This is a genomic window from Acidovorax sp. Root219 (assembly GCF_001428665.1).
Taxonomy (GTDB): Bacteria; Pseudomonadota; Gammaproteobacteria; order Burkholderiales; family Burkholderiaceae_C; genus Acidovorax.
Genome location: NZ_LMIJ01000011.1, coordinates 549,752 through 606,146, shown reverse-complemented (window position 1 = coordinate 606,146; position 56,395 = coordinate 549,752). Strand labels below are relative to the sequence as shown.

Sequence of the window (56,395 nt, the reverse complement as noted above, 5' to 3'; positions counted from 1 at the left end):
AGCGTTTTGCCGGTTACCGCTTCGTGCTGCTGGGCACGCCCGAGGGGCACCACAGCGTGGTGCGCTTTTCCTGGGCGCTCGCGGCCCCGGGGGCCGAACCCGTGGCGCGTGGCACCGACGTGGCCGAGGTGGACGCCGACGGGCGCCTGCGCCGTGTCACCGGCTTTCTCGACTACGTCGCGGGCTGAGCTTCAGTGCGGGAGCACGGGGGGTTGCACGAAGTCTTCAAGGGACAGGCCCTTTTCCTTGAGCAGGGCTTCGAGCACGGGCTGCAGCCGGCCCAGGCTTTCCTGCACCGCTTCGCGCACCGTGTCCACCACCACCTGGGTGCTGCGCTCGATCTCGATGTTCAGGCGGTCGCCGGCCTTCTTGCCCTCGAACACCGTGGCGCGGCGGGTCTCGGGGATCAGCCAGACCTCGAACCAGCCTTCGGAGCGGTTCACTTCCGACACGGTGAGGCTGGCGCCATGGATGGCGATGTAGCCCTTGGCGAACACATACCTGCGGAACTCGGGCGGCACGGCCACGCGCCACACCAGGTTGTTGTCGAACTCGCGCACGCTGGCCAGCGTGCCCGAAAAATCGATGTGGCCCGACAGCGGGTGGCCGCCGATCTCGGCACCGTCCTTGGCCGCGCGCTCCACATTCACGCGGTCGCCCTTGCCATAGCTGCCCAGCGTGGTGATGTTCAGGCTCTGCTGCATCACGTCGAAGTTGGCCTGTGTGGGCGAGAGGATCTCGGTCACCGTGAGGCACACGCCATCGGTGGAAACACTCGCACCAATGGCCAGGTCCTGGCAGAAGCCCTCGGGGAAATCGAGCGTGAAGGTGCGCAGGCCTGCGCGGTCATGGATGGCGGCAATGCCTGCCGTGGCTTGAACGATGCCTGTGAACATGGTGGCGCGGCTTTCAGGATGTGGCCGCCGATTTTGCCACCCGGCCTCGCACCGTGCTGCCCGCCATACAAAAGGGCTGCCTTCGGGGCAGCCCTTTTGCACAGGAAGCGTGGTGCTTACTTCGCGCGCAGCAGTTCGCCCACATCCAACAGCACGAGCTCGTTGTCATCGGCCTTGTTCGGCTCGCGGCTGGAGCTGAAGGGCAGGTTGTTGTCGTTGCCGACCACGATGTGCGTGCCATCCACCACGTCCACGTTCTCGATGGTGAAGAAGGGGAAGGTGAGCACGCCGTTGTTCAGCGGCTTCTTCGCCAGGCGTTTCGGGTCCTGGATGGACATCAGGTCGATGTAGCCAACCTTGCGCAGCGGGCCACCGACGTTGGCGTCGGTCAGCTCAATCTTGTAGACGCGTTTGAATTTTGCCAGGTCGTGGAAGCAGTCCGTGCGCTTGACGCCTTCGGGGCAGGCCTTGTCGGCCGTGCCTTCGCCGTTGTCGCGCTCGATGATCAGGCCGGTGGTGGCGTCGATCATGTTGAAGTCGCCGATGGCGTGGTGGTTGGCTTCGAGCACGTACTTCCAGTGGCGGCCGGTCCATTGCTCGGCCTTCACGTCGAACTCCAGCACGCGCAGGTACGGCTTGCCGTCCACGGCTTCGTAGGCCTTGCCGGCCTCGTTCCACAGCGGGCCTTCGAGCAGGGCGTAGAGCTTGCTGCCGTCCTTGGACGAGGCCATGCCTTCATAGCCTTTGGAGCGCTTGACCTCGAAGGCAGGGGCCTTGGCGTCGGGCGCGCCGGCCGTGGTGATGGCCGGGTGGTCGGGCGAGCGCACGAGCTTGCCGTCCACCTGCGTTTCGAACACGGCGAGCACGCGGCCCGAAAGGTCGGCCTTGATCAGATAGGGCCCGAACTCCTCGCCGATCCACAGTGCGCCACCGGCGAACTGGAAGCTCTCGGGATCGAAGTCCGCGCCCGTGAGGTAGCGCTTGTCCGTGCCTTCGTGGGTGATGCGAAACGGCACCTTCTTATCCGGGTCGTGCAGGAACACGGTGGCCAGGCGGTTGAACTGGCCGGCCTTGAAGTCCACGCTGTAGTGGCTCAGGTGCAGCATGAAATCGGGCGAATTGGCCTTGGCGCCGGCGCCGTTGTCCGTGAGGATCCAGAACGAGCCGTCGGCCATGCGCTTGATGCCCGAGTGGCCCTGCAGCGGCTGGCCCGCGAACGGCAGCGAGATGCCGGTAGGGCGGCCACCCGAGAGGCCTTCGACCGAGCCCAGTGCCTCCACGCGCTTGCCCGTGGTGAACTTGCCGCTGGTCTGCAGGTCATGCGGCGCGTCCTTGGGCGCTGGCACCAGGCTGATGGCGGGCATCACGGCATGGCCGGCCAGCGTGGCGGGGTAGGCCTGCTGGGCCTGGGCCGTGGTGGAAGCGGCGGCGCACGCCAGCAGGGCGCAGGCGGCGAGGGTGGAGAGTCGGGACATGGTCACTCGCTGCAAATGTAAGTAAAGCGGCGACGATGCCCGGTCCGCGTGACGGGCCCGTGACATCGGCCCACACGGCGGCAGCCACTAGCCTTCGATGTACACCGCAGTCCCTACCACCACCCGGTCGAACAGGTCCGCCACATCGGCATTGGCCATGCGCACGCAACCGTGCGACGCCGGCGCGCCCAGGGGCGTGCCGTCCGGGCAGCCGTGGATGTAGATGTACCTGCGCAGCGTGTCCACCGCGCCACCGCGGTTGACGCCCTGCTCGCAGCCCGCGAGCCACAGGATGCGGCACAGGATCCAGTCGCGCCCCGGGTGCTGCAGGGCCAGTTCGGGGGTGAAGACTTCGCCCGTGGGCCGGCGCCCCACGAAGACGGTGGCGGTATCGCAGCCCGCGCCCACCTTGGCGCGCACGCGGTGCAGGCCGCGCGGAGTGCAGCCGCTGCCGTTCAGCTCGCCCACGCCGTGCAGCGCGGTGGAGACGGCATAGCTGCGCACCAGCGCATCGCCCGCGTACAGATGCAGCTGCTGGCGCGGCACGCTGATGTGCACGTGCACGCCGCCGGGCCCTGCCTGCGTCATGGCGACGGTGCGGGCGGCAGGTAGGCGCCGGTCGCGAAGAGCTGCGCCTCGGCGCTCTCGATGCGGCCGATGCCAGGCTTGCCGGCACGGCTGACCAGCAGCCCCAGCAGTGCCTCCGACAGGGCCTGCGCACCCGCGATGGAAGGAAAGAACGAGGGGCTTTGCGTGGAGAACAGCAGCACCTCGTGCGCCAGCAGGGCCAGCGGAGAGGCGGGCGAATCGGTCAGCGCCAGCACCTGACAGCCCGCTTCGCGCGCCTGGCGCGCCACGGCGATGGCCTCGCGCGAATAGGGGCTGAAGCTGATGACCACCACGGTATCGCCCTTGTGCAGAGCGCGCAGTTGCATCTCCAGCGAGCCACCCATGCCATCGAGCAGGTGCACGTTGTCGCGGAACAGCCGGTACACGTACATCAGCGAATAAGCCACTGGGTGGCAGGCGCGAAAGCCGGCCACGTGCACGGCGCGCGCCTTCTCCAGCAGCGCGGCGGCGCGCGGCAGGGCCTCGCCGTTGGCATGCTCAGTGGCGTCCAGGTTCTGGTGGTGCACCGCGAAGATCTCGCCGGCCAGGCCGCCGCCGTCGCGCGCGCGGTCCACCAGGCTGCGCGCCTTGTGCGCATAGGGCTCCGATCCCAGGCCCATGTCCTGCACCAGCGCTGCCTTGAGTTCGGGCCAGCCGTCGAAGCCGAGCAGTTGCGCAAAGCGCACCAGCGTCGCGGGCGGGATCTCCACGCGCGCGCTCACCGTGCGCATGGAGGCGGTCACCACATCGTTGGGGTGCTCCAGCACGAAGCGCGCGGCCTTCTGCTGCGTGGCGGTCATGCCGTCGAACCGGGCTCGGAGGGTGTCTTTCAGGCCCATGGCGGGTGGCGGTGCGTGCGCAGGAGTGGTGGTCGCAGCACTGTAGCGGATCGCCCCATGGGGCAAGTGTTCCGCCTTGCCGCAGCATAAAAACATATGTTCCATTTAATTTGTTTTCACGGTACATTTGTTCCATCACTATTCGCACCTGTTCCGGAGACCCTGGCATGACCCACGTTTTTCACCGCCACCTTCTGCACACTCCGCCCGTGGCCGTGGGCGGGCAGGGCATGTTCCTGCGCGATGCTGCGGGGCGCGAGTACCTCGATGCATCAGGCGGTGCGGCCGTGTCGTCCCTGGGCCATGGCCACCCCGACGTGCTGGCCGCCATGCACGCGCAGATCGACCGCCTGGCCTATGCCCATACCAGCTTCTTCACCACCGAGGTGGCCGAGCAACTGGCCGAGCAGCTGGTGCGCACCGCCCCGGCCGGCACCAGCCACGCCTATTTCGTGAGCGGCGGCTCCGAGGCCGTGGAGGCGGCGCTCAAGATGGCGCGCCAGTACTTCGTGGAGATCGGCCAGCCCGAACGCACGCACTTCATCGCGCGGCGCCAGAGCTACCACGGCAACACCCTGGGCGCACTGGCCGTGGGAGGCAACGCCTGGCGGCGCGCGCCGTTCGCGCCCCTGCTGGTGCAGGCCACGCATGTGGCGCCTTGCTACCCCTACCGCGAGCAGCATGCCGGCGAGACGCCTGAGGCCTATGGCCTGCGCCTGGCGCGCGAGCTGGAGGAGACCATCGTCGCACATGGCCCGCGCACGGTGCTGGCCTTCGTCGCCGAGACGGTGGGGGGCGCCACGGCCGGCGTGCTGACCCCCGTGCCCGGATACTTCAAGGCCGTGCGCGAGGTCTGCGACCGCCATGGCGTGCTGCTGATCCTGGACGAGGTGATGTGCGGCATGGGCCGCACCGGCACCCTGCACGCCTGCGAACAGGAGGGCGTGGTGCCCGACCTCATCACCGTGGCCAAGGGCCTGGGCGGCGGCTACCAGCCCATCGGCGCGGTGCTGGCGCAGCGGCACATCGTTCAGGCCATGTCGCAGGGCAGCGGCTTTTTCCAGCACGGCCACACCTACCTCGGTCACCCGGTGGCCTGCGCCGCGGCGCTGGCGGTGCAGCAGGTGATAGCGCGCGACGGCCTGCTGGCCAAGGTGCGCGAGGACGGCGCCTTCCTGGGCCAGGCGCTGCGCGATGCGCTGGGCCAGCACCCACACGTGGGCGATATCCGTGGGCGCGGCTTCTTCTGGGGTGTGGAGCTGGTGGCCGACCGGGCCAGCAAGGCGCCGTTCGACCCCGCGCAGAAGGTGCACTCGCGCATCAAGAAGAAGGCCATGGACCTGGGCCTGCTGTGCTACCCCTTCGGCGGCACGGTGGACGGCAACGTGGGCGACCACGTGCTGCTGGCCCCGCCCTACATCGCCTCGCGCGAGCACCTCGTGTCCATCGCCGCGCTGCTGGCCCAGACCATCGACGCCGTGACCCTGAGCGCCGCGCTGCCGCGCCAGCCCAGCCCCTGCTGATCTCCATCTCCCGAACCATCCCTGCCCCTCCCCTGACCTGACCTGACCTGAAAGGTGCTCCCATGCCGATGAAGACCCTGACGAAGACGCTGCTCCCCGCCACCCTGGCGCTGGCCACGCTGCTGGCCTGTGGAACCGCCCAGGCCCAGAGCCCCGCGGGCGGCACGCTCAAGAAGATCCGCGACAGCGGCTCCATCACCTACGGCCACCGCGAGGCCTCGTTCGGCTTTTCGTACCTGGACGGGGGCGGCAAGCCGGTGGGCTACAGCATCGACATCTGCAACCGCATCCTGGAGGCGATCAAGGCCGAGCTCCAGCTGCCGCAGATCGCCGTGAAGTACCAGAACGTGACCTCGCAGAACCGCATTCCCCTGGTCACCAACGGCACGGTGGACATCGAATGCGGCTCCACCACCAACCTCATTGAGCGCCAGCAGATGGTGGCCTTCTCGCCCGACATCTTCCGCTACAACGTGCGCATGGCCGTGCGCGCGGACTCGGGCATCAAGGGCGTGGCCGACCTGCAGGGCAAGTCGGTGGTGGCCACCAGCGGCACCACCTCGCTGCGCCTGCTGCGGGAGGCGGACAAGGGCAAGAACCTGGAGATCACGCAGCTGGCGGGCAAGGACCACGCCGATTCATTTCTGATGGTCGAGACGGGCCGCGCCGCCGCCTTCGTGCTCGACGACATCCTGCTCGCGGGACTCATCGCCACCCACCGCAGCCCCAAGGACTTTGCCATCGTGGGCGAGAGCCTGCGCACCGAGAACCAGTCGCTGATGTTCCGCAAGGACGACCCCGAATTCAAGGCCCTGGTGGACCGCGTGGTCACGGGCATGATGAAGTCGGGCGAGATGGAAAAGCTGTACACCAAGTGGTTCATGGCACCCATCCCGCCCAAGAACGTGAGCATCAACTACCCGCTGAACGCCGAGACGCGCGACGCCTTTGCCAACCCCAGTTCCAAGGGCATCTGAGCCCCGCCGCCTTTCCCACCATGACCCGCATCGCCCTCATCCACGCCCTGGCCCACTCGGTTGCGCCCATCAACACCGCCTTCGTGCAGGACTGGCCCGAGGCCGTGCGCATGAACCTGCTGGACGACAGCCTCTCGGCCGACCTGGCGCGCGACGGGCGGGGCCTGGATGCCGCCATGCACGCACGCTTCGAGGCGCTGGCCACCTATGCGGTGGGCACGGGGGCGGATGGCATCCTGTTCACCTGCTCGGCCTTCGGGCCCTGCATCGAGCGCGTGGCGGCGCTGTACCCACAGATCCCGGTGCTCAAACCCAACGAGGCCATGGTCGAGCAAGCCGTGGGCGCGGGCCGGCGCATCGGCCTGATTGCCAGCTTCGCACCCACCCTGCAGTCCATGCCGCCGGAGTTTCCGCCCGGCACGCCACTGCAACTGGCCCTGGCCGAGGGCGCGATGGCGGCCCTGAACGCGGGCAACGCCGAGTTGCACGATAGCCTGGTGGCCGCGCAAGCGCAGCGCCTGCAGCGCGAGGGCTGCGAGGTGATCGCGCTGGCGCAGTTCAGCATGGCCCGCGCGCGCCAGCTGTGCGAGGCGGCCACCGGCCTGCCGGTGCTGACCACGGTGGACAGCGCGGTCAGCGCGCTCAGGCGCAGGCTGGCGCTCGCCTGAAGCAGTTCAGCCGGCAGCCACGAGCCCGGCGGCATGGCCGCGCGTGAACGCCTCTTCGAACACCGAATAGCCAGACCAGTCGCTGTGTGCGAACGCCAGGCGTGCCGTGGCCGGCGTGGGCAGCACGCCCACTCGCTCGCCGCTGGCCAGGCGCACGCGCTTGTCGGGCGCCCGGTAGCGGCCCGGCTGGTGCAGCCAGCCCAGCAGCCCGGGTGTGGGGATGGACATGGCGTGGCCGTAGCGCGTGATGTCCACGCGCGTGGCGCGCTCGGCCAGGTCGGGATGCGGGCCGGCCATTGACTGCATGGCCGCCTGCGCCCAGTGGGCCCAGGGCTGGGTGGCCAGTTGCTGGCGGCCATCGGGCAGATCGCCCAGGGCCTGGTAGTAGGTGAGCACCGTGGGCCCCGGGCGCGGGTCCAGGCGCTGGTGGCCGGCGTCCACATAGCCCAGGCCGCCCGGGTTGGCATCGGCATACAGCACGTTGTCCCAAGCGGGCGCGGCACCGGCGCGGTCGGTCAGCGGCGCATCGATGTGGATGTTGGCCACCAGCCACGGCGCCCAGGACAGGCGCTGCGCTGTTTCGGTGAGAAAGGCCGGCGGGTTGCGCACCACGCGTGCAGCCAGGAACAGGGGCAGCGCCACCACGCAGCGCGGCGCCTGCCAGCGCTCGACATTGCCCGAGGCATGGTTGAGCGCCTCCACCTCCACGCCATGGCGCCCCTCGGTGATGCGCAGCACGCTGGTGCCCGTGGCCAGTTGCCCGCCTTCGCGCAGCGGCACCGCCAGGCGCTGCGTGAGCCAGCCATTGCCCTCGGGCCAGGTGAGTACGCCCTCGCGGTCATCGGTGCCCGCATCGCCCGGCGCATGAAAGCCATGGCGGCTGGCGAAGTAGTGGATGCCGGCCCAGGCCGATACGCGCGCCATGCCCGCACCGTAGTCGTCGCGGCAGCAGTAGTCCAGGTACCAGCGCAGGTGTGCATCGTCCAGCCCCTCCTGCGTGAGCCAGGCGCCGAAACTCAGGGCGTCGAGCGCCTGGTGCGTGGGCGACAGCGGCCGCTTGCCATCGAAGGCCTTGAGCATGGGCATGGTGAAGCGCGCCGCCTTGGACAAGGCATCCACCCGCTCCGAGAACCGGCGGTACTGGGCCAGCGTGGCCTCGTTCACGCCCTGCACCGGCAGCAGGCCCTCCTGCCATTCACCCTCGAAGTAAAGGCGCTCCTGCGGGCTATGGCACAGGTGGCGCTCGTCGTAACGCCAGCGCCCAGCCACGCGCTGGCGCAGGCCCAGTTCTTCGAGCAGGTCCTGCACCTCGCCCGCGTCGTCGCCGGGCACGGGCAGGTAGTGCGCGCCCATGGGGCAGGCGATGCCGCCGACCACACCGCCGCGGCTGTTGCCGCCAGGCTGGTCTTCGAGCTCCAGCAGCGCAAAGTCCTCCACCCCGGCCAGGCGCAGCGCGCGCGCCGCGGCCAGCCCTGCCACGCCGCCGCCGGCGATGATGACCTGCGCACGCCGCACCACGGAAGGCTCGGGCAGGCGGCCCTTTTGCAGCAACTCGCGCAGCGCATGGCCGCGCTCCATGTCGATGCCGGCAAAGCCACCATCGAGTGTGCGCGGCACCTTGTCGCAACCCTGCAGCAGTCCGCCTGAGGCGAACAGGGCGCCAGCCTGTAGCAGCTGCCTGCGGCGTGGTGAGGGCGGAGAAGAGGGGGGCGCAAGGGACATGGGGCCGTACTCTACGTCACCCGCAAGCCAGTCCCCGGCAACGGGGGGTCAATCTTTCCAGCGCGCCTGGATCTCCAGCAGCCGGGGCAGCTGCGCGATGAACACCTCCACCATCCCAGGGTCGAAGTGCTTGCCCGCCTGGGCGCGCAGGTGGGCCAGGGTGTCCTCGATGCTCCAGGGCTCCTTGTAGGGCCGGCGCGCCGTCAGTGCATCGAACACGTCTGCCAGGGCGACGATCCGCGACTCCACCGGGATCGCCTCGCCTGCCAGGCCCTGCGGGTAGCCACTGCCGTCCCACTTCTCGTGGTGCGTGAGCGCAATGGAGTGGGCCAGGCGCAGCAAGCCTGCGGGGTGCTCGCCGATGATCTCGGCACCGATCTGCGGATGGCGGCGCATGGTGTCCCACTCGCCGGCATCGAGCGGGCCGGGCTTGCGCAGCACGGCATCGGGGATACCGATCTTGCCCACATCGTGCATGGGCGCGGCATTGAGCAGGTCTTCGGCCCAGGCGGGCGAGTGGCCCAGCGCCAGCGCCAACACATGGGCGAAGTGGCTCATGCGGATGACGTGCATGCCGGTCTCGTTGTCCTTGTACTCGGCGGCGCGGCCCAGGCGCTGCACGATCTGCAGCCGCGTTTCGCGCAGTTCCTCGGTGCGCACCAGCGACAGGTGCGTGCGCACGCGGGCGCGCACCACGGGGGCGCTCACGGGCTTGGTGATGTAGTCCACGCCGCCCACGTCGAAGCCACGCGCCTCGTCCTGCGCCTCGGTGAGCGCGGTGACGAAGATCACCGGTATGTTCGCGGTGGCGCGGTCGGCCTTGAGGGACTGGCACACGCTGTAGCCGTCCATCTGCGGCATCATCACGTCGAGCAGCACCAGGTCGGGCCGCTGCTGCTGGGCGATCTGCAGCGCGCGCGCCCCTTCGGTGGCGAACAGCAGGCGAAAGTCCTCCTGCAGGATGTGGCGCAGCACCTGCAGGTTGGTGGGTTCGTCGTCCACCAGCAGCAGGCGGGGGCGGTGGTCTTCCTGCACGGGCGTCATGCCATCTCCTGGGGGGGCGTGGGCGCCTGCAGATGCGCACGCAAGGCCAGCAGGCAGGCCCGCGCCTCGTCAAAATCGAAGCGATCCAGCGCTTCCTGCAGGCTGTTGAGACTGACGGCTGACAGCTCGCCCTCCAGCACCGCCAGCGGAGCATCGGCCAGCTCCCCTTGCGCCAGGGCTGCGACCAGGGCATCGATGGCGGCGAGAACACGGCTGCGCTCGGCGGGCGGCAGCGGCACCGGTGAGGAGGCCGTGCCCTGCAACTGGGCGTCAGGCGCCTGCGGATTGAGCAGGGCGACGCGCACCGCGTCGAGCGCGGTGGCCAGGGCCAGCAGCGCTGCCTGCACTGGAGCGGCATCGCGCGCGCGGGCCGCATGCTCGATCTGCCCGGCGAGCTGCTGCACCACGGGCAGCGCCAGATTGGCAGCGGCGCCACGCACGCGGTGGGCACGTGATTCCAGGCTTTCCCAATCGTCCGCCTGGTGCGCAGACAGCAGGCCCGCCAGCGCCACGCCGCTCTCCTGCATGAAGCGTTCGATGGCCTCTCGCAGGTAGCGCGCCTGGGTCCACAGCCGCACACCACGGTCCCACTCGATGGCGGCCGGCAACGGCGCCTGCGGTGGCCTCAGTGCGCGCATCCCCTGCAGCCCGTCGGGGGCCTCCAGGCTGCCAAAGGCACTGGTGACGGCAAACACCGGGTCAGCGCCATCTTCACGCACGCCGATCACGCGCGCGATCTCGGCCATGAGCCGCACCGGCTCGACCGGCTTGCTCGCAAAGCCATCCATGCCGGCGGCGCGGGCATTGCGGCGGTCCTGCTCCAGGACGCTGGCTGACAGTGCCACGATGGGCGTGGCCTTGCGCTGCCGGGCCTGCTCGAAGCTGCGCAGGTGGCGGGTGACCTCCAGCCCGTCCATGTCGGGCATCTGCAGATCCATGAGGATCACGTCGAAGCGTTCTGCCGCAAAGGCTTCCAGCGCCTGCGCGCCACTGCCTGCCGTGGTGATCTTGTGACCGCCGCGCTGCAGCGTGATCTGCAGCAGCTCCAGGTTGGCGGGCACGTCGTCCACGGCCAGCACACGCAGGCTGGGCAAGGGCGCGCGCAGCCAGTCCCGGGCCGATACACTGCCATCCACCGGGGCCTCGCCTGTGCGCAGCGGCAGGCGCACGGTGAAGGTGCTGCCGTGGCCCACGCGGCTTGCCACCGCGATGGCACCGCCCATGAGCTCCGCCAGCTGGCGGGCGATGGTGGTGCCCAGGCCCGTGCCGCCGTAGCGGCGCGTGGTGGAGGCATCGGCCTGCGCAAAGGGGTCGAAAATGCGTTCCACACCCGCCGCGTCGATACCGATGCCGGTGTCGGTCACTTCCAGCACCAGTTGCGCATTCACGCCCGACACGCGCAGGGTGACACGTCCTGCGTGGGTGAACTTGATCGCATTGCCCAGCAGGTTGAGCAGCACCTGCTGGATGCGAAAGGCATCGCCCTGCCAGTGCGTGGGCACCGCGCCAGGGTAGTCGAGCACCAGCTCCAGCCCCTTCTTGGCTGCGGTGATGCGCAGCGAGGCGAGGATCTGCTCGCACAGCTCGCGCAGGCTGAAGTCGGCCACTTCCAGCTCGACCGCGCCCTTTTCGAGCTTGGCGGTGTCCAGAATGTCGTTGAGCAGGCGCAGCATGGAGCGCGCCGCATGGTGCACCGTGCCCAGGTGGCGGCGCTGGGTGCTTTCGAGCGGGGTATCGAGCAGCGCCTCGGTGAAACCGATGATGGCGTTCATGGGCGTGCGGATCTCATGGCTCATGTTCGCCAGGAAGGTGCTGCGCGCCGCTGCCGCGTGCTCGGCTTGCTCCTTGGCCGCGCGCAGGTCGGTCTCCATGCGCCGGCGCGCGGTGAGGTCGGTGGCGAATTTGACGATCTTGAAGGCCCGCCCTTGGGCGTCGAAGATAGGGTTGTAGGTGGCCTGGATCCAGACCTCGCGCCCGTCTCGGCCCAGGCGCAGGTATTCTCCGGCATCGAACTCGCCCTGGCCCAGGCGCGCCCAGAAGGCCTGGTAGGCCTGGCTCTCGGCGTACTCCGGCGTGCAGAAGATGCGGTGGTGCTGCCCCTCGATTTCGGCGAGCGTATAGCCCATGAGGTCCAGGAAATTCCGGTTGGCGGTGAGTACCTTGCCCTTGAGGTCGAACTCGATCACCGCCTGCGACCGGCCGATGGCCGTGACCGTGCCCACGAACTCGGCGTTCTGTGCCTTGGACGCCGTCATGTCGGTGATCACGCCATCGATCCACCGGACTTCCCCCTGCGGCCCTGCGACGCCTCGGCCCGTTTCGGACACCCAGCGGATGCCGCCATGCCGCGTGTGCAGCCGGTACTCCAGCACATAGGATTCGCCGGCGTCCAGGGCGCGCGCCACCTGCTCGCCGATGCGTTCGGCATCGTCCTCGTGGATGATGCGGCCAAAGGAGATGCGGCTGTGCAGGAAATCCTCGGCCGGCCAACCGGTGAGGGCCTCGACCGCATCGCTGATGAACAGCATGGACCAGTCGGCGTCGTACCGGCAGCGAAACGCCACGCCCGGGATGTTGCGCACCAGCGAACGCAGTTGCTCCTCGCCGCGCCGGCGCTCCTGCTCGATGGCCCGGCGCTCGGTCAGATCGGTCAGAAACCCCACGAGCACCGGCGGCCCCGGCAGGTCCACGCGGCCGACCACCAGGCGCACGGGCACCAGGGCGCCGTCCTTGCGCACCACGTGGATTTCCTTGTCCTTGCCCACCTGGCGCGCTTCGCCCCGGGACAGGTCGCGCGGCAGGTAGCTGTGCGGCGTGTTGGCATAGGCGGGGTCCACCAGCATGCGCACCGGCTGGCCCACGGCTTCCTCGGCGGTCCAGCCGAGCATCCGCTGTGCCGAGCCGTTGAAGGACCGGATGGTGCCGTCCGAATCGGCCATGATGATGGCGTCCATGGCCGTCTCCACCACGGAACGCAGGCGCGATTCGCTCTGTTCGGATCTGCGCAGCAGCCAGCGGACCCGCAGGCCGATGTTGACGGTGGTGACCACCAGGCCCACCAGCACCGCCATCAGGGCGATGGCCAGGGCCATGTACCTGGCTTGCTCGGGTACTGGCCCCAGGAGATCGGGTCTGCCGGACACGCGCACGGCCGCGATGCTGATGTAGTGCATGCCGGCGATCGCCAGGCCCAGGACCAGGCCGCCGAGCAGCGTGCTCAGCCAGGGGCGGCGCGTCCAGGCGCGCTGCATGCCAAAACGCAGCCACAGCGCCAGGATGGCCATGCCCACCGCGAACACGAGGGAGGCCAGGAAGCCCACCACGTCGTAGCGGATCAGCGGCGCCGCATCGGATGCCGACATGCCGGCGTAGTGCATGACGCCGATTCCCACGCCCACCAAGGTACCACCCCAGGTGATGGAGCGGCGGGTGGGCTGCTCCAGGGTGAGCACGTGCAACGCGATCCACGAGGCCACCAGGCTGGGAAGAAACGACAGCGCCGTCACCCAGGGCTCGAAATGGCCACTGGCGCACAGGTCAAACGCCAGCATGCCCACGAAATGCATGGACCAGACGCCCCCGCCCAGCGCCACCGCCCCGGAAGCCACCGTGAGGTTGCGGCGCAAGCGGTCGGGTGCGCGCAAGGCCAGCGCTGCCAGGTGCAGCGCCATGAGGGAAGAGGCGATCGCGAGCGCGACCGACAGGGCCACCAGCCAGGGGTCGTGCCCCCAAAGGTTCTGTAGATCCCGCTCTGCGCCGACAACGAAGAATCTCTCGAGCATCGGGCGGACGAATGTAAGCGTTGGTTTCCATTTTGCCGGGAAGCCCGTGAGCGATTTACCCACGTGCCCGGTAACCCCCTCAACTCCCCGATTTGTTACATCCGCGCGGCATGGATGCAACAGCGCAGGCCCCTAACCCCAGGTCCCCACACCTGGCGCGGCCCAGGCCAGCGCCCCCGCGCAAGGGCCGCCCCGCCGCGCTGGGGGCGTCCCCCTCAGGGGGTTGTTCCGAATTCAGTGCGCAACCACCTTGCCCCATTCCCGCTCGTAGGTGTGCACCAGCGCCTGGTTGGACAGGCGGTTCACCTCGGCCGGCAGCCGCGCCATGTCGAGCGGAAAGTCGAACAGCAGGGGAAGCGTGCCCGCGCTCAGGAAGCGCAGGTCGGGCGGCAGTGCCTCGGGCATGCGCCAGGGCCGGCGGCTGGCCACCACGAAGCCCCACTCGCCGAAGCTGGGCACATGGGCATGGTAGGGCGCCGTCTGCAGGCCCACCGACTCAATCGTCTGTACCACGGTCCAGAAACTCTGGCGTGCCACCAGCGGCGAGGTGGTCTGCACCACGGCATAGCCGCTGGCTGCCAGGCGTTTGTCCAGCAGCGCATAGAAGCTGTTGGTGTAGAGCTTGCCGATGGAAAAATTGGTCGGGTCGGGGAAATCCACCACGATCACGTCGAACAGGTCATCCACGGCATCGCCGCCATCCGCATTGGCATCCTTGCCGTGCTGCAGCCACTGGAAGGCATCGGTGTTGACCACGTGCACCTTGGGCGAGCGCAGCGCCTCGCCATTGAGCCGGGCAAGCGTGGGGTTGTCGGTGAACAGGCGCGTCATGGCCGGGTCCAGTTCCACCAAGGTGACGGACTCGACCGAGGGGTACTTGAGGATCTCGCGCACGGCCATGCCGTCGCCACCGCCGAGCACGGCCACGCGCCGGGGCGCGCCGTGCGCGGCCATGGCCGGGTGCACCAGGGCCTCGTGGTAGCGGTACTCGTCGCGCTCGGCGAACTGCAGGTTGCCGTTGAGGTACAGGCGGTGGCCCAGCTTGCCGTTGGTGACGACGATGCGCTGGTAGGACGACGCGGTGCTGAAGACGATGCGGTCCTGGTAGAACTTGTCCTCGGCAAAGCTGGTGATGTGGTCCGCGCCGAGCAGGCCCGCGAACAGCAGCCCCATCACGGCGACGCAGGCGAAGGCATGCGCGCGCAGGCGGCGCAGTTCATCCCGGAACAACCACACCGCCCACAGCGCCACGGCAGCGTTCATGAGTCCGAACAGCAGCCCCGTGCGGATGAGCCCCAGGTGCGGCACCAGCAGCAGCGGAAAAGCCATGGACACGGCCAGCGCGCCCAGGTAGTCGAAGGTCAGCACCTGCGAGACCAGGTCCTTGAGCGCCACGTTGCGCCTCAAGATGCGCATGACCAGCGGAATCTCCAGCCCCACCAGCGTGCCCACCATGAACACCATGCCGTACAGCAGCAGCCGAAAGGCCCCCGGTGCGTAGGCGTTGGCCAAAAACAGCGTGGCCGGCAGCGCGCCGCCGATCAGCGCCACCAGCAACTCGATGCGCAAGAAGTGCGCCGGCAACTGCCGCTCGAAATAGCGCGACAGCCACGAACCCACGCCCATGGCGAACAGGTAGGTGCCGATGATGGTGGAGAACTGCAGCACCGAGTCGCCCAGCACATAGGACGCGAGGGCACCGGCCGCCAGCTCGTAGAGCAGGCCGCAGGCGGCCACGACGAACACGCTGGCCAGCAGCGCAACGTCGATGGGGCGTGCGCCCGATGGGGCGGAGGCGGAGGGGAGGGAGGTAGGGTTCGAGGACAAGCCGCTATTGTGCTGCGAATGGGAAAGGTGCAAGCCGAGGGCACCTTCCGGAAGTCCCCCGCCCCAAGGCCGGCGTCAGAACTGGTAGTTCACGCTGACCAGCAGGCTGCGCGGGGCGCCCGGCATGGCATCGCTGCGCCAGTATTCCTTGTCCAGCAGGTTGGAGATGGCGGCCGTCGCCGTCCATACGCCCTGGCGCCAGCCCACCAGCGCATCCCAGCGGGTATAGCCGGGCACGCGCGAGGTGTTGGCGGCGTTGAGCCAGCGGGCGCTGGTGTGCGTGGCGCCGATTTCCCCGTACCAGGGGCCTTGCGGCGCGTAGCGCACGAAGAAGTTGCCGTTGCGCAAGGCGGTGTCCACCAGGTACTTGCCCACCAGTGCGGGCTGCAGCTTGTCCTCGGTGACCTTGGCGCTGGTCACGCCCACGCCGCCGCGCACGTACCACGACGAGGCCACACGGCCTGCCGCGCTGAACTCGATGCCGCGCGAGCGCTCCTTGCCGCGCACGGCCCAGGTGAAGGGATCGTTGACCGCGTCGGGGCGGTAGCGGATGTTGGCGTGCTCGAGCTGGTACACCGACAGCTGGGTCGAGAGCGCGCCGTTCAGCCAGTCGCTCTTGACGCCCACCTCGACCTGGCGCGAGTGCTGGGGCTCGTCGTCGTAGACGGCGGTGGGCGCAACGTCCACGCTGATCATGCCGCGCCCGCCGTAGGGCGAGTAGCTCTTGTTCCACGAGGCGTACAGGCTGTGCTCGCGCACCGGCTGCCAGACCGCGCCCAGGCGCGGGCTCACCGAATCACCGTCGTAGCCACGGCCCACGTTGGTCAGCAGGTTGGTGCTGTTGAAGGTGAAGCGGTCATAGCGCAGGCCGGCCAGCAGCGTCCATTCGGGCGTGAGGCTGACCAGGTCCTGCACGTACAGGGCCTGGCCCTCGGCCTTGTGCAGGTTGTGCTGGGTCGGGTTGCCCTGCGCCGGCTTGGCGCCCCAGGCGATGGGCTGCAGCGGGTCGTAGCTGAAGGTGGACGCCGGCTGGCCGATGCGCGGGTGGCGCTTTTCCTCGCTGGCCTCGGCACCGACCAGCACCTCGTGCTGGATGCCGCCGGTGCTGAACTTGCCCGTCAGGTCGACGGTGTTGGACAGGGTCTCGTTGGCCGTCTGCTGTCAGGCGTAGTTCGGCCGCACCTGGCCGCGCCACGCGCAGGCGGCGCCTGCGGTGGTCTGGCCCGCCGTGTTGCAGTAGGTGCCGGCGAAGTAGTGGTCGAAGTCCTGGCTGGCCTCGCGCTTGCTGGCCACCCAGCGCACGCTCCAGGCGCTGTTGAAGTCGTACGACAGGTCCGAGCGCAGCACGCGCAGGCGGTCTTCCACCTGGTCATCCGGGTGGGCGAAGCCCTTGCGGATGGAGACACCGGGCGGCAGCTGGTCGTAGACCGGCCCCCGGTCGGGCACGCGCCAGATGTTGTCGTAGGTGTACTGGCCACTCCAGCGCAGGCCGGTGCGGGTATCGACCAGAATGCTGGGCGAGACCATCTCGTTCCGGTTGCGGATACCGCTGCGGAAGCTGTCGGCCTGCTCGCGGTCGGCCGTCAGGCGCACGGCCACGTGGTTGTTGATGACCTTGTTGATATCGAGCGTGCCGCCGTAGTTCTCCCACGAGCCGCCGCGCAAGGTGACGCTGCTCTTGGCATCGAAGCGGGCCTGCTTGCTCACCAGGTTGACGATGCCGCCGCCGCTGCTGCGGCCGTAGAGCACCGAGGCCGGGCCTTCAAGATCTCGATGCGCTCCACGTTGGCGGTGCTGCGGCGCACCTGGCCGGATTCGCGCACGCCGTCGCGGTAGATGTCGCCCGAGTCGGCGTTGAAGCCGCGGATCATCACGCCCTCGCCGCGCATGTCGTACTTGGTGTTCACGCCGGGCACGCCGTCGAGCATCACCGCAAGGTCGTTGATGCCATAGCTCATAGAGCCTGTTCAATGCCTTTTTGCAGCCGCGTTGGAGTGCAATCGGGATGAGTGGATGCTTCGGATGCGCCGCATGGGCTCGTGCCCATGCAAGCAGCCGGGGCGTCCAATCGCCCGATTTCACTCCAACCCGGAGGGCAAGTGCCTTTTCGGGCGGTCTGCGGCGTTGCGGCGCTTGCCAATAGCCGCGCTATTGGCTGCACCCCGCGCCTTGCATCCCATCCCGAAAAGGGGCTTGCGCGGCTTCAAAAAGACATTGAACAGGCTCTTTACTTGTTGACCTCCAGCGTGTCGATGGTCTGCGGGATGTCGCGCGGCGCCATGTAGGTCTTGGTGGCCGTGGTCACGCCCTCGGGGCGCACATCGTCGGCGTCGTATTGCGAGCCTGTGACCTGCACGGCAGGCAGTGCGGCATCGGCCTGGGCCAGGCCTGCTGCGCCGTGCCCAGTACGGCCAGCAGGCTGGCTGCTGCGGTGGCGGTCCAATGAAAACGGGCAGCCTTGTTGCTGCCCGCAGGGTGCTTGTGTGCCATGGGTACTCCAGATATTCGAACGTGCAGCCCCCTCCGGCCGCTACCGCTCACACGAAGTACACATTTTAATACAAACGATAATTATTCTTATTCAATTCTTGACACACCAAGGGACAAACGCGAGCAGGGCCCGTGAAAGCCCGTTGGAATCCGCCACCCCCTGCCTCAATGGATGGCGGCGGCGACGATGAGGCTGATGCCCAGGCACATGGCAGCCACCACGACGCCCAGCGCCACGTTCTGCTTCTCGACGATCTCGCCCCACAGGTCATAGGGCGTGATCTTGTCGACGACGATGAAACACACCCAGAAGATGACGACGCCGATCAGCGCGTACAGGATGGACCCGAGGAACGCCGCGGGCTTGAGCCATTCGATTCCCATCATGGTGGAAGCTCCTTGATAAATTGCTTACTTGTGTCCGCCGCCGCTGGAATAGCCGCCGAACGAGCCGCCCGAGCTGCGGTAGCCGCTGCCGGACGATCCGGAACAGTTGCTCAGCAGGATCAGCAGGATGATGATGACGATCGCGATGATGATGATGGTGCCGCAACCCAGGCCCGATTTGGCCACGAAGGGCCCCGGGTCGTCGCGCTGCAGCACATCCTTCTTGTCTTCGAGCTTGAAGGCCTTGACCACGGTGTCGCTGGCCAGCTTGTCGCCCGAGGACCAGGTCACCTCGTTGGGTGTCTGCTCCATCGACAGCAGGCCCTTGGCGCTGGCGAAGTCGCGGTTCGACGTTTTCTGGCCGCGCGTGACCTGCCAGTAGAACTCGCCGAGCACGTAGGTGGTCTCGGCCTCGTAGCTGTATTTGAGCTGGTAGGTGGTGCCCAGGTAGGTGGCACTGCGGCCGCTGGCGGCCATCTGCGGGGCGCCGGTGGTCGGGCGCACCATGCTCCAGCCGTCTTCGGCGTCCACCAGGAAGGCGAAGCCGCGCTTCTGGTTGTACAGCAGGTACTCGCTCCAGCCGAAGTGCTCGTCGTCGCCCGGCTCCACACCCATGCGGTGCTGGAAGCCCACCACCTGCCAGTGCACGCCCTGCAGCTGGCCCTTGCTGCCCAGCGGGATGATGGGGCGCACGGGCTCGTCCTGCTCGGTCGATTGCAGCTCGCCGCCCACGCCGCTGTCCAGCGAGATGATGCTGGCGCACGATCCGCAGGTGATGCTCTTGGTGGTCGACAGCTGCACCTGCACCGGCGCACCGCAGTGCGGGCAGTTGAACTGGCGACCCTTCTCGTCCTTGGCCGATTCTTCCTTGAGGCCGGTGAGCTTGAGGTCTTCGAGCAGCACGGCGCGGCCGCGCTCGAGGTGCGGCGGCGTGTGGCCGTAGTCGATGCTGAGCACCTCGCCATCGGCGCTGCGCAGCTCGACCATGTCGAAGGGCTGGCCCAGCGGCGGCAGCTTGGGCAGTTCGCCCTGGGCCGAGATCAGCGAGGCGCTGCCGCTGAAGGCGACGGAATACGACTTGCCGGCAATGGCGGTGGTGGCGCCGATGCGAAAGCGGCTGGCTTCGGGCAGCTCGCGCCCGGCCTCCATGGGCCGCGTGAAGACGTAGGCGCCGTTGTCCTCGCCCAGGCTGGCCAGGGTGCCGTCCTGCAGGAAGGCAGCCCATTCGGTCCAGACGCCGGCCTCGGTCTTGTACTGCAGCCGGCCGATGAGCGTGAAGGGGGTGTCCTTGCCGTCGAGCTCGATGCGTCCGCTGGCCATGAGCTGCAGCGGGCTGTGGTCGTCGAACAGCTCGGCCATCTTGCCCACGCGCTGCAGCACGTCACCGCTGCGCACCACGGTGCTCTGGCAGTAGCCGCATACGGCGTGCGTGGACTGCGCGCTGCGGAATTCAACCGGCGCGCCGCAGCCCGGGCAGGGCGCACGGTAGGAACGCTGTGTAGGGTCAGTGGCCATTCGGGCGGTGCCAATGGCGGCCGGGTGCGGCAATGCAGGGGCCCATCAGCCCGCTGCTGCCCGCACGCCAGGCGCCGGTAGCGAAGGTAGGTTGCGCCGGCCTCAGATCAGCTTCTTGAGCAGTTCGGACTTCTTGGCGTCGAACTCTTCCTGCGTGAGGATGCCCTTGGCCTTGAGTTCGCCGAGCTTCTCGAGCGTGGCCATCACGTCCTCGGGCTTCACACCGGAGGCTGCTGCCACGGCCGCTGCGGCAGGGGCAGCGGTGCCGCCGCCCTGCAGGCCCTGCTGCAGGTTCTGCGCCATCACCTGGCCCAGCGCCACGCCGGCACCCAGGCCCATGGCGTCGCCCGCAATGCCGCTGCCGCCACCGCTGTTCTCGGCAAACTTGGGGATGGCCTGGGCGGTCTGGTACTGCATGAACTTGGCCATGTCGTTGCCGACCATGCCCATGCCGATCTTCTGGTCCAGGATCTTCTGCAGCTCTTCGGGCAGCGAGACATTCTGCACCGTGAGGTTCTCGATCAGCAGGCCGAGCTTGGCGAACAGGGGGGCCAGCTCCTTGGTCAGCGCATCGGCGAACATGACCTGGTTGGCCGCCAGGTCCAGGAAGGGCAAACCGCTGCCGGCAATGGCGTTGCTGATGTTCTGCAGCACCAGGCCGCGCAGCTGGCCTTCGAGGTCGGCCACGGGATACGACTCGCGCGTGCCCGAGATTTCGGTGTGGAACAGCTTGGGGTCGGCAATGCGGAAGGCGTAGTTGCCGAAGGCGCGCAGGCGCACCGCACCGAAGTCCTTGTCACGGATGGTGATGGGCTGGGGCGTGCCCCACTTCTGGTCGATCTGCTGGCGCGTGCTGAAGAAGTAGACATCGCTCTTGAAAGGCGACTCGAAGAGCTTGTCCCAGTTCTTGAGGTAGGTCAGCACCGGCAGCGTCTGCGTGGTGAGCTTGTAGGTACCGGGGCCGAAGACGTCGGCCACCTTGCCTTCGTTGACGAAGATCGCCATCTGCGATTCGCGCACCACCAGCGTGCCACCGTTCTGGATTTCCATGCCGCTCATCGGGAAGCGCCATGCCAGCGTGCCGTCGCCTTCCTCCGTCCACTGGAGGACGTCGATGAACTGTTTCTTGATGAAGTCCATGAGGGCCATGTCTGCTCCCTAGTGCGTTGCCGCAGTTGAAAAGATGTCCATCATAGCAACGGGGTTGGCGCCGCCAAGGGCATTTTGTGTCCCCACTGCGCGACGGAATTAACGGGGGAGGCCGAAGACTTCCGCAGCCACTCACTTGATAGTTTCAATGACGCGATTAGCCACGCTCAATTGGAAATTGCTATTGATAATTCTTATCATTTCGTCATGCCTGTCCACCCCTTGCGCAGGCGCTGAACGAAAGGAATCCACCATGGCCCGCATCCGCCAACTCGCCCGCCAGAACCAGACCATGCTCAAGAAGACCGGCAGCTACTACCTGATCCACATCAGCGTGGCGGCCATGGTGGCCTATGCGGTCACGGGCAACCTCTGGGCCTCGCTCACGCTGAGCCTGCTGGAACCCACGGTGCAGGCCGTGGCTTTCTTCTTCCATGAGAAGGCCTGGGAGCGTGCGGCGCGCCGGCGTGCAGCCAGTGCGGCCGATGCCGTGCCTTCGCTCGCATGACCGCCATGCACCCGCCCTTTTTCGCCCAATGGCTGCATCAGGTTCTTGCAGCCTACGCACGGGGGCAGTGACGTGCTGCGGGGCTCAATGCCCTTCGAAATCGACGAGGGTGTAGAGCGGCAAGCCTGATTCCCTGAGCCGCTGCGAGCCGCCCAACTCGGGCAGGTCGACGATGGCCGCGCCCTCGATCACGGTGGCGCCCAGCTTCTCCAGCAGCCGCCGGCCGGCCATCATGGTGCCGCCCGTGGCGATCAGGTCGTCGATCAGCAGCACGCGGTCGCCGGGCTTGACGGCATCGGTGTGCAACTCCACCGTGGCGCTGCCGTATTCGAGCTCGTAGGTCTCCTCCACCGTGGTGAAGGGCAGCTTGCCCTTCTTGCGGATCGGCACGAAGCCCACGTTGAGTTCATAGGCCACCACGGCGCCCAGAATGAAGCCGCGCGCATCGAGCCCGGCCACCACATCGGGGCGCAGGGCCTTGTCCATGTAGCGGTGCACGAAGGCATCGATCAGCACGCGAAAGACCTTGGGGTCCTGCAGCAGCGGTGTGATGTCGCGGAACTGCACGCCGGGTGCCGGCCAGTCGGGCACGGTTCGGATGTGCTGGCGCAGGTACTGGTTGACGCTGAGGGGCTGCATGGGGTGTGGGGTGGATGGCACAAAGGCTGCGAGTGTAAACACCAGCCCCTGGGGTCGGCGGACCGCAAGCCCCGAATGCTGACCCATAATGGAACTAGGGCCTGCGGTGTGCAGGCTGCCTCTCTCTGCCCTGAAAACCCAGATCGGCCATGCCCATCTCCGTCCTGTTGATCGAAGACGACCCGGAGCACGCACGGGCGCTCGTCGATGCATTGGTGGACCCCTGGCTGGGCTGGCGGGTCGAGGTGGCGCCCTCGCTGGCGCAGGCCCAGGCATGGCTGGAGAACCACACCCCGGACATCCTGCTGGTCTGCCAGCATTTCGAAGACGGATCGGCCTACGACGTGCTCGAACGCATGGGCCGCATCCCGGCCTTGATCATCGTCGACGCCGGGGCCGACGCCCAGGCGGCGCACGCAATGCGCCATGGCTTTGCCGACTTCACCATCCGCGACCCCGGCTGCAACTACCTGCTGGCCCTGCCGGCGCAGATCGAGGCCGTGCTCGAGCGCAGCAGCAGCGTGCGCGCTCGCCGCGCCGCCGAGGCCATGCTGGCACGCCAGCACCGGCTGCTGCAGGCGATCTCGCGCGCGCAGGCCGTGTTCATTGCCAGTTCGGCCCCGCGCGCTGCGTTCGATGCGCTGCTGCACGAGCTCATGGAGCTGACCGGGAGCCGGTTCGGGCTGGTCGGGCAGGTGCAGCGCACGGCCGAGGGCAAGCCCTTTCTGCGCATGCATTCCATGACCGACGTGGCGTGGGATGAGGCCACGCGCGCGCGCTACACCCGGGACGCGGAGGAGGGCCAGGTCTTCGACGACCTCGACTCCCTGCCCGGCCAGGCGATGCTGACCGAAAAGCCCGTGGTTATCAACGACGCAGCGGGCGACAGCCGCAGCGCCGGCATGCCGCCGGGGCACCCGCCCGTGGTCTCCTACCTGGGCCTGCCCATCCTGGCCTCGGGCGAGCTCGTCGCCGTGGTGGGTCTGGCCAACCGGCCAGAGGGCTACACCGCAGCCGACGTGCAGTTTTTGCAGCCGCTCTTGAGCACCGTGGGCCAGCTGGAACTGGCGCGGCGTGCCGAACTCGCGCGCCGGCAGGTGGAGCAGGAGCTGGCGCGCACCAGCGCGCTGCTGGCTGAAAAGACACGCGCGCTGCAGAGCACGCTGGCCAGCGTGTCGCAGGGCATCACCAACGTCGATGGCGAAGGCCGCATCCGCGTCTACAACCAGCGCTACCTGGAGCTCCTGAACCTGCCCGAGGAACTGCTCGCGGGCGAGCCCCGGGTGGAGGAGGTGGTGCGCTTCCAGACCGAGCGCGGGGACTTCGGCACCGGCTTCCAGCTGATCGAGTCCAAGGCCCGGGACTATGTGGGTGCCGAGTACGCCGCGCACGGGGGCAAGCTGACCATGCCGGAAAGCTACATCCGCCGCACGGTCGCGGGCCGCTTCATCGAGGTGCGCACGCGCCCGCTGGAAGGGGGCGGGCGCGTGCGCACCTTCACCGACGTGACCGACTACCTGGGCGCGCTGGAGGCCCTGCGCGAGAGTGAGGCCCGCTGGCGCAGCCTCACGCAGCTGTCCTCCGACTGGTACTGGGAGCAGGATGCCGAGTTCCGCTTCGTGCGCATCGAGGGCAGTCCGCAGAACAAGATGGACCTGCCCGACAGCCAGCTCTTCGGGCTCACGCGCTGGGAGCTGCCCAACACCTTTGCGGACGATGGACAGTGGCGCGCGCACCGCGAGCAGCTCGCACAGCGCCAGGTGTTCCGCAATTTCGAGATCCAGCGCATGTCGGCGCAAGGGGACCCCCTCTGGGTTTCCATCAGCGGCGAGCCCATTTTCGATGCCGAGGGCCAGTTCACCGGCTACCGCGGGCTGGCCCGTGACATCACGGAGCGCAAGCGCGCCGAGGCCGAGATCCAGCGCCTGGCGTTCTACGACGAACTGACCAAACTGCCCAACCGGCGCCTGCTGCTCGATCGGCTGGAGCGCGTGGCGACGGCCTGCGAGCGCGACGGCCAGCATGGCGCCCTGCTGTTCCTGGACCTGGACAACTTCAAGGGCATCAACGACACCATGGGCCACGAATGGGGCGACCGCCTGCTGGTGCAGGTGGGCATGCGCCTGCGTGCCAGCGTGCGCGCCACCGACACCGTGGCCCGCCTGGGGGGCGACGAATTCGTGGTGGTGCTGCAGGGCCTGAGCAGCGAGGAGACCGGCGCCGCCGTGGAATCGGAGGCCGTGGCCCAGAAGGTGCTGCAGGCCCTCAACGAACCCTACGACATGGACGGCAGCGAGCTGCACAGCACGCCCAGCATCGGCATTGCCCTGTTCAGCGACCGGCAGCAGCCCGTCAACGAACTGCTCAAGCGGGCCGACCTGGCGATGTACCAGGCCAAGGCCCAGGGGCGCAACACGCTGTGCTTCTTCGATCCCGCCATGCAGGCGGCGGCCACGGCACGCTCGGCGCTGGAGGGCGACATCCGCCAGGGCATACAGCGCAATGAGTTCTTGCTGCACTACCAGCCCGTGGTCAACGCCACCGGCCAGACCATGGGCGCCGAGGCCCTGGTGCGCTGGCAGCACCCGCAACGCGGCATGGTGCCGCCGGGCCAGTTCATTCCACTGGCCGAGCAGACCGGCCTGATCCTGCCCTTGGGCCAGCGCGTGCTGCACCTGGCCTGCGAGCAATTGGCCCGCTGGAACCGGGAGCCGGCCACCCAGGCCTGGACCGTGGCGGTGAATGTCAGCGCGCAGGAGTTTCGCCACACCGAATTCGTGCCCCAGGTGCTGCAGGCGCTGTACACCACGGGCGCCGACCCCGGGCGGCTCAAGCTGGAGCTGACCGAAAGCCTGCTGCTATCGGACGTAGAGGAGAGCATCGTCAAGATGCAGGTGCTGCGCAACCTGGGCGTGGGCTTCTCGCTCGATGATTTCGGTACCGGCTACTCGTCGCTCTCCTACCTCAAGCGGCTGCCGCTGGACCAGCTCAAGATCGACCAGAGCTTCGTGCGCGACGTGCTCACCGACCCCAACGATGCCGCCATCGCCTGCACCATCGTGGCGCTGGCGCACAGCCTCGGCCTGGACGTGGTGGCCGAAGGGGTGGAAACCGAAGGCCAGCACGACTTTCTGCTGCGCAACGGCTGCCAGCAGTTCCAGGGCTATCTCTTTGGGCGGCCCGGCCCCGCAGAAGCGCTGCAGCCCGGCTGACCCGGCCTGTCAGCCTTTGAGCAACCTGGCTTCGGCCAGGCTCAACGCTGCGGGGTGGCCCGACAGCACCAGCGTGTCGCCCTCGGCCAGCGCCGCATCGTCCGCCGCAGCACTCACATGGCCGTTGGCACGGCGCAGGTTGACCACGCGCACGCCCATGGCCGGCAGGGCCAACTCGCCCAGCGCCTGGCCTAGGGTCTTGGAGCCCGAAGGCAGGGTGACGGTGGCCAGGCGCTCCTGGTCGCGCTCGTTGACGGTGTCGTCGTCGGCCCCGTGGAAGTAGCCGCGCAGCAGGTTGTAGCGTGCATCGCGCTGGTCCTGCACCAGGCGCAGCACGCGGCGCATGGGCACGCCGACCAGGGCCAGCGCGTGGCTGGCGAGCATCAGCGAGCCTTCGATGGCCTCGGGCACGACCTCGGTCGCACCGGCATCCCGCAGTTTGTCCAGGTGCAGGTCGTCCTGGGTACGCACCACCACCGGCACCTGCGGCGCATGGGAGCGGGTGTTGGCCAGCACCTTGAGCGCGGCCGGCACGTCGATGTAGGTCACGGCCACGGCGCTGGCGCGCACCAGGCCAGCGGCCATGAGCGCCTGCAGGCGCGTGGCATCGCCGTAGACCACCGAGTCGCCAGCGGCGGCGGCCTGGCGCACCCGGTCCGGGTCCAGGTCGAGCGCCATGTAGGGGATTCCTTCGTGCTCCAGCATGCGCGCCAGGTTCTGGCCCGAACGGCCATAGCCGCAGATGATCACGTGCTTGCTCGAATTGATGGACTTGCGCGCAATGCTCGTCATCTGCAGCGATTGCTGCAGCCAGTCGCTGGCCACCAGCTTCATCACGATGCGGTTGGCGTACATGATGAGGAAGGGCGTGGCCAGCATGGACAGCACCATGGCCGCGAGGATGGGGTTCATGAGCGCGGGCTGCACCAGGTTGTTGTTCTGGGCCAGCGACAGCAGCACGAAGCCGAATTCGCCGGCCTGCGCCAGGTACAGCCCGGTGCGCAGCGAGACCCCCGTGGTCGCCCCCATGCCCCGCGCCAGCACCAGGATGACCACCAGCTTGAGCGTGATCGGCACCACCAGAAGCGCCAGCACCAGGCCCCAGCGGTCCACCAGGATGTGCCAGTCCAGCATCATGCCGATGGTGATGAAGAACAGCCCCAGCAGCACGTCGTGGAAGGGGCGGATGTCGGTGCCCACCTGGTGGCTGTACTCGGTCTCCGACACCAGCACGCCGGCGATGAAGGCCCCGAGCGCCAGGCTCAGGCCGGCCTCTTCGGTCAGCCAGGCCAGGCCCAGCGTGATCAGCAGCAGGTTGAGCATGAACAGCTCTTCGCTCTTGCGGCGCGCCACCAGAGTCAGCCACCAGCGCATCACGCGCTGCCCGCCGGTGAGCAGCAGGCCCACCAACACCGTGGCCTTGAGCAGGGCCCAGGCCAGGGCCACCAGCAGCTTGTCGGGCGAGGAGCCCAGCGCCGGGATCAGCACCAGCAGCGGCACCACGGCCAGATCCTGGAACAGCAGGATGCCCATGACATTGCGGCCATGCTCACTTTCGAGCTCGGCGCGCTCGGCCATCAGCTTGACCACGATGGCGGTGCTGCTCATGGCCATCACGCCCGACAGGGCCAGTGCCGTCTGCCAGCCCATCTCCCAGATCCCGCCCACCAGCAGCGAAAGGACCAGCGAGCCCCCGCCCGCCAGCGTCATGGTCACCACCACCTGCATGAGCCCCAGGCCGAACACCTGGCGGCGCATGGCGCGCAGCTTGGGCAGGCTGAACTCCAGACCGATGGCGAACATCAGGAACACCACGCCGAACTCGCCCAGGTGCCGCACCCCTTCGGAGTTCTGGGCCAGCGCCAGCGCATGGGGACCGATCAGCACGCCTGCGGCCAGGTAGCCCAGCATGGGCGGCAGTTTCAGGCTGCGGCAGACCACCACGCCCAGCACCGCGGCCAGAAGGTAGAGCAGGGTGAGGGCGAGTGAGGACATAGGCTGATGCTATCCGAGCCCGGGCAGGCCGGTCGATAGAATCGTGGGATGACGCCAGTTGCCCCCGTGCTCCCCCCCTTCGATGCCGAACAGGCCCTGCGCCTGGCCCGCGAGACCTTCGACATCGAAGCCGCCGCCCTGAACGCGCTGGCCTCCCGCGTGGATGCGCGCTTTGCACAGGCGGTGCAGATGGCACTCTCGATCCGCGGCCGCGTGGTGGTGATGGGCATGGGCAAGAGCGGCCATGTGGGCCGCAAGATCGCCGCCACCCTGGCCTCCACCGGCACCCCGGCGTTTTTCGTGCACCCGGGCGAAGCCAGCCATGGCGACCTGGGCATGGTGACCGAGCACGACATGGTGCTGGCCATCTCCAACAGCGGCGAAAGCGGCGAGCTCACGGCCATCCTGCCGGTGCTCAAGCGCCTGGGGGTTCCGCTGCTGGCCCTGACCGGGGGCCCGGACTCCACCCTGGCGCGCCATGCCGACCTGGTGCTCGACTGCAGCGTGGACCGCGAGGCCTGCCCGCTGAACCTGGCCCCCACTGCCAGCACCACGGCCCAGCTGGCCATGGGCGACGCGCTGGCCGTGGCCCTGCTCGATGCACGGGGCTTCAGGCCCGAGGATTTCGCGCGCTCGCACCCCGGCGGTGCGCTGGGCCGCAAGCTGCTGACCCATGTGAGCGACGTCATGCGCTCGGGCAGCGACGTGCCGCGCGTGGCACCCGAGGCCTCGTTCAGCGAGCTGATGCGCGAGATGAGCGCCAAGGGCCTGGGCGCATCGGCCATCGTCGACCCTGCCGGCCAGATCCTGGGCATCTTCACCGACGGCGACCTGCGCCGGCGCATCGAGGCCGGTGCCGACCTGCGCGCCGCCAGCGCCGCCGAGGTCATGCACCCATCGCCCCGGCGTATTGCCCCCGATGCCCTGGCCGTGGACGCCGCCGAGCTCATGGAGGCCCATGGCATCACCAGCGTGCTGGTGGTGGATGCCGCCGGTGCGCTCGTCGGCGTGGTGCACATCGGCGACCTGATGCGCGCCAAGGTGATCTGAGCCATGGCGACCCCTCTTTCCGTACAGCCGGCCCTGAACTTCGCACCCGAGCTGCTACTGCGCGCCCAAGGCGTGCGGGTGGCGTTTTTCGACGTGGACGGCGTGCTCACCGACGGCAGCCTGCTGTTCACCGACGCCGGTGAAACCATCAAGCGCTTCAACACCCTGGACGGCCACGGCCTCAAGCTGTTGCAGAAGGCGGGCATCACCCCCGCCGTGATCACCGGGCGCGACTCGGCCCCGCTGCGCGTGCGCCTCAAGGCCCTGGGTGTGGAGCATGCGGTCTTTGGTACCGAGGACAAGCGCCCTGCGGCCGAGGACATCCTGGCCCGCCTGGGCCTGTCCTGGGCGCAGGCCGCCGCCATAGGCGACGACTGGCCCGACCTGCCGGTGATGCGCCGCAGCGCCCTGGCCTGCGCACCGGCCAACGCCCAGGCCGAGGTGCGGCAGAACGCCCACTACATCACTGCTGCGCGCGGTGGCGATGGCGCTGCACGCGAGTTCTGCGATCTGCTGCTCGTGGCCACGGGACACTACGCCCGCCTGCTGGCAGACTACACGGCATGACGACTTCTCCCATGCACCTTTGCACCACCACGCCAGCCCCACAGGCAGGAGGCCGCCCATGAGCCGCCGCCGCATGCTCCAGCAAAGCTGGGAGCGCATCACCCTGTACCTGCCGGTGCTGATCATGGGCCTGATGGCCCTGGGCACCTGGTGGCTGGTGCGCAATGCCCCCATGCCCCTGGCCCCGGCCGCCGAGAAGGCCCGGAGCAACCAGCCCGACTATTCGATGAAGGCCTTTTCGGTGAAGAGCTTCGATGCCAAGGGCCGACTGCAAAGCGAGGTGCAGGGCGACCTTGCACGCCACTTCCCGGACACGGACACCCTGGAGATCGACCTGGCGCGCATGCGCTCGGTGGCCATCGACGGGCGCCTGACCCTGGCCACGGCCAACCGGGCCCTGAGCAATGCCGATGGCAGCGAAGTGCAGCTGTTCGGCAACGCCATCGTCACGCGCGAGCCGTTGCCCGCCCGCCCCGGTGTGGCCGCCCAGCCGCGCATGGAGTTCCGCAGCGAGTTCCTGCACGCCTTCACCCAGACCGAGCGCGTGCGCTCGGACAAGCCGGTGGTCCTGACCCGGGGCAACGACCGCTTCACGGCCGATGGCATGGACTACGACAACCTGGACCAGGTGCTGCAGCTGCACGGCCGGGTCAAGGGCCTGCTCATGCCCGGCGCCGCCAAGTAACCCGCTGTAGGCGCCGCCATCAGGCGCATCCCACCCCACCACCAAAGCCCCCATGACCCTGCAGCAGCAACCACTACTGGCCTTCATCACCGGCGCCTCCAGCGGCATCGGCCAGGCCCTGGCCCTGCGCTTTCACCAGGCGGGCTACCGCCTGGCCTTGGTGGCGCGCCGCACCGAGGAGGTCAAGGCCTGGGCGATCGCGCAAGGCATCGACCCTGCAGACTATGAGATCTACAGCGCCGACGTCTCGGTGGTGGACAGCATCGTCGCCGCCGGGCGCGACTGCCTTGTGCGCCAGGGCACGCCCGACGTGGTGATCGCCAATGCCGGCATCAGCGTGGGCATGGACACGGCGGTGCGTGGCGACATCGACGTCATGGCCCGCACCTTTGCCACCAACAACATTGGCATGGCCGCCACCTTCCACCCCTTCGTCGATGCCATGGTGCAGCGCAAGAGCGGCACCTTCGTGGGCATCGGCAGCGTGGCCGGCATCCGCGGACTGCCCGGGCATGGCGCCTACTGCGGCAGCAAGGCGGCGGTGATCAGCTACTGCGAGAGCCTGCGCGGCGAGATGCGGCCCCATGGCGTGCGCGTGGTCACCATCTCGCCGGGCTACATCGACACGCCGCTGACCCAGCACAACCGCTATGGCATGCCCTTCCTCATGAAGGCCGGGGATTTTGCCGAGCGGGCATTCCGGGCCATCACTGCAGGCGCCACCTACCGCGTGATCCCCTGGCAGATGGGGGTGGTCGCCAAACTCATGCGCCTGCTGCCCAACGTGGTGTTCGACAAGGCACTGGCGGGGCGGCCGCGCAAGCGCAGAATGGACGAGTAGCCCCCTGAGTCGCTTCCCGCCGTCCCCCAGCGCGGCGGGGCGGCCCTTGCCATGAAGCATGAAAGGCACTTCCTTCGCAGGCTTCAGACGTGAAAAAAGCCCCCGAAGGGGCTTTGTTGCTGGGGAGCATGGGGCTCAGTAGCCGCCGTTGCCGCCACCGCCGTAACCGCCGCCACCACCACTGCGGCCACCGCCGCCACCGCCGTTGCGCGAACCGGAGCCGTAGGGGCTGCGAAAGCCGCCTTCGCTGCGGCCACCACCACCGTAGCCGCCACCGCCGCCGCCATCACCGCGACCGCCGCCATAGCCACCACCGCCGCCACCTTCACGGCCACCGCCGCCGTAGCCACCGCCACCGCCTTCACGGCCGCCGCCACCACCGTAGCCGCCACCGCCGCCGCTGCGGCCACCACCACCACCGCCGCCATAACCGCCACCACCGCCGCCGAAACCACCGCTGCGCGGTGGGCGGGGCTCCATCGGACGTGCTTCATTCACCACGATGCTGCGGCCACCCAGGGGCTGGCCGTTCATGCCGTTGATGGCGGCCTGGGCTTCGGGGTCACTGCCCATTTCAACAAATCCGAAACCCTTGGAGCGGCCCGTGTCACGCTCCATCATCACTTTGGCACTGGTCACTGCGCCAAATTGGCCAAAGGCCTGCTCCAGATCGCTGTCACGTACCGAGTACGGCAAATTGCCAACGTACAGTTTGTTGCCCATCGAGGGACTCCTCAAAAACACATGGATAAAGCGATGGAGTCCCGATACCGCAGCCAGCTAATCTCAATGACGCTCTCAGCGCGAAACTGACGGATCACCGCAAACTTGAGACGGGCAAAAGCCCGCCAACCCATTATGCGCCACAAATTTCCCAAAAAAGCAAGCTGCATGACAGCCCCGGGCCCGGTGTGGTGACAATGCCGCAGGCATGAAAAAAGGAGCCCGAAGGCTCCTTGTTTTTGTCGTCAGCAGGCAAAGCCTGCCGGGACGGGTGTGCGCTGCTTAGTAGCTGCTACGGCCACCGCCGTAACCACCACCGCCGCCGCCACCGCTACGGCCGCCACCGCCGCCGCCGTAACCGCCGCCGCCGCCACCACCGTAGCCGCCGCCACCACCACCGCCGCCACCGAAGCCACCGCTACGGGGAGCGCGGGGCTCCATGGGGCGGGCTTCGTTGACCACGAGGTCACGGCCACCGAAGTTGGTGCCATGCACGCCTTGGATGGCGGCTTGTGCTTCGGCATCGCTGCCCATTTCGACAAAGCCGAAACCCTTGGAACGACCGGTGTCGCGCTCCATCATGACCTTGGCGCTGCCAACCGAGCCGTACTGGCTGAAGGTTTGCTGCAGGTCTTCGTCGCGGAAGCTGTAGGGCAGGTTGCCCACGTAAAGTTTGTTGCCCATGAAGGACTCCTGAAAAAACATGAAAACGCGATGGAGCCCGACGCAATCAACAAACCTGTGACGACTTCAAAGACGCGAAACTGACCATTCACCGCTAACCTAACTGCCTTGCTGCTAAGCAGAAAAGCGAAGTCATTATTAATCACTTTTGTCGCTTGTGGGGTTTTATTTCAGCAAACGCTCCGAAGGCCTGCTTTTTATCCACCGGGGGTGGGCAGGGTTTCACCTTAGATTCGTATACAATCACAGCGTCTTTGGGGAGTAGCCCGCCCGGTCGCAACATGCGCCGGGGGCATGCGTCAACATACTTGGGTTCCTTGAAACCTATGGTGCATGCGGTTCTTGAGCTGGGCGAGACCATTGACTGCATGCCGATCCAATGGCCGGAGTCGGGGTGCAGTCAATGTGCGTCTCATAACAATCCGGCCGGATTGACCCCACCCCATGGAAGCCTTCTTCGTTTCGACCGCCATCGTCGCCCTTGCCGAGATGGGCGACAAGACCCAACTGCTGGCACTGGTACTCGCTGCCCGTTTCCGCAAACCCTGGCCCATCGTCCTCGGAATTCTGGTCGCCACGCTGGCCAACCACGGCCTGGCCGGCGCGTTGGGCGCCTGGGTCACCACCATGCTGGGACCGCAGATGCTGCGCTGGATCCTGGGCGCATCCTTCATCGCCATGGCCATCTGGATGCTGATCCCCGACAAGCTCGACGAGGAAGAGACCGGTGGCACCCCGCGCTGGGGCGTCTTCGGCACCACGCTGATCGCCTTCTTCCTGGCCGAGATGGGTGACAAGACCCAGATCGCCACCGTGATGCTCGCCGCCCAGTACAACGCCTACCTGTGGGTGGTGATGGGCACCACGCTCGGCATGATGCTGGCCAATGCCCCCGTGGTGTGGCTGGGCGAGCGCATCACACGGCGCGTGCCGATCCGTGCGGTGCACCTGGTGTCCGCAGGCATCTTCCTGGTCCTGGGCGGCATCGCGCTGTTCGCGCCCTTGGCCTCTTCCTGAGGGAGTGCGGCCGGCGCCCGGCTTTGGTATAGTTGTCCTCGCGCCGATTTGCCATAGCTTGCGGGCGCTTTATAAATTCTGCTAAAGACCCGACCGACACCCAAACCCCGGCCTCGTTTTTAGCGATGCCGGGTTTTTTTATGTCGTTCATTGCCACACCCCAGTCCATGCGTTTCGAGGAGGTGCTGCCGCTGCAGAGCGGTGCATCCATCCGCGACTACGTGCTGGCCTACGAAACCTACGGCACGCTCAACGCCGAGCGCTCCAACGCCGTGCTGGTCTGCCATGCCCTGAATGCCTCGCACCATGTGGCCGGCGTCTATGAAGGCCAGCCGCGCAGCGAGGGCTGGTGGGACAACATGATCGGCCCGGGCAAGCCGGTGGACACCAACCGCTTCTTCGTGATCGGCGTGAACAACCTGGGTTCGTGCTTCGGCTCCACCGGCCCCATGCACACTCACCCGGACACGGGCGAGGTCTATGGCGCCGATTTCCCGGTGGTGACGGTGGAGGACTGGGTCAACGCCCAAGCCCGCCTGCTCGACCGCCTGGGCATCACCCAATTGGCCGCCGTGCTCGGCGGCAGCCTGGGCGGCATGCAGGCCCTGGGCTGGACGCTGCAGTACCCCGAGCGCATGCGCCATGCGGTGGTGGTGGCCAGCGCACCCAACCTTACGGCAGAGAACATCGCCTTCAACGAAGTGGCGCGCCGCGCCATCGTTACCGACCCGGACTTCCACGGCGGCCACTTCTACCGCCACGGCGTGATCCCGCAGCGCGGCCTGCGCATCGCGCGCATGATCGGCCACATCACCTACCTCAGCGACGACGTGATGAACGAGAAGTTCGGGCGCCAGCTGCGCGAGGGCCTCACGCCCAAATACAGTACCCAGGACATCGAGTTCCAGATCGAGAGCTACCTGCGCTACCAAGGCGACAAGTTCAGCGAGTATTTCGACGCCAACACCTACCTGCTGATCACCCGCGCGCTAGACTATTTCGACCCGGCGCTGCAGTACGGCGGCAGCCTCACGCAGGCGCTGGCCCGCGCAACGGCGAAGTTTTTGCTCATCAGCTTCACCACCGACTGGCGTTTTTCGCCCCAGCGCAGCCGCGAGATCGTCAAGGCCCTGCTCGACAACCGCCGCCGCGTGAGCTACGCCGAGATCGACGCGCCGCACGGGCACGACGCCTTCCTGCTCGACGACCCGCGCTACATGGACACCATGCGCTCGTATTTCGACGCCATTGCCAAGGAGCACCACGCATGACCGAGAAAGCCACCATGCAGGCGCTGGCGCGCCTGGTACCCGCAGGTTCGCGCGTGCTCGACCTGGGCTGCGGCGATGGTGCCATGCTGTCCTACCTGCAGCGCGAGCGCGGCTGCAGCGGCTACGGCATCGAGATCGCCGACGCCAACGTGCTGGCCTGCGTGCGCCGCGGGGTGGACGTGATCCAGCTCAACCTGGACGAGGGCCTGGCCATGTTCGGCGACAACAGCTTCGACGTGGTGCTGCAGATCGACACGCTGCAGCACCTGCGCAACGCCGAGGTGATGCTGCGCGAGACGGCGCGCGTGGGCCGCACCGGCATCGTCGCCTTCCCCAATTTCGCGCACTGGCCCAACCGCCTGTCCATCTTGCGCGGGCGCATGCCGGTCACGCGGCGCCTGCCCTACCAGTGGTACGACACGCCCAACATCCGCGTGGGCACCTACAAGGATTTCGAGGTGCTGGCGCACAAGAACGAGTTGCGCGTGCTCGAATCCTTCGGGCTGCAGGATGGGCGCGAGGTGCGCGTGCTGCCCAACGTGATGGCGGGCACGGCGGTGTTCCACTTCGAGCACGCCTGAGAACCTGGTCCAAGCCCGCACCGGGCGGGGCGCCATGCGCGCGTCACGCAAGGGGTTTATGGTGCGGGGCTTGCGACAACCGCCCCGGAGAACCCCATGCACCTCGCCCCCCTGAAAACCTTTCTCGCTGCCGCCATGGCCACCCTGGCCCTGGGCGCCGCCGCCCAGCAGGCCTGGCCGCCCACCCCCACGGTGATCGCGCACCGCGGCGCCTCGGCGCTGCGCCCGGAGCACACGCTGGCGGCCTACCAGAAGGCCATCGACGACGGTGCCGACATCATCGAGCCGGACCTGGTGATCACCAAGGACGGGGTGCTGGTGGCCCGGCACGAGAACGCCATCGCCATCCTCAACGCCGACGGCTCGGTGAAGGAAGCCACCACCGACGTGGTGGACCGCCCCGAGTTCGCGGCGCGCAAGGCCACGCGCAGCATCGACGGCCAGGCCATCACCGGCTGGTTCACCGAGGACTTCACGCTGGCCGAGCTCAAGACCCTGCGCGCGCGTGAACGCATCCCGGCGCAGCGCCCGGCCAACGTGGCCTACAACGGCCAGTTCGAGATCCCCACGCTGCAGGAGGTGATCGACCTGGCCAAGGCGCAGAGCGCCAAGACCGGCCGCACCATCGGCATCTACCCGGAGACCAAGCACCCGACCTACTTCCAGTCCATCGGCCAGCCGCTGGAAGCACCGCTGCTTGCCGTGCTCGAAAAGAACGGCTGGAACCACAAGGACGCGCCGGTGTTCGTGCAATCCTTCGAGGTGGCCAACCTGCAGGCCATCCGCAAGCTGAGCACGGTGCGCCTGGTGCAGTTGGTGGCGCCCTCAGGCCGGCCTTACGACTTTGTCGCCCAGGGCGCTGCCAACACGCGCAGCTATGCCGACCTGGTCACGGCCGAGGGCCTCAGGCAAGTGGCGACCTACGCCAATGCCGTCGGCCCCTACAAGACACTGGTGGTGCCAGTGAAGGACGGTGCCCCCGGCGAGCCCACGGCACTGGTGGCCAACGCCCGCGCGGCGGGCCTGGCAGTGCACATCTGGACCCTGCGGCCCGAGAACAGTTTCCTGCCCGCCAGCCTGCGCAAGGCCCCGTCCAGCGACGCCAATGCGCGAGGTGACAGCGTGGCCGAGATCACTGCCTACCTGCGCGCGGGCGTGGACGGCTTCTTTACCGACGACTCGGCCGTGGGCCGCGCCGCCGTGCAGGCGTTCACCGGGAAATAATCAGGACGCCGTGGCGGCAGCCGGCGCGCGTCCACCCTGCCGCGCACCCAGCGCACGCGCCTGCGCCACCCATGCGCCCAGGCGTTTCGCATCGGCCGTGCGCACCGGGCCGAAGCTGCGCACCTTGACCGGCCGGATGCCGCAAAACTCCAGGATGGCCTTCTTCATCTGATGGTGCCCCGGCATGCGCGTGACCCAGCGGAAGTACCAGGGCGGCGAGTCCATGGTCACCAGCAACTCGGCCGTGCGGCCCGCCAGCAGCTTGTCCCACAGCGACGAGCCCTGGCGGTACTTGAAGGCATACCCGGGCAAAAAGACCCGGTCGATGAAACCCTTCAACAGCGCCGGCATGGCGCCCCACCAGCTGGGGTAGACCCAGACCAGGTGCTCGGCCCAGGTGATGTCGGCCTGGGCAGCCAGCAGGTCGGGCTCCAGGGGCTGCTCGCCCCGGTACCCGGCCTGCAGCAGGGGGTCGAAGTGCCGGGTGGACAGGTCCAGCCGCCGCACTTCGGCGCCGGCGGCCTGCGCGCCCTCGGCGTAGGCGGTCGCCATGCCTGCGCACAGGCTGTTGAGGGCAGGGTGGCCAAGGATGACCAGAATGCGTTGCGCCACGAGAACTCCCGAAAAGTGGTTGAGTTCCCCATGTTCACCTTGCCCCACGGGGCAGAGTCAAGCAGCGGGATCAGGCTTTCCGGTAAAAAACGGCGTCAGGCGGTGGCGTGGCCCACGGGGACCAATTGGCGCAATGGGCCCACGGGCACATCCGGTGCGGCGCAGGCCTGCGGCGTGGCGGGGGCCGCCATGGCATCGCAGGCGTACAGCTCGGCCTCCAGAGCGGCCAGTTGCCCGTCGAGCACCACCAGGCGCGCCATCTCCTGCGCCAGCGCCGCGCGCCGCTTTGCCAGCAGACCGGCCATGCGCGCCCAGCCGGCACTGCTGTGCAGATCAGGCAGCCCATCGAGCTGCGCCAGGCTGAACCCCAGACCCTGCGCCTGGCGGATGAGCTGCACACGCGCCACGTCGCCCTCGCCGTAGTGGCGGTAGCTGCCGTCGCGCGCCACCGTGCCGAGCAGGCCGCGCGCCTCGTACAGGCGGATGGCCTTGGGCGTGGTGCCGGTGCGTTGGGCAAGTTCTCCGATCCGCATGGGGAGGGTTCCTGAAGGGGGTGGGCGGTGGAGGGGATGGCTCCACCGCAAAATAGTAGCCTACGCACGTCCTGGCCCTCCACCTTTTGCCCACCACCATGCCCCAGTTCGCCGCCAACCTGAGCCTGATGTACACCGAGCTGCCCTTCCTCGCGCGCTTCGCCGCTGCCTCACGCGACGGCTTTGCTGCGGTGGAATGCCAGTTCCCCTATGCCTTCGCCCCGATCGAGCTGGCGGCGCGGCTGGCCGACAACGGCCTGGCGATGGTGCTGCTCAACGCCCCGCCCAGCGGCACCGACCGCGCCAGCATGGCCACGGCCTGGGAGCAGCAGGCGCGCGGCACGGCGGCGTTGCCGGGGCGTGAGGCGGAGTTTCGCCGCGGCGTGCAGGAAGCGCTGGAATATGCAGACGCCCTGGGCTGCCCGCGCATCCACGTGCTCTCGGGCATGGTACCGGCCGGGGTCGAGCGCGAATCGCTCAAGGGCCTGTGCGTGGACAACCTGCGCTGGGCGGCGGCCGAGGCGGCGCAGAGCGGGCGCGAGATCCTGATCGAGCCCATCAACCTGCGCGACATGCCGCGCTACTTCCTGAACCGCCAGGACCATGCCCATGAGCTGCTCGACGCGGCGCAGATGGACAACCTCAAGGTGCAGATGGACCTGTACCACTGCCAGATCGTGGAGGGCGACGTGGCCAGCAAGCTGCGCCGCTACCTGCCCACGGGCCGCGTGTCGCACCTGCAGGTGGCGGGCGTGCCCGAGCGCCAGGAGCCCGATCGGGGCGAGCTGCACTACCCCTACCTCTTCGACCTGATCGACAGCCTGGGCTACGCCGGCTGGGTGGGCTGCGAGTACCGGCCGGCCGCCGGCACCTCCGAAGGCCTCGGATGGCTTGAGAGGACGCAATCAGGCCACTGACTCCCGGCTAAGCAGGTGTGGTACGCAGCTCTGCGTAAGGGAATGCGTGAATAAATGTAACAGGCACTCGGGCTTAGAGTGAACGCAGACCGGCACAGCCGGCAATGCGCATTCACTTTCAGGAGACAAACCCCGTGTCAGCCCCCCTTGCCAACAACCGTTCCGTCGCGCGCCAGGTCACGCTCATGGCCATTGCCCTGGTGGCGCTGGTCATGGTGCTCGTGGGCCTGGCCATCGCCGTGCTGACCGAGCGCAACACGCGCGCCCAATTGATCGCCAGCGTGGGCGACACCGCGCAGAGCGTGGCCCAGTCGCTGGACGCAGCCGACAACACCAACCGCGAACTGGTGCAGCTCACGATGAAGGGCTTCCAGCGCTATTTCGACGCGGCCATGCACCTGGACGAGGCCACGGGCGAGCTGCGCAGCTACGGCGCCCTGGTCAACGAGGACTATGGCTCGGTGGACAAGTTTGCCAACGAGACCGGGGGCATCGCCACGGTGTTCGCGCGCAAGGGCGAGGAGTTCATGCGCATCACCACCTCGGTCAAGAACGACAAGGGCGAGCGCCAGCAGGGCACGCCGCTGGCGCGCACCGACCCGGCCTATGCGGCCGTGAGCAAGGGCGAGCCCTACACCGGCGTCACGGTGGTGGGCGGCAAGCCCTACATGGGCCACTACCTGCCGACCAAAGACGGTGCCGGCAAGGTCACCGCCGTGCTGTTCATCGGCAACGACATCAGCGTGTTCCACACCATGCTGCAAAAGCAGGTTGCGCAGACGCGCTTCTTCGAGCATGGCGGCACCTACGTGGTGAACCCCGGCGCCGGGCTGGACAAGGCCCAGTTCGTCTACCACCCGAGCGCCGGCGGCAAGCGCGTGCTGGAGGCCTACCCCCAGGCCGGCCCGTTCCTGGAGGCGCTGGCCGCCTCGCAGGACGGCTATGTGCGCGAGGCCGTGCCGCTGCTGGGCCAAGGCGCAGAGGACCCCTTCGCCCTGGTGCGCAAGACCGCTGGCGGCTGGTGGGTGGTGGCCGAGGTGCCCTACGGGGAGGCCATGGCCGGCCAGCGCCGCGTGACCCTGGCCGTGTGGGCGCTGATGGCGGTGGCCGTGGCGTTGCTGGCCGTGGGCCTGTTCCTGATGCTGCGCCGCGGCGTGAGCCGCCCGCTGCGCGACCTGACCCAGGCCATCACCCTGGTGGCGCAGGGCGACCTGACGCAGGTGTTCCACACCACGCGGCGCGACGAGATCGGTGCGCTGGTGCAGGAGGTCGAGGGCATGCGCCAGCGCTACACGCAGATGCTGCAGCAGGTACGCACCGCCGTGGACAGCATCGGCACCGCCAGCGCCGAGATCGCCAGCGGCAACCAGGACCTGTCGGCCCGCACCGAGGCCACGGCCAGCAGCCTGGCGCAGACGGCCCAGAGCATGGACCATCTGACCACCACCGTGCGCCAGTCGGCCGATGCCGCGCGCCAGGCCAACCAGTTGGCCAACACCGCCGCCGAAGTGGCCGCGCGCGGCGGGCAGGTGGTGGGCGAGGTGGTGACCACCATGGGCGAGATCAACCAGAGTTCGCGCAAGATCGCCGACATCATCGGCGTGATCGACTCGATTGCCTTCCAGACCAACATCCTGGCGCTGAATGCCGCCGTGGAAGCGGCCCGCGCCGGCGAGCAGGGCCGGGGCTTTGCCGTGGTGGCCAGCGAGGTGCGCAGCCTGGCCGGACGCAGCGCGGACGCGGCCAAGGAGATCAAGCAACTGATCAACGCCTCGGTGGAGCGCGTCGAATCGGGCGCGCGACTGGTGCACAACGCGGGCACGACCATGGACGAGATCGTGGGCTCGGTGCAGCGCGTGGGCCACATCATCGGCGAGATCACGGCCGCCTCGGGCGCGCAGTCGGACGGCATCGGCCAGGTCAACACCGCCGTGAACCAGCTCGACCAGATGACGCAGCAGAACGCCGCCCTGGTCGAGGAATCGGCCGCCGCCGCGCACAGCCTGCGCGAACAGGCCACCCGGCTGGCCGGCGCGGTGCAGGTATTCAAGCTCTCGGGCGTGCCGGCACTGGGCCTGTCGGCGGTGGAGGTGCCCGCCCTGCAGTAGGCGTGGCCGGCACTTTTTCTGACGGGAGTGGGCGGCGCCATCGTTTATCCTGAACTCCCTGCGGCCTTTGCCGCCCGTCCCGACTAAGCGCCATGGTTCCCTTCACTGCCGACGTGCCCACCATGCTGGTGATGATCATCCTGTCATCGCTGGCGGCCGCCTTGGCGATGGCCGTCGTGACCTGGGGCAAGCGCCGCGAAGGGGTGGAGCTGTGGGCCCTGGGCCTGCTGCTCAATGCCATGGCCTATGCCCTGTTCGCATCGCGCGGCCACATCCATGCCTTGCTGTCCATCGTGCTGGGCAATGTGCTGCTCAGCTGCATGTTCACCTGCCTGGCGGCGGCCCTGCTGCAATTCCAGGGCCGGCCGCTGCCCTGGCCCACCATGGCGGTCGCGCCGGTGCTCATGGCCGCCGGCATGGCCTGGTTCATCGACGACTATGCCGCGCGCGTGGTGCTGGCCGGGCTGCTGCTGGGGACGCTGAACCTGTGGGCGCTGTGGATCCTGTTCTCGCGACGCGGGTCCACGCCCGGCCGCGGCGCCTGGCTGGTCATGGCGGTCCTGGCCCTGCAGGCGCTGGTGTTCCTGGTTCGCGTGGCCGTGATCGGCGGCAGCGACGATCCGGCCACCGGCATCATGCAGTCCAGCGGCGTGCAGACGCTGACCTTCAGCACCACCTTCATCGAGCTGATGGTGGCCACCATGGGCTTCATCTTCATGGCCCGGGACCGGGCAGACGAGAACAACCGCCGCCTGGCGGCGCTGGACCCCCTGACCGGCGTGGCCAACCGGCGCGCGGCCATCTCGGCGCTGGACCGCGACGTGGCGCGCGCGGTGCGCACGCGCGAATCCATCTCGGTGATGATGGTGGACATCGACCACTTCAAGCGCGTCAACGACCACTACGGCCACCCCGTGGGCGACCAGGTGCTGTGCCACGTGGTCAACCTGCTGCGCGAGCGCCTGCGATCACAGGACCTGGTGAGCCGCTATGGGGGCGAGGAATTCCTCGTGGTGCTGCCCGACACCGACCTGATCGGCGCCCACCAGGTGGCGCGCCAGCTGTGCGAGTCGGTGTCCGGCGCGCGCTACCGGCACGAGGGCAAGGACATCAGCGTCACGGTGAGCATTGGCGTCTTCGGCGGCCGGCTGGAGCCGGGCGACAGCTGGGACATGCTGATCTCGGCCGCCGACCGGGCCCTGTACCGGGCCAAGGAGCTCGGGCGCAACCGGGTGGAGGCGGCCTTGGCCCTGCACCCGCCCTCGTCACCCTCCTCGCTCGACTCCAATCCCGAGACGCTGCCAACGTCTGAATACTGACCCGTGGCGCGCTGGCGCGCGTTGTGTTGGAATGTCGGTTTCATCCCATCCCGCCAGAGGAACACCACCATGAACGCCCGCGTCCCCCCCCACGCCCTGCAACCCGCACTGGCGCTCGAGCGGGTGAGTCAGGCGTGGGACACCGACATCCTGCGCCAGCTCACCGACTACATCGCCATCCCCGCCAAGTCGCCCGGCTTTGCCCCCGACTGGGCCGAGCTGGGCCTGCTCGACACCGTGGTGCGCAATGCCGCCACCTGGGTCGAAGCCCAGAAGGTGGCCGGCCTGCGCCTGGAGATCGTGCGCCTGGCAGGCCGTACCCCCGTGCTGTTCTTCGAGATCGACGCCACCGCGCCCGCCTCGGCCCAGACCGTGCTGATGTATGGCCACCTGGACAAGCAGCCCGAGTTCTCGGGCTGGCGCAACGACCTGGGCCCCTGGACACCCAAGTACGAGGACGGCAAGCTCTACGGCCGCGGCGGCGCCGACGACGGCTATGCGGTGTACGCCAGCATTGCTGCCGTGCAGGAACTCAAGCGCCAGAACGTGCAGCACCCGCGCATCGTGGGCCTGATCGAGACCTGCGAGGAAAGCGGCTCGGGCGACCTGCTGCCCTACATCAATGCCTTGAAGAGCCGCATGGGCGACGTGGCGCTGGTGGTCTGCATGGACTCTGGCGCCGGCAACTACGACCAGCTGTGGCTCACCACCAGCCTGCGCGGCATGGCCAGCGGCACGCTCAAGGTCGAGGTGCTGACCGAAGGCATCCACTCAGGCGACGCCTCGGGTCTGGTGCCTTCGTCGTTCCGCATCATGCGCCAGGTGCTCGACCGGCTGGAAGACAGCGCCACCGGCCGCCTGCTGCCCGCCAGCTTCCACTGCGAGGTGCCTGCGGACCGCCTGGCCCAGGCGCGTGCCACCGCCGCCATCCTGGGCGAGGAGGTGTACAGGCGCTTCCCCTGGGCGCACTACGACTGCGGCGGCTCCACCGCCTTTGCGCTGCCCACCACCACCGACCCGCTGCAGGCCCTGCTCAACCGCACCTGGACACCCACGCTCAGCGTGACCGGGGCCGAAGGCTTTCCGGCCCTGCAGGACGCGGGCAATGTGCTGCGCCCCTACACCGCTTTCAAGCTCAGCCTGCGCCTGCCCCCGCTGGTGGACGCGGCCCAGGCCGTACAGGAGCTCAAGACACTGCTGGAGGACAACGCCCCCTACCAGGCCCGGGTCACCTTCGACCACGGCGGCGGTGCCACGGGTTGGAACGCCCCGGCCACCACGCCCTGGTTCGAGCGGGCGCTCAACGAGGCATCAGAGGCGCACTTCGGCGCGCCCTGCGGCTACATCGGCCAGGGTGGCACCATCCCGCTCATGAACATGCTCAGCGAAGGCTTCCCTCAGGCGCAGATGATGGTCTGCGGCGTGCTCGGCCCCAAGAGCAATGCCCACGGCCCCAACGAGTTCCTGCATGTGCCGTATGCCAAGCGCCTCACGGCCTCGGTGGCCCACGTGATCGCGGCCATGGCCGCCGAGCAGGCCGCGCCAGCCACCCCGGCCTGAGAGGCTGAGAGTCTTTCCTCCTGCGCCCTGCCTTGGCGGGGCGCCGGTTTACCGCTTCCCTGTTGCAGGCCCTGATGATGGACAAACGCGCGTTTCTACAGACCTTCACCGCATCGGCCCTGGCATCCACCCAGCTGGGTGCATGGGCGCAGCCCGCACCCGCTCCCGTGCCGGCAAAGGGTGCGCAGCACCAGCTGTCAGGCACCGGCAGCGATGGCAAGCCGGTCATGTTGTCCGACTTCAAGGGCAAGGTCTGCCTGGTGAGCTTTTTCACCGCCGGCTGCGCCCTGTGCGTCAACGAACTGCGCCTGATGCGCGAGTTCTACACCAACAACCGCCAGCGCGACTTCGTGCTGCTGGGGGTGAACCTGGACGACAAGAGCGCGGATTTCATGCAGTACATCGACCTGCTCAAGGTGTCCGTGCCGGCGGAGCAGCGCTTTCCCATCGCCTGGCGCAACGCCCCAGGCCACCAGGACAGCTTCGGGGCCATCACGCGCAGGCCCACGCACTATGTGCTCAACCGCCAGCACCAGCAGGTGCTGCGGCGCGAGGGCAGTTTCCAGCCCACCGATTGGGACGACCTCTGGATCTCGCTGAACTAGGGCCTGTTAACACGCCCTGAACCGTTGGGTACTCGCCATGGCCCGGACCTGCCAGGCCTGGCCCTGCATGAAATCCATTGACGGCGCTGCACGGCCCCGTCACGATGCCTGCGTGCGGCAGATTGTTGCCTGCGCGAACCTTTCCTGTCCGCCCCCGGGCCACGACGCTCACTTCTGCCGCCTGTCCGATGACCGAACCCGCTCCCTCCACCCTGACCACCTTCACCGCCAGCGACGGGGAGAATCTGGCCGTCCAGGACTGGCCGCTGCCACCGGGCCAGGCCCAGCGGGGCACCGTGCTGCTGGTGCATGGCCTGGGGGAGCATGTGGGCCGCTACGACGCGCTGGCGCGGCAACTGGGGGGCTGGGGCTTTGCCGTGCGCGGCTACGACCAGTACGGCCACGGCGAATCGAGTGGCCCGCGCGGCGGGCTCACCACCGACAGCCGGCTGCTCGACGACCTGGCCGACATGGTGGACGCTGTGCGCGCCCGCACCCCCGAGGGCTTGCCTCTGGTGCTGCTGGGCCACAGCATGGGCGGGCTGGTGGCCTCGCGCTTCGTCGCACTCGGCGTGCGGCCCGTGGATGCGCTGGTGCTGTCGTCCCCGGCGCTGGACCCGGGCCTGGGCGCGGTGCAAAAGCTGCTGCTGGCCACCTTGCCGCGCCTGGCACCCAACCTGCGCGTGGGCAATGGCCTGGATGCGCAGTACCTCTCGCACGACAATGCCGTGCCGGTCGCCTACCTGGCAGACCCGCTGTGCCATGACCGCATCAGTGCGCGCCTGGCGCGCTTCATTGCCGACGGCGGCCCGGCCACCGTGGCCGCAGCGGCCCAGTGGAAAGTGCCGACCCTGCTGATGTGGGCCGGCAGCGACAGGCTGGTGAACCCCGCTGGCAGCCGCGCCTTTGCGGCCGCCGCACCCAGCGCCCGGGTGCAGTCGCGCTGTTTCGAACCGCTGTACCACGAGCTGTTCAACGAGCGCTCCGATCTGGCTGCCCCCGTGTTCGAGACCCTGCGCCAGTGGCTGGACATGCGCTGCCCGGCACGCGCCAACAACGCGGCCACCCGGGGCCGGCTCGCTTCCGTCGCCTGATCGTGATCGGCCAGGGCCTGTAGACCAGCCCCGGTGATTCCTGCGTGCGGCTTACTTGCTCAGCAGGCCGCCGAGCATGCCGAACAGGTCGCTGCTGTGGCCCAGGCCGCCCTGGGGCGCATGGCCCTGCGGCGTGAGCTGGTCGAGCAGCCCCGGCAGCACCTGCGCCAGCTGGTTCGCCGCATCCGACTGGCCCACGCCCAGCTGCGATGCCACCTGCGACAGCGGGCCGGAGCCGAGCACGCGCGAGAGCTGGTCGCCCGAGATGGCCTGGTTGGTGCCAGAGCCGAGCCACGAGGCGATCATGTCGCCCAGCCCGGCCTGCTGGAATTTGGCCATCAGGCCGGGCAAGCCACCCACCGGGCCGTCATTGCTCACCAGCGACAGCACCGCCTGGATGAGCTGCGGATTCTGTGCGGCCAGCGCCACCAGCCCGCCCAGGCCACCACCGCCTTGCGCGGCCGAAGCACCGCCATGGCCCTGCGACGCGTTCTGAATGACAGCGCCCAGCACTGAATCGAGCAAACCCATGGTGATCTCCTGAAATAAGTCAGGGCAGGGCCGAAGCAGCCCGCCACCCGGAGATGGTACGCAGGCCAGGGCAGGCCCTGGTGTCAACAATGGTGAATTGTCCTACTGAGGGCCGCCGGTCGATAGGAGACCGCAAGCCTGCGGACTCACTTGGTGCGCGCAGGGCGCTTTTCGAGCAGGGGCTGGCTGATGCCCTGCACACCGACCAGGCCGAGCACGGTGACCAGCGAGTTCTGCGCACCCTTCCAGGCATCGGTCATGTCGATCCATTCCGACAGCGCGTGAAAGCCCCCGGTCTTGCCGCCGCCACCGATCACGATGGCCGGGATGCCCAGGGACATGGGCACGTTGGCGTCGGTGCTGGCACCGCTGAGCACCGTCTTGTGGCCGAACGCCGTGTTGGAGCGCACGGCGGCCTCGACCAGGATCGCATCCACCGGGGTGCGGCCGCCTGGGCGGTCGCCGATCAGCTTGCTGGACGCGCTCAGCGTGGTCACGCCCCAGCGCTGGTTTTCCTCCGCCACGGCCGCGTCCACGGCTGCCAGCACCTGCTTTTCGGTGGCCAGCAGCGGCTCCATCGCGTCGGAGCGGATGTCCACGGCCATGCGCGCCTCGGGGGCGATGGTGTTCACAGAAGTGCCGCCGCCCACCGTGCCCACGGTGAAGGTGGTCTTGGGCGAGGTCGGCGTGCGGATCTCGGAGATCTTGGCAATCGCCCGGCCCATGCCGTGGATGGCGCTCGGCACCTGGCCGAAGGCGGCATAGCTGTGGCCGCCCGGGCCCTTGAAGGTGACCTCGTGGCGGTGGCTGCCCGTGCCGAGCACCAGAACGGTGCCGTCCGGGGCGGGCTCCAGGGCCACCATGCCGTCGATGTCCAGGTGCTCGGCGAACAGGTGCTTCATGCCGCGCAGGTTACCGAGTTCCTCCTCGCCCACGTTGCCCACGAACACCAGGTCGCCCACGGTGGCGATGCGGTTGTCGTTGAGCACCTTGAGCCAGGACAGCAACACGGCCAAGCCGCGCGTGTTGTCGGAGATGCCGGGCGCATACAGGCGGCCGTCGCGCTCCTTGACCTTCACGTCGGTGCCAGCCGGGAACACCGTGTCCATATGGGCCGAGATCACCAGCTTGGGGCCCTGGCCCGTGCCCTTGCGCACGCCGACCACGTTGCCTTCGGCGTCGATGGCCGCATCGGTGAGCCCCAGCGCCTTCAGCCGGGTGAGGAAGGCTTCGGCGCGCTTTTGCTCCTTGAAGGGCGGCGCCTCGATCTCGGTGAGCAGCTTCAGGTCGCCGATCGAGCGCTCGTGGTCGGCCTTGACGGCCTCGAGCAGCTTCTGGATCTGCGGGGCGGCCATGAGCTGGGTGTAGGCCTGGTCCACGGCGGGGCGCAACTGGGTAGGCGTGGGGGCGACGGCCTGGGCATGGGCCGCACCGCCCAGCAGGGTGGCGACGGACAGGGCAACGGCGCTGGCCGCGAAGGCGAAACGGGGGGTACGGGTCTGGATCATGGTGGAAAGGAAAATTGACGAAACTACAAGAATGCGGACCGCCTGGCAGGCGACAAGCGGCACACTGCAACGGAGCAATTGTTGGGCCGCAGCGCCGCTTTCGGCTCTGCTTTAATCTACCCACTCGTCAGTTTTTCTTACATGCACCGCCATATCCCCAGCACCCGCGCCCTGCTCATCTTCGACGCCGTGGCGCGCCACCATGGCGTGGGCAAGGCCGCCCAGGAGCTGTTTTTGACCCACAGCGCGGTGAGCCAGCAGCTGCGCCAGCTCGAAGGGCAACAGGGCTTGCAACTGGTGCGGCGCAGCGCGCGTGGCACCGATCTGACCGAGGTGGGCCGGCGCTACCACGCGCAAATCGTGGGTGACCTGCTGCGCCTGCAGAACCACACGCGCGAGGCCATGGCCCAGCGCGCCGACGGCACCAGCCTGCAGGTGGGCTGCGTGCCGGTGTTCGCCGAGCGCTGGCTGCTGCCGCGCCTGCCCACCTTCCTGGCCGAGGAGCCGGCCTGCAGCGTGCACCTGCAGGTCTACCCCACGCAAACCTACATGGCCGAGATCCCGTTCGACGTGGCCGTGCAATACGACGATGCGGCCTGGCCCAGCGCCCTGCAGCAGCCCCTGCTGCGCGAGGCCTGCGTGGCCGTATGCGCACCAGGGTCACGCCACCGGCGTGCCATGGAGCGCGGCGATTTCAGCGCCGTGCCGTTGCTGCAGCTCAGCTCGCGCCTGGGCGCCTGGGACGACTGGTTCGCCCACGCGGGCGTTGCCCACACGCCGGCGCACAGCCTGGGCGGGCACCGGTTCGATCTGTTCTCCATGCTCGTCGAGGCGGTGCGCGCGGACCTGGGGGTGGGCCTGGTACCGCGTTACTTCGTGGAGCGCGAGCTGCAATCGGGCGACCTGGCCCTGGCCCACCCTTTCGTGGACAGCGGCCTGCGCGGCTACAGCCTGTTCGTCGCGCGCGAACGGGCGCAAGAGCGCGCCGTCCAGGCCTTTGTCCACTGGCTCACGCAGGCCGTGGCTTCGCAAGTGCCTGTCACGGCACCCTGATGCTCAGGCTCTGCGGCGCTGCACTGCCAGCCACGCCAGGCCTGCACCCGTGACCACGATGGGTACCAGCGACCCCGCGTTGAGCAGCGTCCAGCCCTGGGTGGTGACCAGCACGCCCGACGAGAAGGCACTCACCGCCAGCGTCGCGAACACGCAGAAGTTGATGGCGGCCTGGGCGCGGTCCTTCTCCTCGGGCCGGTAGGCCGTCATGGCCAGCGTGGTGGCGCCCGTGAACAGGAAGTTCCAGCCCACGCCCAGCATGAACAGGGCAATGCCGAAGTGGTGCAGCTCCACCCCCGACAGCGCCACGGCCACGCAGGCGAAGTTCAGCAGCACCCCCGTGCCCATGACGGGCAGCACACCCAGGCGCTTGATCAGGTGGCCGGTGAAGAAGCCCGGCGCGAACATACCGATCACATGCCACTCCAGCACCAGTGCCGCCTGATCGAAGGCGAAGCCGCACACCTGCATGGCCAGCGGCGTGGCCGCCATCAGCAGGTTCATCACGCCATAGCCCAGCGCGGCGCCCAGGATGGCCACCACGAAGGCGGGCTGGCGCATCAGCTCGGCCAGAGGCCGGCCCTGTTGCGGCTGGCCTGCGGCGTCGAGCACAACGGGCGGCGGCGCGAAGCGGATGGCCGACATGCAGGCCATGGCCAGCAGTGCCACGCCCATGAGCGCGACGTAGGCGCCGGCAAACGGCACCGGGAACAGCATTCGCGTGGCACTGGCCAGGTTGGGGCCGGCCACGGCGCCCAGCAGGCCACCCGCCAGCACCAGGGAGACGGCCTTCTCGCGGTAGGCCGGCACGGCCAGCTCCGCAGCCGCAAAGCGGTAGAGCTGGCCATTGGCGCTGTAATAGCCAGCCACCACGGTGGCCGCGCACAGCAGCCAGAAGTGTGCGCTGAACGCAGCCCAGGCGCACAGCGCCGCCGACAACACGGCCACGGCCAGCCCGATCTGGAACGACACCTTGCGCCCCCAGCGCGCCTGCGTGGCCGCCACCAGTGCCGTGGACAGCGCGCCGCCCACCACATAGCCCATCACCGGCAGCGTGGCCATCCAGCCATAGGGCGCCAGCTGCAGGCCCACAAGCCCGTTGATGGCGATGAAGACGACGTTGTTGGTCAGGAAAAGGCCCTGGCACAGGGCCAGCAGCCAGAGGTTCTTGTTCATTGAAGACGGGGGCGCCGGGCGCGAGGGCAGGGGAAGGAGGCGCCCATTGTGCACATCGAAATCCCTGGCAGGCGCGCCAGCGGCTGTGCATGTGCACCAACAGGAGTGCCCGGACGTTGCACAGGGATTGGAGCCCCTGCGTGGCACGGATTGTGTATGGTGGGCCATGCACGGCTGGCCTGTGGCGCTGCATGCATTGCAAAGGATGACCGGATGTACCACGGAGAACGTTTCAACAGCATCAGCCACCTGGTGGGCGCCGCCCTGGCCGTGGCCGGCACGGCAGTGCTCGTGGCGCTGGCCGCCCGGCTGGGCGACCCGTGGAAGATCGTGGGTTTCAGCATCTACGGGGCCATGCTGGTGGCGTTGTACACGGCATCCACCGCGTACCACAGCGTGCGCGGGCGCGCCAAGGAGATCCTGCAGAAGGTGGACCACTGCAGCATCTACCTGCTGATCGCGGGCAGCTACACGCCGTTTGCGCTGGTCTCGTTGCGCGGCGCCTGGGGCTGGTCGCTGCTGGGGGTCGTCTGGGGCCTGGCCCTGCTGGGCATCGCGCAGGAGATCTGGCTGGCCAAGGGCGCACGCGTGCTCTCGCTGGTGATCTATGTGCTGATGGGCTGGCTGGCCCTGGTGGCCGTGGTGCCGCTGTGGCAGGCGCTCACCCCCGCCGGCTTCGGCTGGCTGCTGGCGGGCGGCGCCTGCTACACCCTGGGCATCGTCTTCTACGCCACCGACCACAAGGTTCGCCACGGCCACGGGCTGTGGCATTTGTTCGTGCTGGGCGGCAGCATCTGCCACTTCGTCACGGTGCTGCTCTACGTGGCCTAGCGCACACGGCCGCTGGTTATTCCAGTTGGCTATTCCAGCCAGCCCTTCGGAACCTTGTCGGCCTTTTTTTCCAGCGGATTGGCGGTGAGCCACTGGGCCGGGTACTGGCGCATGAATTCCTTGGCCTTTTCCTGCCGTGCGCTGAGCCAGGCGTCGTAGGCGCCTTCGTTGAGGATGGCGGGCATGCTCTTTTCGCTGCCAGGCTGCTGGTAGCGGTGCATGAGGGCGTGGTTGTTGGCATTCACCGTGAGCAGCGCGTAGCTGAGCAGCACTTCGCCATCCGGCCCTTGCCAGCGCGCCCACAGGCCCGCCACGCCCATGGGCTTGCCATCCACCCGCGTGATGCGGGTGGGAACGGCCTTGCCCGGGCGAAAGTCGTCTTCGTAGAAGGCCAGCATCGGCACGATGCAGCGCTGGCCGTTGAGCCAGGCATCGCGGAACGCCGTGCCGGTGGAGGCGGTATCGGACTTGGCATGCGCCAGCTTGGGTGCACGCAGCTTGCCATCGGACGCCGATTTGACCCAGTGCGGCACCAAGCCCCACTGCGCGGGCACCAGTTCGCGGCGCCGCGCGGCGCGGCTGGGCGGGGCTTCGGCCAGTCCTTCGCTTGCGACCACCGGCGCAACCTCGTCGACCGCCTCTGCAGCAGCGCGGATGAAAAACCCGTTCTTGCGCGGCCACAGATGCCGCTCGCCCAGCACGGCGGGTGACTCCACTCCGAAGGATTCGGGGTAGGCGCTGGCGTTCTGCAAGGTTTCGTAGTAAGTGCTCATGCGGCGATGGTACCCGCGCAGTGCACCCCAAGCGGCCCCGAAGCTATCCAGCGGCGGGGCTCAGAGGCTGGGAATTTTTTGGCCGTGACCGGGGGGCGCGCCAAAACGCCTCGGATCTAGGCGCAAAGCACAGCCATAGCTCGTGCTATGGCGAGCAGTTGCTTTCGACGAGCCGGGGTGTTTTGGCGTGCAAGGCGGGCATGGACGAAAGATTCTCAGCCTCTCAGGACCGTGCGTGCCCTGCCGAAGCTGCCGTATGCCGATGACCCGGAGCCACCGCTACCCGGTCGCGCCCCAGGGCCTTGGCGGTATAGAGCGCCTGGTCGGCCCGCTCCAGCGTGTGCTCGATGGTCTCGTCGGGCAGGTGCTGGGCCAGCCCGGCCGACACGGTGAAGTGCACCGCCTCGGGCACATGCAGCACCTGCAGCCCCGCCACCGCAGCGCGCACGCGCTCCAGCAGCTCGTGCCCATCATCGAGCCGGGTGTCGCAGAGCATGAGCACGAACTCTTCGCCGCCCCAGCGGGCGAGCACGTCGGTATCGCGCACGCTGGCGCGCACGGCGGCGGTGAAGGCCTGCAGGGCCCGGTCACCCGTGGAGTGGCCGTGCAGGTCGTTGATGGGCTTGAAATGGTCGATGTCCAGCAGCGCCAGCAGCAGGGGGCGGCCGCTGCGCAGGCTGCGCCGCTGCTCCAGCAGCATCAGGTCCACCATGGCGCGGCGGTTGAGCAGGCCCGTGAGTTCGTCGCGCATGGCCAGTTCGCGGTTTTCGGCCAGCGCCTGGGCCAGGGCCTCGCGCTGCTGGCGCAGGCGCTGGCGGATGTTCTGGATGCGCAGGTTCAGCGCGATCGAGCCCCCCAGCACGAGCAGCACCATGAGCGCATAGGCCGTGTCCACCACGCCGTAGGTTCCGGCATTGAACCGGGCTGCCGCAGCAACCGCCACGACAAAGGTCAGCAGGGCATAGGCACCGATGCCCACGACCTGCGCCAGCGTCAGGCCGAAGGTGCCGAAGAACAGGATCATGGCCAGCACGGCAGGCACCACACCGCGCGCATTGCCCGCGAGCACGTAGGCCACAGCACCGCTGGTGATGGTCCAGGCCATCTGGGCCATGGTGAGCGAGGGATCGGGCAGGCGCGCGGACCAGCCGCTGAAGACCATGGCCGTCATCACCATGAGGCCGCCCACCGAAATGGCGGCCCACCACTGGACCGCCTCTTCGTGGGCGGTCATGCCCGCATGCGCGAGCATTAGCATCACGCCCGAGCTGCCGATCATGAGCAGCAGCGCGAGCAAGGCCATGCTGCCTATCGTGCGCTGCCGACGGTCAGTGGGAAGGAAGGAGCCCACCAGCCGCCGCCAGTGGGTGGGTTTGTGCAAGGTGGCCTGCCTCTCATGCCAAGGGCACGTCGCCCGGGTTGGGCGCGCTGGGCCAGCGGCGCTGGCCGGGATTTTACCGGTGGGGCTTCCCGGGCGGGGAGTTTTTGTGTCGCATCCGCGCCTGGGTCAGGCGACCGTGAGCGCGGCCAGGGCCGCCAGGGGCGCCGTCTCGGCCCGCAGCACACGCGCGCCGAGGGTGACGGAGGCAAAGCCGTGCTGCAGCGCCAGGTTCTCCTCGGCTGGGCTCAACCCGCCTTCGGGGCCCGACAGAAACACCACGGGACCCGTGCCTGCCGCCCCGGTGTGCAAGGGGACAGTGCCCGCCCGCAGCGACAGCAGCAGGCGCTGCGCCGCGCCCGCAGCGCCTGGCTGGGCCTGTGCGCGCACCCAGCCCGCCAGATCCACCGCACCGTGCACCACGGGCACGCGGTTGCGGCCGCACTGCTCGCAGGCGGCCACGGCCACGGCCTGCCAGTGGGCGATTTTCTTGTCGGCGCGCTCGCCCTTGAGCTTGAGCACGCTGCGCTCGGCCACCAGGGGGGTGATGCTGGCCACGCCGAGTTCGGCGGCCTTCTCCACGAGCCAGTCCATGCGCTCGTTGGCGGTGATGCCGGCCAGCAGGTGCACGGCGCGCGGCGCCTCGCGCTCGATGGCATGGTGGGCGCCGACCTGCACGCGCACGTCGCTGCGGCCCATGCGCAGCACGGTGGCGTCGAATTCGCCGCCGGGGCCGTCCTGGCTACCGTGGAAGAGGGTGATGGCGTCGCCGGGCTGCAGGCGCAGCACCTGCACGTGGCGGGCGGCGCCCGGGGGCAGGTCGATCTCGGCGCCAGGCGCGAGATCCACAGGGCAATGGAAGCGGGGCATAGATGCTATCTTTTCAGTAGCATTTCAAACGCGTCCGAAGGCATAGCCCATCGGGGCTGCGGTGCCCTCGATCTCATCGAGCATCTTGAGCAGCGGGCCCAGTTGCCGGTAGCGGTGGGTGGTGGCACGGATATAGGCCATGAAGCGCGGCGCGTCGGCCAGGTATTTGGGCTTGCCGTCGCGCAGGGTGAGGCGGGCGAAGATGCCGGCCACCTTGAAGTGCCGCTGCAGGCCCATCCATTCCACGCTGCGGTAGAACTCGCCGAAGTCCTCGCCAAAGCCGCTGGCGCTGTTCGCGCCCAGCAGGCCGGCCTTGCGCGCCTTCTCCCAGTAACGCACGGTAATGTCGATGACAAATTCCTCTTCCCAGCTGATGAAGGCGTCGCGCATCAGGCTGGCGATGTCATAGGTGATGGGGCCGTAGACCGCGTCCTGGAAGTCGAGCACCCCGAGCGGCGCGCCCTCCTGCACCGGCACCATCAGGTTGCGGGTCATGAAGTCGCGGTGCACGTAGACCTGCGGCGCCGCGAGGTTGTGCGCCACGATGGCGTCAAACGCGCTGGACAGCGTGGCCTGCTGCCCGGCATCCAGCGTGACGCCGCGGTGCTTTGCCAGGTACCAGTCGGGGAACAGCGCCAGCTCGCGGCGCAGCAGGGCTTCGTCGTATGCAGGCAGCACACCGGGCTGGGAGGCCAGTTGCCACTGCAGCAGCACATCGGTGGCCTGCTGGTACCAGGCATAGGCGCCGCGAGGCTTCTCGGGGTCGAGCAACTCGATCAGCGTCTGGTGCCCCAGGTCGGACAGCAGCATGAAGCCGCCCGCCTCGTCCCAGGCCAGGATCTGCGGCACGTTCAGGCCGGCGTCGGCCAGCAGGCGCTGCACCTGCACGAAGGGGCGGCAGTTCTCCTTGTCGGGCGGGGCATCCATCACGATGCAACTCGTGCCCAGCGCGGTGTCGATGCGCAGGTAGCGGCGAAAGCTCGCATCGGCGGATGCCGGGCGCAGCGTTTCGGGCCTGAGCTGATGGCCTCCCACCAAGGGCCCCAGCCAGGCGTCGAAGGCGCGGTGGCGTTCGGCGTCAGGCCAGGTGACGGTGGAAGAAGGGGGCGTTGCCGCCGCCGCACCCGCGAGTGAGGGGGAGGAAGATGGGGGGAAAGGGTGGCTCATGGATAATCCGATTTTACAAACCCGTTCCCTGGCGCGGGTTCCCTTCTTCTGATTCAGCCCATACCGTCCCACGTGCCACGCCGCAAGCCCCCCACCGTGCAGACCCCTTCCTCCCGGACCCGGCCCGCCACGGCACCCGGGGAGCGGCTGCGCCGCCCCGTGCCGCGCGCCCTGGCCTATGGTGTGGCGCTGGCCTGGTGCGGCCTGCCGCTGGCAGTCCAGGCACAGAACGCCACGCCCAGTGCCTGGGATGCCCCGCCCGCCCTGCGCAGTTCGCCCCTGCTGCAGGAAAACATCCCCGAGCCCGTGCGGCCGCAGCTGCCGATCTTCGTCACCGGCGACCACATCAGCGGACAGACGGACCTGAACGCCACCATCGAAGGCAACGCCGAGCTGCGCCGGGGTGACACGGTCATCCGCGCCGACCGCCTGGACTACGACGTGCCCGAGGACCTGGCCAAGGCGCGCGGCTCGGTGCGCATCAACCGCGCCGGCAACGTCTACGAAGGCACGGCGCTCGACCTCCGGGTGGAGGCCTTCGAAGGCTTCTTCAACGACGCACGCTACCGCTTCCTGGCCACGCAGGCCCATGGGGACGCGTCGCGCGTGGATTTCATCGACCGCCAGCGCTCCATCGTCCACGACGCTACCTACACCACCTGCCAAAAGGGCGACGAGGCATCCTGGCAGCCCGACTGGGTGCTGCGCGCCAAGACCATCCGCATCGACCGCGAAGAGGAAGTGGGCACGGCCGAGAATGCGGTGCTGGAGTTCAAGGGCATCCCGCTGCTGCCGATTCCGCGCATCACCTTTCCCCTGTCGGACAAGCGCAAGTCAGGCCTGCTGCCCCCGTCCTTCGGGCTGGACAGCCGCGACGGCGTGGCCTACTCGCAGCCCTACTACTGGAACATCGCGCCCAACCGGGATGCCACACTGCGCGCGGCCCTGCTGTCCAAGCGCGGCGCCAACCTGGGTGGCGAGTTCCGCTACCTGGAGCCGACCTACAAGGGCGAGATCAGCGGTGACTACATGCCGTCGGACCGCCTGCGCGACCGCGACCGCTGGGGTTTCACGGGCAAGCACGACGCGCTGATCGCCTCCCCCGTGGGCGGCCTGAACCTGAGCCTGAACCTGAACCGGGTGAGCGACGACAACTACTGGCGCGACTTCGGCCGCGTCTCCGAGCCGCTGCGCCAACGGCTGCTGCCCGGCGATGCCACGCTGAGCTGGGGCGCCGGCGACATGTCGGTGCGCGCGCGCGCCTTGAAGTGGCAAACGCTGCAGGACGTGTCGGCGCCCATCGTGCCGCCGTACGACCGCATGCCGCAACTGGTATGGCGCTACGAGCCGAGCATGCTGCCCGGCGGCTTCGACGCCAGTGTGGAGCTTGATACCACGCGCTTCCAGGCCGACCGCTTTTTGACCAAGCAGCCCGATGCCAACCGCTCGTTCGCGGTGGCGCAGATCAGCCGGCCGTTCCTTGCGCCCGCCGGCTTCATCACGCCGCGCCTGCAGCTGCACACCACGCAGTACCAGTTCGACGGCCCGCTCAGCGACGGCTCGCGCTCGGCCAGCCGCACGCTGCCGACCTTCAGCCTGGACAGCGGCCTGGTGTTCGAGCGCGATGCGAGCTTCTTTGGCCGCTCGTTCCTGCAGACACTGGAGCCCCGGGCGTTCTATACCTACACGCCCTACCGCGACCAGAGCAAGCTGCCGCTGTACGACACGGCGCTCAACGACTTCAACTTTGCCACCATCTACACCGAGAACTCTTTCGGCGGCAATGACCGGTTGGCGGACAACAACCTCCTGACCATGGGCGTGACCACGCGCCTGATCGACCCTGACTCGGGTGCCGAAGCAGCGCGCTTCGGCGTGGCGCAGCGCGTGCGCTTCACCGACCAGCAGGTGACCCTGCCGGGCGCTGCGCCGGTGAACGACCGCCTTTCGGACATCCTGGTGGGCGCCGGCATCAACTGGACGAAGAACTGGGCCTACGATTCCACGGTGCAGTACAACCCCAAGACGCGGCGCTCCATCCGCTCCACCGTCGGCGCGCGCTACAGCCCGGGTAACTACCGTACCGTCAGCGCCGCCTACCGCTTCCAGCGCGGCACCAGCGAGCAGATCGACATCGGCTGGCAGTGGCCGCTCAACGACCTGTGGGGCGACAAGGGCAAGGACCTCGGTCCCGGCCGCGGCCAGGGCCCAGGCCGCTGGTACACCATCGGCCGCCTGAACTTCAGCATGCAGGACCGCAAGCTGGTGGACAGCGTGGTCGGCCTCGAATACGACGGCTGCTGCTGGATCGGCCGCGTGGTGCTGGAACGCCTTCAGAACAGCGTCTCTACCTCCAACACGCGCCTGTTGTTCCAGATCGAGTTCGTCGGGTTCTCCCGCCTCAGCCTGGGCTCCAGCCCCCTCGATACCTTCAAGCAGAATGTGCCGCGCTACCAGAAC

At 68.3% G+C, this 56,395-nt stretch carries 51 protein-coding genes and 1 riboswitch (2 of these 52 cut by a window edge); of the genes, 23 read left to right on the top strand and 28 right to left on the bottom strand.

Annotated features, from left to right (window positions below; translation table 11 throughout):
* Positions 1 to 188 carry the 3' portion of a nuclear transport factor 2 family protein gene (locus ASE28_RS13570; RefSeq protein ID WP_057266963.1) on the top strand. Its footprint begins 208 nt before the window's first position, so only the last 188 of its 396 coding nucleotides appear in the window; its start codon lies off the left edge, out of view; it ends in the stop codon at positions 186 to 188.
* Between the two features lie 3 nt (positions 189 to 191).
* Here ASE28_RS13570 and ASE28_RS13565 read toward each other — a convergent pair whose 3' ends face one another.
* The 4 genes from ASE28_RS13565 to ASE28_RS13550 all read right to left on the bottom strand — a co-directional run bounded on the left by ASE28_RS13565 (position 192) and on the right by ASE28_RS13550 (position 3,819).
* Entirely contained in the window at positions 192 to 896 is a 705-nt protein-coding gene (locus tag ASE28_RS13565) for a riboflavin synthase (protein WP_057266962.1), read from the bottom strand.
* A 116-nt stretch (positions 897 to 1,012) separates the two neighbouring features.
* The gene (locus tag ASE28_RS13560; RefSeq protein WP_057266961.1) at positions 1,013 to 2,371 is read right to left on the bottom strand and encodes an esterase-like activity of phytase family protein; all 1,359 of its coding nucleotides are present in this window, start codon (positions 2,369 to 2,371) and stop codon (positions 1,013 to 1,015) included.
* A gap of 87 nt (positions 2,372 to 2,458) precedes the next feature.
* Positions 2,459 to 2,959: a L,D-transpeptidase gene (locus ASE28_RS13555; RefSeq protein WP_057266960.1), complete on the bottom strand. Its 501-nt coding sequence runs from the start codon at positions 2,957 to 2,959 to the stop codon at positions 2,459 to 2,461.
* A complete protein-coding gene (locus ASE28_RS13550; protein WP_057266959.1) occupies positions 2,956 to 3,819 on the bottom strand; it encodes a MurR/RpiR family transcriptional regulator in 864 nt (287 codons plus the stop codon). Before ASE28_RS13550 ends, ASE28_RS13555 begins: the two co-directional genes overlap by 4 nt.
* A 167-nt stretch (positions 3,820 to 3,986) precedes the next feature.
* Between ASE28_RS13550 and ASE28_RS13545 the strand changes: the two genes are divergently transcribed.
* The 3 genes from ASE28_RS13545 to ASE28_RS13535 all read left to right on the top strand — a co-directional run bounded on the left by ASE28_RS13545 (position 3,987) and on the right by ASE28_RS13535 (position 6,987).
* Complete coding sequence (locus tag ASE28_RS13545; RefSeq protein ID WP_057266958.1) at positions 3,987 to 5,342, top strand: aspartate aminotransferase family protein; 1,356 nt, start codon at positions 3,987 to 3,989, stop codon at positions 5,340 to 5,342.
* A 62-nt stretch (positions 5,343 to 5,404) separates the two neighbouring features.
* A complete protein-coding gene (locus ASE28_RS13540) occupies positions 5,405 to 6,319 on the top strand; it encodes a transporter substrate-binding domain-containing protein (protein WP_157421963.1) in 915 nt (304 codons plus the stop codon).
* 20 nt (positions 6,320 to 6,339) lie between these two features.
* Entirely contained in the window at positions 6,340 to 6,987 is a 648-nt protein-coding gene (locus tag ASE28_RS13535; protein ID WP_057266957.1) for an aspartate/glutamate racemase family protein, read from the top strand.
* Between the two features lie 6 nt (positions 6,988 to 6,993).
* Here the strand turns inward: ASE28_RS13535 and ASE28_RS13530 are convergent, their stop codons facing one another.
* From ASE28_RS13530 to ASE28_RS13490, 11 genes are all read right to left on the bottom strand, one after another.
* Positions 6,994 to 8,709: an FAD-dependent oxidoreductase gene (locus tag ASE28_RS13530; RefSeq protein WP_157421962.1), complete on the bottom strand. Its 1,716-nt coding sequence runs from the start codon at positions 8,707 to 8,709 to the stop codon at positions 6,994 to 6,996.
* Between the two features lie 48 nt (positions 8,710 to 8,757).
* Positions 8,758 to 9,753 (bottom strand): two-component system response regulator, encoded by a 996-nt coding sequence (locus tag ASE28_RS13525; RefSeq protein ID WP_057266956.1) that lies wholly within the window; start codon positions 9,751 to 9,753, stop codon positions 8,758 to 8,760.
* Positions 9,750 to 13,535 carry a PAS domain S-box protein gene (locus ASE28_RS13520; protein WP_057266955.1) on the bottom strand — a complete coding sequence of 1,262 codons (3,786 nt, stop codon included), beginning with the start codon at positions 13,533 to 13,535 and terminating at the stop codon, positions 9,750 to 9,752. Before ASE28_RS13520 ends, ASE28_RS13525 begins: the two co-directional genes overlap by 4 nt.
* A gap of 234 nt (positions 13,536 to 13,769) precedes the next feature.
* A complete protein-coding gene (locus tag ASE28_RS13515; protein WP_057266954.1) occupies positions 13,770 to 15,362 on the bottom strand; it encodes a polyamine aminopropyltransferase in 1,593 nt (530 codons plus the stop codon).
* A gap of 75 nt (positions 15,363 to 15,437) precedes the next feature.
* On the bottom strand, positions 15,438 to 16,502 hold the full coding sequence (locus tag ASE28_RS33590; RefSeq protein ID WP_369818189.1) for a TonB-dependent receptor: 1,065 nt from the start codon (positions 16,500 to 16,502) through the stop codon (positions 15,438 to 15,440).
* Between the two features lie 21 nt (positions 16,503 to 16,523).
* Positions 16,524 to 17,111: a hypothetical protein gene (locus tag ASE28_RS33585; RefSeq protein WP_369818170.1), complete on the bottom strand. Its 588-nt coding sequence runs from the start codon at positions 17,109 to 17,111 to the stop codon at positions 16,524 to 16,526.
* On the bottom strand, positions 17,066 to 17,320 hold the full coding sequence (locus ASE28_RS33580; RefSeq protein ID WP_369818169.1) for a TonB-dependent receptor plug domain-containing protein: 255 nt from the start codon (positions 17,318 to 17,320) through the stop codon (positions 17,066 to 17,068). Before ASE28_RS33580 ends, ASE28_RS33585 begins: the two co-directional genes overlap by 46 nt.
* Before the next feature lie 269 nt (positions 17,321 to 17,589).
* Positions 17,590 to 17,805, bottom strand: a complete 216-nt coding sequence (locus tag ASE28_RS13505; protein ID WP_057266953.1) for a hypothetical protein — start codon at positions 17,803 to 17,805, stop codon at positions 17,590 to 17,592.
* 212 nt (positions 17,806 to 18,017) lie between these two features.
* Positions 18,018 to 18,239, bottom strand: coding sequence for a DUF350 domain-containing protein (locus ASE28_RS13500; RefSeq protein WP_082604034.1), 222 nt, complete (start codon positions 18,237 to 18,239; stop codon positions 18,018 to 18,020).
* 24 nt (positions 18,240 to 18,263) lie between these two features.
* Positions 18,264 to 19,754, bottom strand: coding sequence for a DUF4178 domain-containing protein (locus tag ASE28_RS13495; protein ID WP_057266952.1), 1,491 nt, complete (start codon positions 19,752 to 19,754; stop codon positions 18,264 to 18,266).
* 102 nt (positions 19,755 to 19,856) lie between these two features.
* On the bottom strand, positions 19,857 to 20,903 hold the full coding sequence (locus ASE28_RS13490; RefSeq protein WP_057266951.1) for an SPFH domain-containing protein: 1,047 nt from the start codon (positions 20,901 to 20,903) through the stop codon (positions 19,857 to 19,859).
* Between the two features lie 253 nt (positions 20,904 to 21,156).
* On the opposite strand from ASE28_RS13490, the gene ASE28_RS13485 reads away from it, so the two are divergent.
* Complete coding sequence (locus ASE28_RS13485; protein WP_057266950.1) at positions 21,157 to 21,411, top strand: DUF2061 domain-containing protein; 255 nt, start codon at positions 21,157 to 21,159, stop codon at positions 21,409 to 21,411.
* An 84-nt stretch (positions 21,412 to 21,495) separates the two neighbouring features.
* Here the strand turns inward: ASE28_RS13485 and ASE28_RS13480 are convergent, their stop codons facing one another.
* The gene (locus ASE28_RS13480; RefSeq protein WP_057200544.1) at positions 21,496 to 22,050 is read right to left on the bottom strand and encodes an adenine phosphoribosyltransferase; all 555 of its coding nucleotides are present in this window, start codon (positions 22,048 to 22,050) and stop codon (positions 21,496 to 21,498) included.
* A gap of 149 nt (positions 22,051 to 22,199) precedes the next feature.
* Between ASE28_RS13480 and ASE28_RS13475 the strand changes: the two genes are divergently transcribed.
* On the top strand, positions 22,200 to 25,262 hold the full coding sequence (locus tag ASE28_RS13475) for an EAL domain-containing protein (RefSeq protein ID WP_057266949.1): 3,063 nt from the start codon (positions 22,200 to 22,202) through the stop codon (positions 25,260 to 25,262).
* 9 nt (positions 25,263 to 25,271) lie between these two features.
* Here the strand turns inward: ASE28_RS13475 and ASE28_RS13470 are convergent, their stop codons facing one another.
* Positions 25,272 to 27,257, bottom strand: a complete 1,986-nt coding sequence (locus ASE28_RS13470) for a monovalent cation:proton antiporter-2 (CPA2) family protein (protein WP_057200542.1) — start codon at positions 27,255 to 27,257, stop codon at positions 25,272 to 25,274.
* Between the two features lie 48 nt (positions 27,258 to 27,305).
* Here ASE28_RS13470 and ASE28_RS13465 point away from each other — a divergent pair, with 48 nt between their 5' ends.
* From ASE28_RS13465 to ASE28_RS13450, 4 genes are read left to right on the top strand one after another with little or no spacing between them, the layout of a single operon-like run.
* Positions 27,306 to 28,307 carry an SIS domain-containing protein gene (locus tag ASE28_RS13465; RefSeq protein WP_057266948.1) on the top strand — a complete coding sequence of 334 codons (1,002 nt, stop codon included), beginning with the start codon at positions 27,306 to 27,308 and terminating at the stop codon, positions 28,305 to 28,307.
* A gap of 3 nt (positions 28,308 to 28,310) precedes the next feature.
* On the top strand, positions 28,311 to 28,874 hold the full coding sequence (locus ASE28_RS13460; protein ID WP_057200540.1) for an HAD family hydrolase: 564 nt from the start codon (positions 28,311 to 28,313) through the stop codon (positions 28,872 to 28,874).
* Between the two features lie 58 nt (positions 28,875 to 28,932).
* Entirely contained in the window at positions 28,933 to 29,559 is a 627-nt protein-coding gene (gene lptC, locus ASE28_RS13455; RefSeq protein WP_057200539.1) for an LPS export ABC transporter periplasmic protein LptC, read from the top strand.
* A gap of 52 nt (positions 29,560 to 29,611) precedes the next feature.
* Positions 29,612 to 30,400: an SDR family oxidoreductase gene (locus tag ASE28_RS13450; protein WP_057200538.1), complete on the top strand. Its 789-nt coding sequence runs from the start codon at positions 29,612 to 29,614 to the stop codon at positions 30,398 to 30,400.
* A gap of 135 nt (positions 30,401 to 30,535) precedes the next feature.
* On the opposite strand, the gene ASE28_RS13445 is transcribed toward ASE28_RS13450, so the two are convergent.
* Together ASE28_RS13445 and ASE28_RS13440 are read right to left on the bottom strand one after the other, a co-directional pair.
* Positions 30,536 to 31,123 carry an RNA-binding protein gene (locus ASE28_RS13445; protein ID WP_057200537.1) on the bottom strand — a complete coding sequence of 196 codons (588 nt, stop codon included), beginning with the start codon at positions 31,121 to 31,123 and terminating at the stop codon, positions 30,536 to 30,538.
* 282 nt (positions 31,124 to 31,405) lie between these two features.
* Entirely contained in the window at positions 31,406 to 31,807 is a 402-nt protein-coding gene (locus ASE28_RS13440; protein WP_057200811.1) for an RNA-binding protein, read from the bottom strand.
* A 244-nt stretch (positions 31,808 to 32,051) separates the two neighbouring features.
* Positions 32,052 to 32,229, top strand: a riboswitch (yybP-ykoY riboswitch).
* A 22-nt stretch (positions 32,230 to 32,251) separates the two neighbouring features.
* On the opposite strand from ASE28_RS13440, the gene ASE28_RS13435 reads away from it, so the two are divergent.
* The 4 genes from ASE28_RS13435 (at position 32,252) to ASE28_RS13420 (ending at position 35,900) form a co-directional block, all read left to right on the top strand.
* Entirely contained in the window at positions 32,252 to 32,824 is a 573-nt protein-coding gene (locus ASE28_RS13435; RefSeq protein ID WP_057200536.1) for a TMEM165/GDT1 family protein, read from the top strand.
* 140 nt (positions 32,825 to 32,964) lie between these two features.
* The gene (locus ASE28_RS13430; protein WP_057266947.1) at positions 32,965 to 34,095 is read left to right on the top strand and encodes a homoserine O-acetyltransferase; all 1,131 of its coding nucleotides are present in this window, start codon (positions 32,965 to 32,967) and stop codon (positions 34,093 to 34,095) included.
* Entirely contained in the window at positions 34,092 to 34,676 is a 585-nt protein-coding gene (gene metW, locus ASE28_RS13425) for a methionine biosynthesis protein MetW (RefSeq protein WP_057266946.1), read from the top strand. Before ASE28_RS13430 ends, metW begins: the two co-directional genes overlap by 4 nt.
* A 96-nt stretch (positions 34,677 to 34,772) precedes the next feature.
* Positions 34,773 to 35,900, top strand: coding sequence for a glycerophosphodiester phosphodiesterase (locus ASE28_RS13420; RefSeq protein ID WP_057266945.1), 1,128 nt, complete (start codon positions 34,773 to 34,775; stop codon positions 35,898 to 35,900).
* Here ASE28_RS13420 and ASE28_RS13415 read toward each other — a convergent pair whose 3' ends face one another.
* Together ASE28_RS13415 and ASE28_RS13410 are read right to left on the bottom strand one after the other, a co-directional pair.
* Positions 35,901 to 36,512, bottom strand: coding sequence for an NAD(P)H-dependent oxidoreductase (locus ASE28_RS13415; RefSeq protein ID WP_057266944.1), 612 nt, complete (start codon positions 36,510 to 36,512; stop codon positions 35,901 to 35,903).
* Between the two features lie 95 nt (positions 36,513 to 36,607).
* Positions 36,608 to 37,045: a MerR family transcriptional regulator gene (locus ASE28_RS13410; protein ID WP_057266943.1), complete on the bottom strand. Its 438-nt coding sequence runs from the start codon at positions 37,043 to 37,045 to the stop codon at positions 36,608 to 36,610.
* A gap of 98 nt (positions 37,046 to 37,143) precedes the next feature.
* Here ASE28_RS13410 and otnI point away from each other — a divergent pair, with 98 nt between their 5' ends.
* The 6 genes from otnI to ASE28_RS13380 all read left to right on the top strand — a co-directional run bounded on the left by otnI (position 37,144) and on the right by ASE28_RS13380 (position 44,648).
* Positions 37,144 to 37,962, top strand: a complete 819-nt coding sequence (gene otnI, locus ASE28_RS13405) for a 2-oxo-tetronate isomerase (protein WP_057200810.1) — start codon at positions 37,144 to 37,146, stop codon at positions 37,960 to 37,962.
* Positions 37,963 to 38,096: 134 nt separating this feature from the next.
* On the top strand, positions 38,097 to 40,070 hold the full coding sequence (locus ASE28_RS13400; RefSeq protein ID WP_057266942.1) for a methyl-accepting chemotaxis protein: 1,974 nt from the start codon (positions 38,097 to 38,099) through the stop codon (positions 40,068 to 40,070).
* Between the two features lie 92 nt (positions 40,071 to 40,162).
* Positions 40,163 to 41,389 carry a GGDEF domain-containing protein gene (locus tag ASE28_RS13395; protein WP_057266941.1) on the top strand — a complete coding sequence of 409 codons (1,227 nt, stop codon included), beginning with the start codon at positions 40,163 to 40,165 and terminating at the stop codon, positions 41,387 to 41,389.
* Between the two features lie 69 nt (positions 41,390 to 41,458).
* The gene (locus tag ASE28_RS13390) at positions 41,459 to 42,949 is read left to right on the top strand and encodes a M20 family metallopeptidase (protein ID WP_057266940.1); all 1,491 of its coding nucleotides are present in this window, start codon (positions 41,459 to 41,461) and stop codon (positions 42,947 to 42,949) included.
* Positions 42,950 to 43,023: 74 nt separating this feature from the next.
* Positions 43,024 to 43,554, top strand: a complete 531-nt coding sequence (locus ASE28_RS13385) for a TlpA disulfide reductase family protein (protein ID WP_057266939.1) — start codon at positions 43,024 to 43,026, stop codon at positions 43,552 to 43,554.
* Positions 43,555 to 43,742: 188 nt separating this feature from the next.
* A complete protein-coding gene (locus ASE28_RS13380; protein WP_057266938.1) occupies positions 43,743 to 44,648 on the top strand; it encodes an alpha/beta hydrolase in 906 nt (301 codons plus the stop codon).
* 51 nt (positions 44,649 to 44,699) lie between these two features.
* Here the strand turns inward: ASE28_RS13380 and ASE28_RS13375 are convergent, their stop codons facing one another.
* Together ASE28_RS13375 and ASE28_RS13370 are read right to left on the bottom strand one after the other, a co-directional pair.
* Positions 44,700 to 45,179, bottom strand: a complete 480-nt coding sequence (locus ASE28_RS13375; RefSeq protein ID WP_057200525.1) for a YidB family protein — start codon at positions 45,177 to 45,179, stop codon at positions 44,700 to 44,702.
* Between the two features lie 146 nt (positions 45,180 to 45,325).
* Positions 45,326 to 46,687: a M20/M25/M40 family metallo-hydrolase gene (locus ASE28_RS13370; protein ID WP_157412365.1), complete on the bottom strand. Its 1,362-nt coding sequence runs from the start codon at positions 46,685 to 46,687 to the stop codon at positions 45,326 to 45,328.
* 141 nt (positions 46,688 to 46,828) lie between these two features.
* Here ASE28_RS13370 and ASE28_RS13365 point away from each other — a divergent pair, with 141 nt between their 5' ends.
* Entirely contained in the window at positions 46,829 to 47,740 is a 912-nt protein-coding gene (locus ASE28_RS13365) for a LysR family transcriptional regulator (RefSeq protein ID WP_057266937.1), read from the top strand.
* Between the two features lie 3 nt (positions 47,741 to 47,743).
* Here ASE28_RS13365 and ASE28_RS13360 read toward each other — a convergent pair whose 3' ends face one another.
* The gene (locus tag ASE28_RS13360; protein ID WP_057200523.1) at positions 47,744 to 48,916 is read right to left on the bottom strand and encodes an MFS transporter; all 1,173 of its coding nucleotides are present in this window, start codon (positions 48,914 to 48,916) and stop codon (positions 47,744 to 47,746) included.
* Between the two features lie 213 nt (positions 48,917 to 49,129).
* On the opposite strand from ASE28_RS13360, the gene ASE28_RS13355 reads away from it, so the two are divergent.
* Positions 49,130 to 49,747: a hemolysin III family protein gene (locus tag ASE28_RS13355; RefSeq protein ID WP_057200522.1), complete on the top strand. Its 618-nt coding sequence runs from the start codon at positions 49,130 to 49,132 to the stop codon at positions 49,745 to 49,747.
* A 29-nt stretch (positions 49,748 to 49,776) separates the two neighbouring features.
* Here the strand turns inward: ASE28_RS13355 and ASE28_RS13350 are convergent, their stop codons facing one another.
* The 4 genes from ASE28_RS13350 to ASE28_RS13335 form a co-directional block, all read right to left on the bottom strand.
* Positions 49,777 to 50,520 (bottom strand): SOS response-associated peptidase, encoded by a 744-nt coding sequence (locus ASE28_RS13350; protein ID WP_057266936.1) that lies wholly within the window; start codon positions 50,518 to 50,520, stop codon positions 49,777 to 49,779.
* Between the two features lie 223 nt (positions 50,521 to 50,743).
* Positions 50,744 to 51,901 (bottom strand): diguanylate cyclase, encoded by a 1,158-nt coding sequence (locus tag ASE28_RS13345; RefSeq protein ID WP_235516115.1) that lies wholly within the window; start codon positions 51,899 to 51,901, stop codon positions 50,744 to 50,746.
* Positions 51,902 to 52,027: 126 nt separating this feature from the next.
* Positions 52,028 to 52,768, bottom strand: coding sequence for a 16S rRNA (uracil(1498)-N(3))-methyltransferase (locus ASE28_RS13340; protein WP_057266934.1), 741 nt, complete (start codon positions 52,766 to 52,768; stop codon positions 52,028 to 52,030).
* Between the two features lie 24 nt (positions 52,769 to 52,792).
* The gene (locus tag ASE28_RS13335) at positions 52,793 to 53,935 is read right to left on the bottom strand and encodes an aminoglycoside phosphotransferase family protein (RefSeq protein ID WP_057266933.1); all 1,143 of its coding nucleotides are present in this window, start codon (positions 53,933 to 53,935) and stop codon (positions 52,793 to 52,795) included.
* Between the two features lie 96 nt (positions 53,936 to 54,031).
* Here ASE28_RS13335 and ASE28_RS13330 point away from each other — a divergent pair, with 96 nt between their 5' ends.
* Positions 54,032 to 56,395, top strand: partial view of an LPS-assembly protein LptD gene (locus tag ASE28_RS13330; protein WP_369818168.1) — the 5' portion only. 48 nt of this gene lie beyond the right edge of the window; only the first 2,364 of its 2,412 coding nucleotides appear in the window; the start codon lies at positions 54,032 to 54,034; its stop codon lies off the right edge, out of view.

Coding starts and splice junctions, on each gene's coding strand:
- ASE28_RS13565 (WP_057266962.1), bottom strand. CDS start 896: ATGTTCACAGGCATCGTTCAAGCCACGGCAGGCATTGCCGCCATCCAT.
- ASE28_RS13560 (WP_057266961.1), bottom strand. CDS start 2,371: ATGTCCCGACTCTCCACCCTCGCCGCCTGCGCCCTGCTGGCGTGCGCC.
- ASE28_RS13555 (WP_057266960.1), bottom strand. CDS start 2,959: ATGACGCAGGCAGGGCCCGGCGGCGTGCACGTGCACATCAGCGTGCCG.
- ASE28_RS13550 (WP_057266959.1), bottom strand. CDS start 3,819: ATGGGCCTGAAAGACACCCTCCGAGCCCGGTTCGACGGCATGACCGCC.
- ASE28_RS13545 (WP_057266958.1), top strand. CDS start 3,987: ATGACCCACGTTTTTCACCGCCACCTTCTGCACACTCCGCCCGTGGCC.
- ASE28_RS13540 (WP_157421963.1), top strand. CDS start 5,405: ATGCCGATGAAGACCCTGACGAAGACGCTGCTCCCCGCCACCCTGGCG.
- ASE28_RS13535 (WP_057266957.1), top strand. CDS start 6,340: ATGACCCGCATCGCCCTCATCCACGCCCTGGCCCACTCGGTTGCGCCC.
- ASE28_RS13530 (WP_157421962.1), bottom strand. CDS start 8,709: ATGTCCCTTGCGCCCCCCTCTTCTCCGCCCTCACCACGCCGCAGGCAG.
- ASE28_RS13525 (WP_057266956.1), bottom strand. CDS start 9,753: ATGACGCCCGTGCAGGAAGACCACCGCCCCCGCCTGCTGCTGGTGGAC.
- ASE28_RS13520 (WP_057266955.1), bottom strand. CDS start 13,535: ATGCTCGAGAGATTCTTCGTTGTCGGCGCAGAGCGGGATCTACAGAAC.
- ASE28_RS33580 (WP_369818169.1), bottom strand. CDS start 17,320: ATGAGCTATGGCATCAACGACCTTGCGGTGATGCTCGACGGCGTGCCC.
- ASE28_RS13500 (WP_082604034.1), bottom strand. CDS start 18,239: ATGATGGGAATCGAATGGCTCAAGCCCGCGGCGTTCCTCGGGTCCATC.
- ASE28_RS13495 (WP_057266952.1), bottom strand. CDS start 19,754: ATGGCCACTGACCCTACACAGCGTTCCTACCGTGCGCCCTGCCCGGGC.
- ASE28_RS13490 (WP_057266951.1), bottom strand. CDS start 20,903: ATGGCCCTCATGGACTTCATCAAGAAACAGTTCATCGACGTCCTCCAG.
- ASE28_RS13485 (WP_057266950.1), top strand. CDS start 21,157: ATGGCCCGCATCCGCCAACTCGCCCGCCAGAACCAGACCATGCTCAAG.
- ASE28_RS13480 (WP_057200544.1), bottom strand. CDS start 22,050: ATGCAGCCCCTCAGCGTCAACCAGTACCTGCGCCAGCACATCCGAACC.
- ASE28_RS13475 (WP_057266949.1), top strand. CDS start 22,200: ATGCCCATCTCCGTCCTGTTGATCGAAGACGACCCGGAGCACGCACGG.
- ASE28_RS13470 (WP_057200542.1), bottom strand. CDS start 27,257: ATGTCCTCACTCGCCCTCACCCTGCTCTACCTTCTGGCCGCGGTGCTG.
- ASE28_RS13465 (WP_057266948.1), top strand. CDS start 27,306: ATGACGCCAGTTGCCCCCGTGCTCCCCCCCTTCGATGCCGAACAGGCC.
- ASE28_RS13460 (WP_057200540.1), top strand. CDS start 28,311: ATGGCGACCCCTCTTTCCGTACAGCCGGCCCTGAACTTCGCACCCGAG.
- lptC (WP_057200539.1), top strand. CDS start 28,933: ATGAGCCGCCGCCGCATGCTCCAGCAAAGCTGGGAGCGCATCACCCTG.
- ASE28_RS13450 (WP_057200538.1), top strand. CDS start 29,612: ATGACCCTGCAGCAGCAACCACTACTGGCCTTCATCACCGGCGCCTCC.
- ASE28_RS13445 (WP_057200537.1), bottom strand. CDS start 31,123: ATGGGCAACAAACTGTACGTTGGCAATTTGCCGTACTCGGTACGTGAC.
- ASE28_RS13440 (WP_057200811.1), bottom strand. CDS start 31,807: ATGGGCAACAAACTTTACGTGGGCAACCTGCCCTACAGCTTCCGCGAC.
- ASE28_RS13435 (WP_057200536.1), top strand. CDS start 32,252: ATGGAAGCCTTCTTCGTTTCGACCGCCATCGTCGCCCTTGCCGAGATG.
- ASE28_RS13430 (WP_057266947.1), top strand. CDS start 32,965: ATGTCGTTCATTGCCACACCCCAGTCCATGCGTTTCGAGGAGGTGCTG.
- metW (WP_057266946.1), top strand. CDS start 34,092: ATGACCGAGAAAGCCACCATGCAGGCGCTGGCGCGCCTGGTACCCGCA.
- ASE28_RS13420 (WP_057266945.1), top strand. CDS start 34,773: ATGCACCTCGCCCCCCTGAAAACCTTTCTCGCTGCCGCCATGGCCACC.
- ASE28_RS13410 (WP_057266943.1), bottom strand. CDS start 37,045: ATGCGGATCGGAGAACTTGCCCAACGCACCGGCACCACGCCCAAGGCC.
- otnI (WP_057200810.1), top strand. CDS start 37,144: ATGCCCCAGTTCGCCGCCAACCTGAGCCTGATGTACACCGAGCTGCCC.
- ASE28_RS13395 (WP_057266941.1), top strand. CDS start 40,163: ATGGTTCCCTTCACTGCCGACGTGCCCACCATGCTGGTGATGATCATC.
- ASE28_RS13390 (WP_057266940.1), top strand. CDS start 41,459: ATGAACGCCCGCGTCCCCCCCCACGCCCTGCAACCCGCACTGGCGCTC.
- ASE28_RS13385 (WP_057266939.1), top strand. CDS start 43,024: ATGATGGACAAACGCGCGTTTCTACAGACCTTCACCGCATCGGCCCTG.
- ASE28_RS13380 (WP_057266938.1), top strand. CDS start 43,743: ATGACCGAACCCGCTCCCTCCACCCTGACCACCTTCACCGCCAGCGAC.
- ASE28_RS13375 (WP_057200525.1), bottom strand. CDS start 45,179: ATGGGTTTGCTCGATTCAGTGCTGGGCGCTGTCATTCAGAACGCGTCG.
- ASE28_RS13370 (WP_157412365.1), bottom strand. CDS start 46,687: ATGATCCAGACCCGTACCCCCCGTTTCGCCTTCGCGGCCAGCGCCGTT.
- ASE28_RS13365 (WP_057266937.1), top strand. CDS start 46,829: ATGCACCGCCATATCCCCAGCACCCGCGCCCTGCTCATCTTCGACGCC.
- ASE28_RS13360 (WP_057200523.1), bottom strand. CDS start 48,916: ATGAACAAGAACCTCTGGCTGCTGGCCCTGTGCCAGGGCCTTTTCCTG.
- ASE28_RS13355 (WP_057200522.1), top strand. CDS start 49,130: ATGTACCACGGAGAACGTTTCAACAGCATCAGCCACCTGGTGGGCGCC.
- ASE28_RS13350 (WP_057266936.1), bottom strand. CDS start 50,520: ATGAGCACTTACTACGAAACCTTGCAGAACGCCAGCGCCTACCCCGAA.
- ASE28_RS13340 (WP_057266934.1), bottom strand. CDS start 52,768: ATGCCCCGCTTCCATTGCCCTGTGGATCTCGCGCCTGGCGCCGAGATC.
- ASE28_RS13335 (WP_057266933.1), bottom strand. CDS start 53,935: ATGAGCCACCCTTTCCCCCCATCTTCCTCCCCCTCACTCGCGGGTGCG.